General features: G+C 60.2%; 51 protein-coding genes and 1 tRNA gene (2 of these 52 running past the window's edge). 38 read left to right on the top strand and 14 right to left on the bottom strand.

All coding sequences use genetic code 11. From position 1 onward, the window contains the following. The 13 genes from ACRCJM_RS03605 to ACRCJM_RS03545 form a co-directional block, all read left to right on the top strand. A protein-coding gene (locus tag ACRCJM_RS03605) for a hypothetical protein (RefSeq protein WP_431463830.1) crosses the window boundary here: on the top strand, positions 1–44 show its 3' end. It extends 292 nt beyond the left edge of the window; the window shows 44 of its 336 coding nt (coding positions 293–336); the start codon falls outside the window, past its left edge; the stop codon is at positions 42–44. Between the two features lie 78 nt (positions 45–122). Next, complete coding sequence (locus tag ACRCJM_RS03600; RefSeq protein WP_431463829.1) at positions 123–551, top strand: Rrf2 family transcriptional regulator; 429 nt, start codon at positions 123–125, stop codon at positions 549–551. A 40-nt stretch (positions 552–591) separates the two neighbouring features. Then, positions 592–1,593: an NADP-dependent oxidoreductase gene (locus ACRCJM_RS03595; RefSeq protein ID WP_431463828.1), complete on the top strand. Its 1,002-nt coding sequence runs from the start codon at positions 592–594 to the stop codon at positions 1,591–1,593. Between the two features lie 71 nt (positions 1,594–1,664). Then, complete coding sequence (locus ACRCJM_RS03590; RefSeq protein ID WP_431463827.1) at positions 1,665–2,525, top strand: ParA family protein; 861 nt, start codon at positions 1,665–1,667, stop codon at positions 2,523–2,525. Between the two features lie 151 nt (positions 2,526–2,676). Further along, a complete protein-coding gene (locus tag ACRCJM_RS03585) occupies positions 2,677–3,507 on the top strand; it encodes a segregation and condensation protein A (protein WP_431463826.1) in 831 nt (276 codons plus the stop codon). Further along, the gene (scpB, locus tag ACRCJM_RS03580; RefSeq protein ID WP_431463825.1) at positions 3,504–4,307 is read left to right on the top strand and encodes an SMC-Scp complex subunit ScpB; all 804 of its coding nucleotides are present in this window, start codon (positions 3,504–3,506) and stop codon (positions 4,305–4,307) included. The genes ACRCJM_RS03585 and scpB overlap by 4 nt, the downstream gene beginning before the upstream one ends. Before the next feature lie 59 nt (positions 4,308–4,366). Then, positions 4,367–5,449: a pseudouridine synthase gene (locus ACRCJM_RS03575; RefSeq protein WP_431463824.1), complete on the top strand. Its 1,083-nt coding sequence runs from the start codon at positions 4,367–4,369 to the stop codon at positions 5,447–5,449. Beyond that, entirely contained in the window at positions 5,449–6,603 is a 1,155-nt protein-coding gene (locus ACRCJM_RS03570) for a prephenate dehydrogenase (RefSeq protein WP_431463823.1), read from the top strand. Before ACRCJM_RS03575 ends, ACRCJM_RS03570 begins: the two co-directional genes overlap by 1 nt. 11 nt (positions 6,604–6,614) lie before the next feature. Continuing rightward, positions 6,615–7,286 (top strand): (d)CMP kinase, encoded by a 672-nt coding sequence (cmk, locus tag ACRCJM_RS03565; protein ID WP_431463822.1) that lies wholly within the window; start codon positions 6,615–6,617, stop codon positions 7,284–7,286. A 95-nt stretch (positions 7,287–7,381) separates the two neighbouring features. Then, entirely contained in the window at positions 7,382–8,959 is a 1,578-nt protein-coding gene (der, locus tag ACRCJM_RS03560) for a ribosome biogenesis GTPase Der (RefSeq protein WP_431463821.1), read from the top strand. Between the two features lie 137 nt (positions 8,960–9,096). Further along, positions 9,097–9,170 (top strand) — tRNA-Pro (locus ACRCJM_RS03555). A gap of 261 nt (positions 9,171–9,431) precedes the next feature. Beyond that, complete coding sequence (locus tag ACRCJM_RS03550) at positions 9,432–9,893, top strand: hypothetical protein (RefSeq protein ID WP_431463820.1); 462 nt, start codon at positions 9,432–9,434, stop codon at positions 9,891–9,893. 421 nt (positions 9,894–10,314) lie between these two features. Beyond that, positions 10,315–11,970: an L-lactate permease gene (locus tag ACRCJM_RS03545; RefSeq protein WP_431463819.1), complete on the top strand. Its 1,656-nt coding sequence runs from the start codon at positions 10,315–10,317 to the stop codon at positions 11,968–11,970. A 100-nt stretch (positions 11,971–12,070) separates the two neighbouring features. On the opposite strand, the gene ACRCJM_RS03540 is transcribed toward ACRCJM_RS03545, so the two are convergent. Continuing rightward, positions 12,071–12,589, bottom strand: a complete 519-nt coding sequence (locus ACRCJM_RS03540) for a hypothetical protein (protein ID WP_431463818.1) — start codon at positions 12,587–12,589, stop codon at positions 12,071–12,073. A gap of 49 nt (positions 12,590–12,638) precedes the next feature. Between ACRCJM_RS03540 and ACRCJM_RS03535 the strand changes: the two genes are divergently transcribed. Both ACRCJM_RS03535 and ACRCJM_RS03530 read left to right on the top strand, forming a co-directional pair. After that, entirely contained in the window at positions 12,639–12,899 is a 261-nt protein-coding gene (locus ACRCJM_RS03535) for a hypothetical protein (protein ID WP_431463817.1), read from the top strand. Between the two features lie 257 nt (positions 12,900–13,156). Next, positions 13,157–14,446, top strand: a complete 1,290-nt coding sequence (locus ACRCJM_RS03530; protein ID WP_431463816.1) for a cytochrome P450 — start codon at positions 13,157–13,159, stop codon at positions 14,444–14,446. Here ACRCJM_RS03530 and ACRCJM_RS03525 read toward each other — a convergent pair. Together ACRCJM_RS03525 and ACRCJM_RS03520 are read right to left on the bottom strand one after the other, a co-directional pair. Beyond that, a complete protein-coding gene (locus tag ACRCJM_RS03525; RefSeq protein ID WP_431463815.1) occupies positions 14,443–15,657 on the bottom strand; it encodes an Mbeg1-like protein in 1,215 nt (404 codons plus the stop codon). The two genes, ACRCJM_RS03530 and ACRCJM_RS03525, sit on opposite strands and share 4 nt — an antisense overlap. 7 nt (positions 15,658–15,664) lie before the next feature. Beyond that, positions 15,665–15,892, bottom strand: a complete 228-nt coding sequence (locus tag ACRCJM_RS03520) for a VOC family protein (protein ID WP_237185470.1) — start codon at positions 15,890–15,892, stop codon at positions 15,665–15,667. Between the two features lie 233 nt (positions 15,893–16,125). On the opposite strand from ACRCJM_RS03520, the gene ACRCJM_RS03515 reads away from it, so the two are divergent. From ACRCJM_RS03515 to ACRCJM_RS03505, 3 genes are all read left to right on the top strand, one after another. Continuing rightward, entirely contained in the window at positions 16,126–18,195 is a 2,070-nt protein-coding gene (locus tag ACRCJM_RS03515) for a leucine-rich repeat domain-containing protein (RefSeq protein ID WP_431463814.1), read from the top strand. A 195-nt stretch (positions 18,196–18,390) separates the two neighbouring features. Beyond that, on the top strand, positions 18,391–19,866 hold the full coding sequence (locus ACRCJM_RS03510; protein WP_431463813.1) for an Eco57I restriction-modification methylase domain-containing protein: 1,476 nt from the start codon (positions 18,391–18,393) through the stop codon (positions 19,864–19,866). Next, a complete protein-coding gene (locus ACRCJM_RS03505) occupies positions 19,853–20,788 on the top strand; it encodes a BsuBI/PstI family type II restriction endonuclease (RefSeq protein WP_237185467.1) in 936 nt (311 codons plus the stop codon). The genes ACRCJM_RS03510 and ACRCJM_RS03505 overlap by 14 nt, the downstream gene beginning before the upstream one ends. A 51-nt stretch (positions 20,789–20,839) precedes the next feature. Here the strand turns inward: ACRCJM_RS03505 and ACRCJM_RS03500 are convergent, their stop codons facing one another. From ACRCJM_RS03500 to ACRCJM_RS03480, 5 genes are all read right to left on the bottom strand, one after another. After that, positions 20,840–21,526 carry a DNA-3-methyladenine glycosylase I gene (locus ACRCJM_RS03500; protein WP_431463812.1) on the bottom strand — a complete coding sequence of 229 codons (687 nt, stop codon included), beginning with the start codon at positions 21,524–21,526 and terminating at the stop codon, positions 20,840–20,842. Further along, a complete protein-coding gene (locus tag ACRCJM_RS03495) occupies positions 21,526–22,035 on the bottom strand; it encodes a methylated-DNA--[protein]-cysteine S-methyltransferase (RefSeq protein WP_431463811.1) in 510 nt (169 codons plus the stop codon). The genes ACRCJM_RS03500 and ACRCJM_RS03495 overlap by 1 nt, the downstream gene beginning before the upstream one ends. Positions 22,036–22,157: 122 nt before the next feature. Beyond that, the gene (gene glpK / locus ACRCJM_RS03490; protein ID WP_237195254.1) at positions 22,158–23,711 is read right to left on the bottom strand and encodes a glycerol kinase GlpK; all 1,554 of its coding nucleotides are present in this window, start codon (positions 23,709–23,711) and stop codon (positions 22,158–22,160) included. Between the two features lie 83 nt (positions 23,712–23,794). After that, on the bottom strand, positions 23,795–24,592 hold the full coding sequence (locus ACRCJM_RS03485; protein WP_237195255.1) for an MIP/aquaporin family protein: 798 nt from the start codon (positions 24,590–24,592) through the stop codon (positions 23,795–23,797). Between the two features lie 75 nt (positions 24,593–24,667). Then, complete coding sequence (locus ACRCJM_RS03480) at positions 24,668–26,431, bottom strand: FAD-dependent oxidoreductase (RefSeq protein WP_431463810.1); 1,764 nt, start codon at positions 26,429–26,431, stop codon at positions 24,668–24,670. Between the two features lie 109 nt (positions 26,432–26,540). Between ACRCJM_RS03480 and ACRCJM_RS03475 the strand changes: the two genes are divergently transcribed. Both ACRCJM_RS03475 and ACRCJM_RS03470 read left to right on the top strand, forming a co-directional pair. After that, a complete protein-coding gene (locus ACRCJM_RS03475) occupies positions 26,541–27,485 on the top strand; it encodes a sugar-binding transcriptional regulator (RefSeq protein ID WP_336603681.1) in 945 nt (314 codons plus the stop codon). 194 nt (positions 27,486–27,679) lie between these two features. Next, on the top strand, positions 27,680–28,402 hold the full coding sequence (locus ACRCJM_RS03470; protein WP_237185460.1) for a CDP-alcohol phosphatidyltransferase family protein: 723 nt from the start codon (positions 27,680–27,682) through the stop codon (positions 28,400–28,402). Between the two features lie 18 nt (positions 28,403–28,420). On the opposite strand, the gene ACRCJM_RS03465 is transcribed toward ACRCJM_RS03470, so the two are convergent. Together ACRCJM_RS03465 and ACRCJM_RS03460 are read right to left on the bottom strand one after the other, a co-directional pair. Beyond that, positions 28,421–29,356, bottom strand: coding sequence for a hypothetical protein (locus ACRCJM_RS03465; RefSeq protein WP_237185459.1), 936 nt, complete (start codon positions 29,354–29,356; stop codon positions 28,421–28,423). 5 nt (positions 29,357–29,361) lie between these two features. Continuing rightward, positions 29,362–30,288, bottom strand: a complete 927-nt coding sequence (locus ACRCJM_RS03460; RefSeq protein WP_431463809.1) for a LysR family transcriptional regulator — start codon at positions 30,286–30,288, stop codon at positions 29,362–29,364. A gap of 178 nt (positions 30,289–30,466) precedes the next feature. Here ACRCJM_RS03460 and ACRCJM_RS03455 point away from each other — a divergent pair, with 178 nt between their 5' ends. The 5 genes from ACRCJM_RS03455 (at position 30,467) to ACRCJM_RS03435 (ending at position 36,877) form a co-directional block, all read left to right on the top strand. Beyond that, a complete protein-coding gene (locus tag ACRCJM_RS03455) occupies positions 30,467–33,952 on the top strand; it encodes a proline dehydrogenase family protein (RefSeq protein ID WP_431463808.1) in 3,486 nt (1,161 codons plus the stop codon). Between the two features lie 240 nt (positions 33,953–34,192). Then, complete coding sequence (gene gcvH / locus ACRCJM_RS03450; RefSeq protein WP_135011394.1) at positions 34,193–34,579, top strand: glycine cleavage system protein GcvH; 387 nt, start codon at positions 34,193–34,195, stop codon at positions 34,577–34,579. A 278-nt stretch (positions 34,580–34,857) separates the two neighbouring features. Then, positions 34,858–35,298, top strand: coding sequence for an FHA domain-containing protein (locus ACRCJM_RS03445; RefSeq protein ID WP_237185455.1), 441 nt, complete (start codon positions 34,858–34,860; stop codon positions 35,296–35,298). Between the two features lie 2 nt (positions 35,299–35,300). Beyond that, positions 35,301–36,056, top strand: coding sequence for a transcriptional regulator FtsR (gene ftsR, locus ACRCJM_RS03440; RefSeq protein ID WP_237185454.1), 756 nt, complete (start codon positions 35,301–35,303; stop codon positions 36,054–36,056). Between the two features lie 227 nt (positions 36,057–36,283). Then, positions 36,284–36,877 carry a MerR family transcriptional regulator gene (locus ACRCJM_RS03435; RefSeq protein WP_431463847.1) on the top strand — a complete coding sequence of 198 codons (594 nt, stop codon included), beginning with the start codon at positions 36,284–36,286 and terminating at the stop codon, positions 36,875–36,877. Between the two features lie 170 nt (positions 36,878–37,047). On the opposite strand, the gene ACRCJM_RS03430 is transcribed toward ACRCJM_RS03435, so the two are convergent. After that, entirely contained in the window at positions 37,048–37,863 is an 816-nt protein-coding gene (locus tag ACRCJM_RS03430; RefSeq protein ID WP_431463846.1) for a ParA family protein, read from the bottom strand. 290 nt (positions 37,864–38,153) lie between these two features. On the opposite strand from ACRCJM_RS03430, the gene ACRCJM_RS03425 reads away from it, so the two are divergent. The 3 genes from ACRCJM_RS03425 (at position 38,154) to ACRCJM_RS03415 (ending at position 43,452) form a co-directional block, all read left to right on the top strand. Beyond that, positions 38,154–41,603 (top strand): pyruvate carboxylase, encoded by a 3,450-nt coding sequence (locus ACRCJM_RS03425; protein ID WP_431463807.1) that lies wholly within the window; start codon positions 38,154–38,156, stop codon positions 41,601–41,603. Positions 41,604–41,770: 167 nt separating this feature from the next. Beyond that, positions 41,771–41,989 (top strand): hypothetical protein, encoded by a 219-nt coding sequence (locus ACRCJM_RS03420; RefSeq protein ID WP_185173174.1) that lies wholly within the window; start codon positions 41,771–41,773, stop codon positions 41,987–41,989. Between the two features lie 56 nt (positions 41,990–42,045). Beyond that, on the top strand, positions 42,046–43,452 hold the full coding sequence (locus tag ACRCJM_RS03415) for a mycothione reductase (RefSeq protein WP_431463806.1): 1,407 nt from the start codon (positions 42,046–42,048) through the stop codon (positions 43,450–43,452). 60 nt (positions 43,453–43,512) lie between these two features. Here the strand turns inward: ACRCJM_RS03415 and ACRCJM_RS03410 are convergent, their stop codons facing one another. Next, positions 43,513–45,627 carry an AMP-dependent synthetase/ligase gene (locus ACRCJM_RS03410; protein WP_431463805.1) on the bottom strand — a complete coding sequence of 705 codons (2,115 nt, stop codon included), beginning with the start codon at positions 45,625–45,627 and terminating at the stop codon, positions 43,513–43,515. 292 nt (positions 45,628–45,919) lie between these two features. On the opposite strand from ACRCJM_RS03410, the gene ACRCJM_RS03405 reads away from it, so the two are divergent. Further along, positions 45,920–46,663 carry a lysophospholipid acyltransferase family protein gene (locus tag ACRCJM_RS03405; RefSeq protein ID WP_377126381.1) on the top strand — a complete coding sequence of 248 codons (744 nt, stop codon included), beginning with the start codon at positions 45,920–45,922 and terminating at the stop codon, positions 46,661–46,663. A 144-nt stretch (positions 46,664–46,807) separates the two neighbouring features. Then, positions 46,808–48,169 carry a class II 3-deoxy-7-phosphoheptulonate synthase gene (locus ACRCJM_RS03400; RefSeq protein ID WP_237223023.1) on the top strand — a complete coding sequence of 454 codons (1,362 nt, stop codon included), beginning with the start codon at positions 46,808–46,810 and terminating at the stop codon, positions 48,167–48,169. Between the two features lie 136 nt (positions 48,170–48,305). Here ACRCJM_RS03400 and ACRCJM_RS03395 read toward each other — a convergent pair whose 3' ends face one another. Next, on the bottom strand, positions 48,306–49,769 hold the full coding sequence (locus ACRCJM_RS03395; RefSeq protein WP_431463804.1) for a serine/threonine protein kinase: 1,464 nt from the start codon (positions 49,767–49,769) through the stop codon (positions 48,306–48,308). Positions 49,770–49,876: 107 nt separating this feature from the next. On the opposite strand from ACRCJM_RS03395, the gene ACRCJM_RS03390 reads away from it, so the two are divergent. Continuing rightward, the gene (locus tag ACRCJM_RS03390) at positions 49,877–50,248 is read left to right on the top strand and encodes an Rv2175c family DNA-binding protein (RefSeq protein ID WP_185173169.1); all 372 of its coding nucleotides are present in this window, start codon (positions 49,877–49,879) and stop codon (positions 50,246–50,248) included. Between the two features lie 84 nt (positions 50,249–50,332). Here ACRCJM_RS03390 and ACRCJM_RS03385 read toward each other — a convergent pair whose 3' ends face one another. Further along, positions 50,333–51,445: a polyprenyl synthetase family protein gene (locus ACRCJM_RS03385; RefSeq protein WP_431463803.1), complete on the bottom strand. Its 1,113-nt coding sequence runs from the start codon at positions 51,443–51,445 to the stop codon at positions 50,333–50,335. Positions 51,446–51,571: 126 nt separating this feature from the next. On the opposite strand from ACRCJM_RS03385, the gene dinB reads away from it, so the two are divergent. The 7 genes from dinB to ACRCJM_RS03350 all read left to right on the top strand — a co-directional run. Beyond that, complete coding sequence (gene dinB, locus ACRCJM_RS03380) at positions 51,572–52,651, top strand: DNA polymerase IV (RefSeq protein WP_431463802.1); 1,080 nt, start codon at positions 51,572–51,574, stop codon at positions 52,649–52,651. Between the two features lie 16 nt (positions 52,652–52,667). Then, the gene (locus tag ACRCJM_RS03375) at positions 52,668–52,853 is read left to right on the top strand and encodes a hypothetical protein (RefSeq protein ID WP_431463801.1); all 186 of its coding nucleotides are present in this window, start codon (positions 52,668–52,670) and stop codon (positions 52,851–52,853) included. A gap of 146 nt (positions 52,854–52,999) precedes the next feature. Next, a complete protein-coding gene (locus ACRCJM_RS03370; RefSeq protein WP_431463800.1) occupies positions 53,000–53,401 on the top strand; it encodes a DUF3040 domain-containing protein in 402 nt (133 codons plus the stop codon). Between the two features lie 288 nt (positions 53,402–53,689). Continuing rightward, complete coding sequence (gene mraZ / locus ACRCJM_RS03365) at positions 53,690–54,124, top strand: division/cell wall cluster transcriptional repressor MraZ (RefSeq protein ID WP_431463799.1); 435 nt, start codon at positions 53,690–53,692, stop codon at positions 54,122–54,124. 46 nt (positions 54,125–54,170) lie between these two features. Further along, positions 54,171–55,166: a 16S rRNA (cytosine(1402)-N(4))-methyltransferase RsmH gene (gene rsmH / locus ACRCJM_RS03360; protein ID WP_326502449.1), complete on the top strand. Its 996-nt coding sequence runs from the start codon at positions 54,171–54,173 to the stop codon at positions 55,164–55,166. Then, positions 55,163–55,846, top strand: coding sequence for a hypothetical protein (locus ACRCJM_RS03355; RefSeq protein ID WP_431463798.1), 684 nt, complete (start codon positions 55,163–55,165; stop codon positions 55,844–55,846). The genes rsmH and ACRCJM_RS03355 overlap by 4 nt, the downstream gene beginning before the upstream one ends. 126 nt (positions 55,847–55,972) lie before the next feature. Further along, positions 55,973–57,671, top strand: the 5' portion of a protein-coding gene (locus ACRCJM_RS03350) for a peptidoglycan D,D-transpeptidase FtsI family protein (protein ID WP_431463797.1). It continues 155 nt past the right edge of the window; the window shows 1,699 of its 1,854 coding nt (coding positions 1–1,699); it begins with the start codon at positions 55,973–55,975; its stop codon lies beyond the right edge, outside the window.

Raw genomic sequence — 57,671 nt, 5'->3', positions numbered from 1 at the left:
TGCTAGTAGGGGCAGTCTTCTTTGGGGTGCTGACTGCTCGTTAGTTGGGGAAGATTTGATTCATGTTGATTCACACCCTATATTTGTATCTGTTCCTAAAACAAATACAAAAAGGATGTTCTGTGGATACCAAGTTCTCGGTCGCCGTACACACCCTGGTCATGCTCTCGGAAGCCGACGACAAACTCACCTCTGAGGCCATAGCAACCAGCGCGGGTACCAACGCCAGCTACATTCGCAAAATCATCTCCCTGCTCAAAAAAGCAGACCTGCTTGACCGCATCCCCGGTAGCTTTGACTACCAGCTCGGTAAGCCGAAAACCGAAATGACCCTGCTCGATATCTACCGGGCCGTTAACCCCAACATTCACATTGATACCCACCAAAACGCCAACCCGGAATGCCCGGTAGGGGGCCACATCAACGCGGTACTCGACCCCATCGCCGCCCGCGCCGAGCAGGCCATGACCGACCAGCTAGCAGGAATCACCCTGGATACGGTCATCGAAGATATCAGGGCCAGCTACCTAGCAGCCCACCCCGACGCTTAAATCTAACATCACCATCATCACCCACCCGAAAGAGAAATCCATGAAAGCATTTACCCTCACCTCCTACGCCGACGGCGGCGTTACCCAGTGGGCGGACGTCCCCGCCCCCGTCGCCGGGCCCGGCCAGGTGGTTATTGGCGTCCGCGCCGCAGGCCTTAACCCGCTTGATTCCATGATTGCCCGCGGGGACTTCAAGCGCCTGCTGCCCTACCAGCTACCGGTTATCCTGGGGCAGGAAGTCGCCGGGGACGTCCTCGCCGTTGGCAACGGGGTTACCGACTATGCGGTGGGGGATAAGGTCTTTACCCGCCTGCCTATTGACGCTATTGGTGGCTTTGCTGAGCAGGTTGCTGTAGACGCTGCCCAGGTTGCGCCTATGCCTGCCAATCTGACCTACGCTGAAGCTGCTGGCTTGCCCCTGGTCCTACTCACCGCTATTCAGGCCTTCACCGAAAAGGCCTCCATCAAGCCTGGTAGCAAGGTCTTCATTCAGGGCGGTACCGGCGGACTGGGTTCTATCGCCATTCAGGTTGCCAAGCACCTGGGCGCAACCGTCGCCACCACCGTCAGCACCCAGAACGTCGAGCTGGCTAAGACCCTGGGCGCCGATGTGGTCATCGACTACCGCACCCAGAACTACGAGGAGCACATCTCGGGCTACGACATCGTGCTCGACACCCTGGGCAAGGGGGAAACCACTCGTTCCATGAAGGTACTGGCTCCCGGCGGTACCCTGGTGACCGTGGTTGGCGCCCCCGACACCGACTTCGCCGCCCAGCTCGGCAAGAAGGCCCTGGCCCCGGTCATGTGGTTCCTCAGCCGAAAAGAGCGGGCTGCTGCCAAGAAGTTCGGCGTGACCTACAAGTTCCTCTTCATGCGGGCCGAGGCAGACCAGCTCAAGAGCTATACGCCCGCTATCGAATCTGGTGCTATCAAGCCCCTGGTCGCCCAGACCCTGCCCTTTGACCGCCTGGAAGAAGCCCTCGACCTGCTCGCCGCAGGTAAGGGTGGCCCCGGCAAAATCGTCGTTGAAATGAACTAGAAGGTGATGACTTGCACCCACCAGCTAAACTGGTAGGTAAAAGTCTTGAACCCAACCAAAGGTGAAACACAGTGACTGAAACCGGCGCTGAGCAGCTCGGCCCCACCGGCCGCCCCCTGCGCATCTACCCCGACCCCGCCCCCCTCTCCACCCACGGGCCCGCCCGCATCATCTCCATGGTCAACCAAAAGGGCGGCGTCGGAAAAACCACCTCCACCATCAACCTCGGTGCCGCGCTCGCAGAAGCCGGACGCCGCGTCCTACTCGTCGACTTCGACCCCCAGGGCGCGCTGTCCGCCGGTTTCGGCGCCAACCCCCACGAACTCGACCTCACCGTCTACAACGTCATGATGGACCGCAAGGTCGACATCCGCGAGGTTATCCAGAGCACCGAATTTGAGAACATCGATCTGCTCCCCGCCAACATCGACCTCTCCGCAGCAGAAGTGCAGCTGGTCAACGAGGTCGCCCGCGAGCAGGTTCTCGCCAGCGCCCTGCGTAAGGTCGAAAACGACTACGACGTTATCCTGATTGACTGCCAGCCCTCCCTGGGCCTGCTCACCGTCAACGCCCTGACCGCCAGCCACGGCGTCATCATCCCGCTCATCTGCGAGTTCTTCGCCCTGCGCGCGGTAGCCCTGCTGGTGGACTCCATCGAAAAGGTCCAGGACCGTCTGAACCCCAAGCTCGAAATTGACGGAGTGCTGGCCACCATGTTCGACTCCCGCACCCTACACTCAAAAGAGGTGCTGGCCCGCATCGTTGACGCCTTTGGTGACAAGGTCTTCGACACCGTCATCAAGCGCACCGTTAAGTTCCCCGATGCCTCCGTATCGGCAGAGCCTATCCTGTCGTACGCCTCGAACCACCCCGGTGCCGATGCCTACCGCCAGCTGGCTCGCGAGCTGATCTCCCGCGGCGGAGCCCCCTAAACGCACCTGCCCCTATGCTCTAGGCTACTTTTGCCCGTCTGCCCTTGAAGAACCTCGGGGCAGGCGGGCACAATGGTTAAAACACAGAAAAAGAACGGCTCATGAGAAGCCGCCAAATCCTGGCTCAAAGACCCACAGGAGACTCGCTGCCGTGACGGTACCGAACACACTTACCCAGAGCGCCCCTGCGCCCTTTACGCTCACCCTGAGTAACTTCGAAGGCCCCTTCGACCTGCTGCTCACCCTGATTTCCCGCCGTAAACTCGATATCACCGATATCGCCCTGGCCGAAGTCACCGACGAATTTCTCACCTACATCCGACCCCTGCTTGAAGACGGCAGCGACGCCGCCCTCAACACCGCAAGCGACTTCCTCGTCACCGCTTCCACCCTGCTCGAACTCAAAACAGCGCGACTGCTCCCGCGCAGCGACAAAGCTCTAGCCGCTAACCCCGACCTGCTTGAAGCCCGCGACCTGCTCTTTGCCCGCCTGCTTCAGTACCGGGCCTACCGCGAGGTAGCAAGCGTGCTCGAAGAGCGATTCACCGCAGAAAACCAGCGCTTTTCCCGCACCGTCGCCCTCGAACCGGCCTTCACCAAGGTACTACCCGAGCTGGTCTTCGACCTAACCCCGCAGGCCTTTGCTGAGATTGCCGCCCACGCCCTGCGCCTGCACGAAGACCCCGACATCGAGCCGGAGCCCGAGCACATCGACACCGGCCACATCTACACCCCGGCCACCACCATCGCAGCCGAAGAAGCGACACTATTGGCCAAGCTGGGGGAGAGCGGTGGGCAGTTGAGCTTCGCCGAGGCCTGCGCGGACGCCGCCAGCCGCGAAGTCGTGGCCGTCCGTTTTCTTGCGGTGCTAGAACTCTATAAAGAGGGCAAACTCGCCGTAGAACAGAGCCAGGCCCTGGGCCCCATCACCCTGCGCCTTGAAAGCCCAGCAACCGCCCACCGGGAAGGAGAGACAGAATGAGCGGGAACCCCGACTACACCGACGATGACCTTAAGATTCTGCTCTCTGGCAGCTGGGAGGCTGAACCGGAGCAGGAGCCCGAACCTGAGCCAGCACCGCAACCCGAGCCAGTACCAGAAGAAACCTCCCCGGTGGTACCCCAACCCGCTGCTAAGCCAACGAAAGCCGCTCCGCAGGTGGCGGCGTCCGCCCACGAACTCAACCGAGTTGAGCTCCAACCCGGCGGCGTGAAAGCCGCTATCGAGGCGATTTTGGCGGTAGCCGAGGTGCCGGTGAGCGTCCGCGAGTTCGCGGCGGCCCTGATCGTCTCAGAACGAGCCATCGAAACCGCCCTCGACGAGCTGATGCGCGACTACGACGGCTACGACGATGCCACCGGCACCCACGAGCCCCGCGGCTTTGAACTCCGCCAAGTGGCAGGTGGCTGGCGGCTCTACTCCCGGGCTGATTTTTCACCCTGGGTCAGCCGGTTCGTGGTGGGTGCCCAGACCGTCAAACTCACCAAGGCAGCCCTCGAAACCCTGGCCGTCATTGCCTACCAGCAACCGGCCACCAAGGCCTATATCGCCCAGGTACGCGGGGTTTCGGCGGACGCGGCGGTGCGCAACCTCCTACAGCGCGGCCTCATCACCGAGACCGTTCCCGATGAAACCGGGGCCACCCAGTACATCACCACCGACACCCTGCTTGAAAAGCTGGGGCTGAACTCCCTCGACGAGCTTCCCGCCCTGGCTCCCTACCTACCCGACCCCCACGAGGTGGGCAGCAGCACCACCCTAGACTTGGATGACCCCAGCTAGCGCACACGCTAGCTGCGGCATCACCAGAAACTACGACACAGAGGAAAGAGATAAAAGAAATGGCATACGGAAACAACTCATCACGAGGTAACTCAAACCGCGGCGGCCGCCCCGGTGCAGGCAAAGCAGGAGCCGGACGCGGCGGCAAGGGTTTCGCCGGCGCTGGCAAGGGCGGAGCCGGTAAGGGCGGCTCAGGCCGCTCAGGTTTCGCCGGTAACAAGGGCGCTAAGCCCGGTGCCCCCGGTGGCCCCCGCAAGGCTGGTACCGGCAAGGGCCCCAAGTTCCGCTCAGGCCAGCCCTTCGCTAAGGAAATGGGCGAGTTCCGCCCCGCTAACCGCGGCTCCAAGAACTTTGGCCCCCACCGTCCGCGCCGCCCCAAGAACGCACCCGTCGACCACTACCCCTTCTACGACCACGAGGGCGTCCGCCTGCAAAAGGTCATGGCCTCCGCTGGTGTGGCCTCCCGCCGCGTCTGCGAAGAAATGATTGAAGAGGGTCGAGTGACCGTCAACGACGTCCTTGTAACCGAACTCGGCGTACGTGTTAACCCCGACCAGGTCACCATCCAGGTCGACGGCATGACCATCCAGACCAACGACAAGCTGGTCTACATGGTGCTGAACAAGCCCGCCGGCGTTGTTTCAGCTATGGACGACCCCGACGGCCGCCCCAACATCTCCAACTTCCTGCGCTCATCCATGACCGAACGCGTCTTCCACGTGGGCCGCCTGGACGTTGAAACCGAAGGTCTGCTCCTGCTGACCAATGACGGTGAACTGGCCAATCGCCTGACCCACCCCTCCTACGAGGTGCCCAAGACCTACCTGGTACAGGTACCCGGCCCCATGGAACCCGGCATCGGTGCAGCCATGAAGAAGGGCCTGCGCCTGGAGGACGGTGTCACCCGCGTCGACGAGTTCAAGCTGGTCGACTCAACCCCCGGCCACGTGCTTGTTGAGGTCACCATCCACTCCGGTAAGAACCGCATCATCCGCCGCATGTTCGAGCATGTCGGCTACCCCGTCGAGAAGCTCGTGCGCGTAGAGATGGGCCCCATCCACATCGGCTCCCAGAAGCAGGGCACCGTACGTAACCTGTCCAAGGTCGAAATCGGTAAGCTGCTGGCCTCGGTAGGCATGTAATGAGCGGTTCACCCACCGTCTTCGACTCCCACCTGCACGGCCCTGTCCTGGTAATTGGCGCGGGCCTGCTGGGTTCCTCCATCGGGCTGGGCCTGAGCCACCGCGGCTACACGGTCTACATCTCCGATATCTCACCCACCACTGAAGCCGTCGCCGAAGACATCGGCGCCGGTACCTCCCTGCGGGCCCTAGCCAGCGAATGGCAAGGGAAAACAGGGCAGGACGCCCCCGACCAGCTGGAACTTACCCCCCAGCTGGTCGTCGTGGCGGCACCCCCGGACGTCACCGCCGACCTGGTGGTGCGCGCGCTCGCCGACTACCCGGCGTCCTTTGTCATCGACATAGCCTCGGTGAAGTCAGGTATCTTGAGCGCGGTGCGGGAAGCAGGGGCCGATGTGAGCCGCTACCTGGGCACCCACCCCATGGCCGGGCGCGAAAAATCCGGCCCCGTGGCTGCTCGCGGTGAGCTCTTCTCAGCCCGCCCCTGGGTGCTCTGCGACCATGAGACCGTGCGCCCCGAACTGATCAAGGTAGCCCAACAGCTGGCAACTGAACTGGGCTCAACCATCACCCATATGGACGTGGAAGAGCACGACCGCACCGTCGCCCTGATTTCCCATGTTCCCCAGGTGATGAGCTCCCTGCTGGCCTCCCGCCTGCAGGATACCCCCCTCTATGCGCTCGGCCTGGCTGGGCAGGGGCTACGCGACACTACCCGTATCGCAGCCTCGGATCCCGGGCTGTGGGTGCAGATTCTTTCGGCTAACGCGGAGCCTGTGGTACAGACCCTTTACGGGGTACGCGAGGACCTAGAGCGCCTCATTAGCACCCTGGAAGCCCCCACCGCCGCCGGATCCCGCCTCGATATCGCCCAGCTCATGAGCGAAGGTAACTCGGGCGTGTCCCGCATACCCGGCAAGCACGGCGGCTCACCGTCAGCCTTTGCTCAGCTGACCGTGCTGGTGGATGACACCCCCGGCACTCTGGCCCGCCTGCTGGTTGAAATCGGCGAACTGGGCGTCAACCTGGAGGACTTACGCCTGGAACACTCACCCGGTGCCCAGGTCGGCATGGCCGAAATTTCGGTCAACCCCAATGAACACGAAAAACTCATCGAAGACCTCACCAGCCGCGGCTGGAAGGTCGTCAAGTAAGGAAGAAAACTATGTCTGACAAGCTCGTGATCGCCATTGACGGCCCTTCAGGTTCTGGCAAGTCCTCGGTATCTAAAGCTGTAGCCCGCCACTACGGGCTCGAATACCTGGACACCGGCGCTATGTACCGCGCCCTGACCTGGTACTGCCTCGATACCCGGGTTGATACCGAGGACGCCGTAGCCCTGGTCGCTGCCGCCCGCAGCTTCCCCTACGTGCAGGGCACCAGCCCTGATGAAGAGGTCATCGAGGTCGGGGGAGTGGACGTGCGCGATGCTATCCGCGAGCCCCGTATCTCTGAGGCAGTCTCGGCAGTTGCTTCCAACCTGGACGTCCGCCAGATCCTCATTGACCTGCAACGGGACTTCATCGCTCGATCCAAGACCGGCATGGTGGCAGAAGGCCGCGACATCACCACCGTCGTTGCCCCCGATGCCGATGCCCGCGTCCTGCTCACCGCCAGCGAAGAAGTCCGACTGGCCCGCCGCGGCCTGCAGCTGGGTGGCACCCAGAACTCCGAGCAGCTTGCCGCCCAGGTCTCAGCCCGCGACGCCAAGGACTCCAAAGTCACCAGCTTCACCGAAGCAGCCGAGGGCGTAGCCCTCGTTGATTCGTCAGAACTCAACTTCGAAGAAACCATCGCAGCGGTCATCGAAGCCGTCGAAGGCCAGCTCAACCGCTAAACGGACAGCCGCGCACCCGCGTCCGCCCACTCTCAACTAAACTTATCTACCAACGCCCCGGCACCCGCCGGAACCCACCACAGGAGGTATCGCCCATGAGCGACGAACTCACCCCCCACGACGACTACGAGGTCAAGTTCCTCGGCGGCGGCGACGATGACGTATCGGACCGCCTCGCCGAAATCGACGATGAAACAGCCAACCAGCGCGCAGAAGCCCTACTGGCCGGCCTCGAAGACTACGAACTGGACGAAGAAGACCGCGCCCTACTGGGCACCTGGGGCTTCGACATCGACGAGGACGACAACCAGGAAGCTGACCCCGTCGTCGCTATTGTCGGCCGCCCCAACGTCGGCAAGTCCACCATTATCAACCGAATCCTCGGCCGCCGTGAAGCCGTGGTTGAAGATAAGCCCGGCGTCACCCGTGACCGTGTCTCCTACAAGGCTGAACACAACGGCAAGGACTTCACCCTGGTCGACACCGGCGGTTGGGAAGCCGACGCCAAGGGAATCGACGCCCAGGTAGCTGCCCAGGCAGAAATCGCTGTTGCCCACGCCGACGTCGTCCTGCTCGTGGTAGATGCCATGGTCGGTATTTCAGCCACCGACGAAGCGATTGTGCGTATGCTCCGCCGCATCGACAAGCCCATCCTGCTGATTGCCAACAAGATTGACGATAGCCACCAGGAGCCCGAAGTTCACGCCCTATGGTCACTCGGTATGGGCCAGCCCTATCCGGTCTCTGGCCTGCACGGCCGCGGCCTAGCTGACCTGCTCGACGCACTGCTTGAGGTTATGCCCGAGTACTCCCAGTACGCCGAACCCGAAGCTCTGGGTGGCCCCCGCCGTATCGCCCTGATCGGCCGCCCTAACGTGGGCAAGTCCTCCCTGCTCAACAAGCTGGCCGGTGAAGAGCGCGCCGTGGTCAACGACCTGGCCGGCACCACCCGCGACCCCGTGGACGAAATCGTTGAACTGGGCGGCCGCCCCTGGCGCTTCGTTGATACCGCGGGTATCCGCCGCCGCCAGCACATGGCCAAGGGTGCTGACTTCTACGCCTCCCTGCGTACCCAGACCGCTATTGAGCGTGCCGAGGTTGCCGTGGTGCTCCTGGATGTTTCTGAGCCCCTGAGTGAGCAGGACATCCGCATCGTGCAGATGGCTGTGGACGCCGGCCGCGCCATGGTTCTGGCCTTCAACAAGTGGGATACCCTGGACGAAGACCGCCGCGAAATGCTCGAACGCGAGATTGAGCGCGACCTGGCCCACGTGAAGTGGGCACCTCGCGTCAACATCTCAGCCAAGACCGGCTGGCATAAGGACAAGCTGGTTCCCGCCCTGGAACACTCACTGGAATCCTGGGACTCCCGCATCCCCACCGGCCGTCTGAACGCCTTCCTGGGTGAAATCGTGGCAGCCCACCCCCACCCCCTGCGTGGCGGTAAGCAGCCCCGTATCCTCTTCGGTACCCAGGTTTCCTCCCGCCCGCCCAAGTTCGTTCTCTTCACCACCGGCTTCCTTGACCCCGGCTACCGCCGTTTCATCGCCCGCCGTCTGCGTGAAACCTTCGACTTCACCGGCACCCCCATCGACATCACCATGCGCGTGCGTGAGCGCCGCAGCCTGGGGGAGCGCCAGAGCGGTAAGTCAGGTAAGGGCGGACGCCGCTAACACCGGCCTATTTGAAGTGTGACCTAAAACGCTCCAAAAAAGCCCCAAAAACCCGGTTTTCGATTTTGCACTCTCTCAAAGAGGCGTGTATAGTTATACGAGTGCTCAAGGGAACAGCAAAGTTCACGAGAGACAATCGGGTTGTGGCGCAGCTTGGTAGCGCACTTGACTGGGGGTCAAGGGGTCGCAGGTTCAAATCCTGTCAACCCGACAGATAAAGCTCCGGCCACTAGGGTAAAACCTAGTGGCCGGAGCTTTTTTGTTGCCTAAAAGCGGGGGTAGCTGGTGAAGCTGCCCTGTGGATATCGTTTACCGGGTGTCATAGTCGCGTCACGGCTCCACCGTTTTCGGGGAGGTGCGGACGCCCGCGCCCCGGGTTTGCCCGGAAAATACGGGGTGGGTGTGGTTGCGAGGTTATCCACAGGCTGCCCCTGCCTGTACTGGCCAGCCCTGGTTTTTCTAGCCTAGTGGCATGACTCAGCTAGAAGAACTCAACCAGAAACTACTCACCTGTCAGCAGCTCACCGCCCGCTACCCTAACCGTTACCGGCTTGAGGCCGCAATAGCGCGGGGGCTCTACCGGCGGGTAGCACGCGGTTTCTATCTGCATCGCACCGACTGGGAAAGCCTCACGCCGGAAGAAGTTTATCTTGCCCGGGTGCTGGCCCTGGCGGCATCCTGCCCCGGAATTATCTTTTCCCACCAGACAGCCGCCCTACTCCATGGGCTGCCCCTAGAAAGTCTGCCCGAGACGGTACATGTCTACTGCTACCACCGTACCCGCGCCAAAGACTACACCGTGCACCACGGGGAGCTGCATCTGCCCACCGATACCACCGTGCTCGCCCCGGGCATCCGCATCACCAGCCTGGAGAGAACCCTAGCTGACCTGGCAGAAAAGCCGAGCGCGCAACGTTACCGCATCAAACTATAAAAATATTGTGAACTCGCTAGAGGAAAAGCTCAACTGATGACTCTGAGGGGAACTTACGTGCTGGAATGTGAGGTTCTGTGGGTTTCATGGGGTCGGTGTGGCTATGGCAGTAGAAACTGTTGCAGATGTAAGCAAGTCCACGGCGTTAGGGTAGGTGTGTTTCTAACTGGAATGGAACATGTTGACTAGGCGTAAAAATATACTTTTGACTAGGTGATATATAAAAATTTCACTCGGTTTGCACCCGTGAGATGTAGACAGGCTCCCTTAGGTTATTTTTGACCTTTATAGATGCCCTCTCATACGGTTGGTTTCCATAAGTTTTGTGTGTGAATTGGTGGTAATTTAGGAGGTAGAAAAGTGCAAACAGCACACAAAACCAACCGCGGAACACGCCTCCGCAGCGAAGGAACCCATCCTCATGTGGCAGCAGGTCTACGACCCACTGAACAACCAGGCACTCTCAGCCCTCGTGGCGGCAGTGCCGATCCTCGTCTTCCTCTTAGGGCTCACCGTCCTAAAAATGAAGGGTTTGCACGCAGCCCTCGTATCCCTGGCCTCAGCCGTGGCGCTGGCCGTTCTCGTTTTCGGTATGCCCTTCGCGTCCTCCCTCTCAGCCATCGGCTACGGCTTCCTCTCCGGTATGTGGCCCATCGGCTGGATTGTGCTCATGGCCGTTTGGCTGTACCGCATCACCGTCCGCGCCGGTAACTTCGAAGTGATTCGCGGTTCGGTTTCCGCAATTTCAGCTGACCAGCGTATCCAGGTGCTCCTGATTGCCTTCTGCTTCGGCGGCTTCCTCGAAGGTGCCGCAGGCTTCGGTATCCCGATTGCTATCTGTGCAGCCCTGCTGGTAACCCTCGGTTTTGAACCCGTCAAGGCATGTCTTCTGGCTCTGGTCTCCAACGTTGCCTCCGGTGCCTACGGCGCTATCGGCATCCCCGTCCTCACCGGCTCCACCGTCTCCGGTGTGCCCCAGGCTGAACTGAACTCCATGATGGTTTGGGTCCTGCAGATTATCACCATCTTCATCCCCGTTCTGCTGGTCATGATGCTGGACGGCATCCGCGGCCTCAAAGAAACCGGCCTGGTTGCCCTGGGTCTGGGCGTTATCGTTTCCGCTGCCCAGGCAGGCGTCCTGCTGGCTATCGGCCCCGAACTCGTAGACATCATCCCCTTCCTGCTTGGCCTTATTCTGCTGGCCGTCACCATGATGAAGTGGCAGCCCGCCCACATCTACCGCGAACCCGGCGCCCCCTCCCTCGAAGAACTTAAGAAGAGCCCCAGCGCCTTCACCTTCTCCGGCGTCGTCAAGGCTTGGAGCCCCTTCATCATTCTGTCCATCATGATTCTGCTCTGGTCGACCCCGCTCATCAAGGGTCTGGTCAAGTCTGAGACCGAAACCAGCGCAGCGGGTGCCCTTAACTGGACCACCATCCCCGTCCAGATGCCCGCCCTGCACGGCCAGATTTCCCAGGTCGCTCCCATCGTGGCAGAAGAAACCGCCATGAAGGCAGTCTGGAACTGGACCCTCTTCGGCGCATCAGGTACCGCTATCCTCTTCGCCGCCCTCATCACCATCGCTATCTCTAACATCAGCTGGAAGGCCGCCTTCGAAGAACTCGGCGGCGCCTGGAAGCAGCTCTGGCAGCCCATTCTGCTCATCTGCCTGGTCATGGCTGTTGCTAACGTGATGAACTTCGGCGGTATGTCCTCCGCCCTGGCTCTGGCCCTGGCCGCTGTCGGTTCTATCTTCCCGCTCTTCTCGCCCATCATCGGCTGGATTGGCGTGTTCGTCACCGGCTCCGTGGTCAACAACAACACTCTCTTCGCCGGCCTGCAGGCTACCACCGCAAGCCAGATTGGCGCCAACTCCGGCCTGCTGGTTGCAGCTAACACTGCCGGCGGTGTGATGGCTAAGGTTGTTTCACCCCAGTCCATCGCGATTGCGGCGGCATCGGTGAACATGTCTGGCCAGGAATCAAAGATCACCAACGCAGCCATCAAGTACTCGCTGGCTCTGCTGGTTATCCTCTGTGTCTGGGTCTTCGTACTCTCGCTGATTATGCCTGCCTAAAGCTAGCGGCATAAGCCGGTATTAGAAAAGGACGCCCGCCCCACCTTCTCCTGCTTGAGGCAGGGAGGTGGGGCGGGCGTCCTTATACTTTTAACTACTGTTAGAACTCAATAAATTCAGTAGCGTTCATCTTGAACGATGCAGTTCCGGTGCTACATACAAGGTAGGTGCCGTCGTTGAGGCAAGAAGCTTTTTCTGTGTTGATGGAGTACCCCACCGGCAGAGCAGCTACATCAGTGTTGACAACGCTTTCTTTACTAGCATCCTGAACCAGGGCACCGTTCTGGTCCAGAGTTATAACGAGGTTTGTATTGCCTCCGCTAGGTTTGACGCACGCAAGGTGGTTACCTTCACCCAAGCTACAGCTCACGCCATGGGCTTGTGCTGTGATTGAAAAATGACCGGTCATTGAAGTTTGTGTATACGGTTTCGGATCGCCGATAGGAATTCCACCCAGTCGATAGTCAGTCATTGCCTCGAGCCTGTTCCCATTGCCCTCACATGAGACGGTGCGGCCCATGAATCTTGTTTCAAGCGGCATGTAAGAACGGCAGAGATATCCACCGACGTTTACTTGTTCACTAGATCCCGTGAACTGTGCATTGAAGTCTGCAAACACCTGCTGTACTTCGGCGCACGAGGCTGAGCCCTCCGCTAGGACGAGCGTGGTGAAGCCGGTATTGCTGGGGCCGCAGTCGGTGCCTGCCGTGACAGCGGGTCCCTCCGCTTCAGCGACAGCGGGCTCAGCAGAGGGTGAAGGCGCAGGCTGCTCGGTAGCAGCTACAGGAGATGGTGCTTCTGAGGTTTCAGTAACCTGCGGGGCGGGGCTAGGGGTAGTGCTCGCCTCAGATGTTGAGGGGCTCGGCGAAGAAGTCGCCGAAGAAGATACGGTGCTTGGTGCTGCGGTGGGTGCCGCAACGTTACCCTGACCGCCACAGGCGGAGAAAAGAAGAACTGCACACAGCGAAGTAGCTGACGCGGCTCGGCCTAGTGAAAAAGACATGATTGCTCCCGGTGAGTAGCGTGGTGTGTGGTGTTCAGCTTACCCGAAACAAACTCCCAGAAAAGATATTTCTCGTAAGTTCTCAACCAGTGCAGCCTTAGGGTAGCTAGTGCAGGTTAAACGGTGGGCGGCACGCCTGACCAGCTGGTCTAAATACCCGCTGAAAGAAAGTAAACTGTTGGTATGAGCATCACACCCGTAAAAAACCTATTGAATGACCAGCTGCCCAGCTTCATCAAGCAGGGCTACCTCTTTATGTCGCACCAGCGCCGCAAGGCCGGGGTCTCCGCAGAGTCTCACTGCCCCGTCACCTTCTCCGCTCTGGGTGGCACCGCAACCCTGATTCGCGGCGAAGAAGCCGTGGACTTCTTCTACGACGAGTCCAAGATTAGCCGTGGAGGCGCCATGCCCGCAGCAATCCAGGGCCCCCTCTTTGGCGAAGGCGCCGTTCACACCCTCGACGGTGAAGCCCACAAGGTTCGTAAGGCCAAGATGGCTGAAATGGCCTACGCCGACGAGCGCGTTGAGGCTTTCAAGGGCTTCGTTGAAGAAGAAATGAAGGCCCTTATTGAACGCTGGAAGACCAACCCCGGTAACATCTACGACGATGTTGCTGTAGCCTACGGTCGCGCCGCCTTCCGCTGGGCCGGGGTGCCCGCGTCCGACCGCGAGCTCAACAAGCGCGCTACCCAGATGAGCCACCTGCTCGACACCTTCGGTGAGCTCAAGCAGAACGTGCTCTCCTGGATCGACCGCAAGAAGTTGGATGCCTGGGCCGAAGATCTCATCGAAAAGGTGCGCTCCGGCGAACTGACCGTCGAACCCGACTCGGTAGTACGCCACATGGCTGACCTGCGCGACGAAAAGGGCGAGCTGGTCACTGCCAAGCTGGCCGGTATTGAGCTGCAGAACCTTACCCGCCCCACCGTGGCTGTCTCCCGCTTCGCCGCTTTCGCAGCCGTCGCTATGGTCGAGAACCCCGAGTGGGCTGCTAAGGTCAAGAAGGCAGTGGAAGACGCCGACGGTCGCCTAGTTAACATCCCTGAAGCCGTTGCTTTCGCCCAGGAAACCCGCCGCAAGTACCCCTTCGTTCCCATGCTCCCCGCCATGGTCAAAGAAGATACAGAACTTTCGGGCTGCCCGATTCAGAAGGGCCAGCGCGTCCTGCTGGACATTCTGGGCACCAACACCTCACCCCAGCTCTGGAAGAACGCCACCAGCTTCGACCCCCAGCGCTTCCTCGACCAGCCCGACTATGAAGCGATCAAGGGCTTCATTCCCCAGGGCGGCGGCGATGTGCTCACCGGTCACCGTTGCCCCGGCGAGAAAATCGCGGTGGCTGCGCTGTCCTCCACCATCGCAGCGCTCTCAGCAGATAATGTCACTATCTCTGAAGACGCCGAAGATACCACCTTCAGCATGACTCAGATGCTGACCCGCCCCAAGACCGGCGTGCGCGTCACCGTCAGCTAGGGCAGGCGTCCGCCCCGCTCAGTAGAGAATAAATCAGCCAGGTCCCGGCTCCCCACCCGCACGGTGGGAAGAAGCCGGGGCCTAGCTATTTTAAGGACGCTCCCGCTCGCCTTCCGCTGCTCACTGCGGGTCTGGCGCCACAAGACCAAGAAATCATCGAGGGCGCCCTGCACTAGCTGGTAGGTTTCGGGGTCAAGCTCCTGGGCTTTAGCGCGCATGAGCTGGATGAAGGGCACAATGTTCTGGCTAATAGCTAGCAGGCTGGTGTAGCCCTCATCCATGGCTAGGCCAAAACAAATATCCACCACCTGCTGCACCTCTTCGGGGGAGTGGCACTCTAGCCAGGCCCGGGTGACCGTCTCAACCCGGTCGCTGGCGGGCGTGGGGTGCTCAGCTAGCATGAAGCGCCCCCGAGTATCAGCATGCCAGTTAAAAATGGAATGCTGAACCAGACCGAAGAAGCTACTGGCTACCACCTGCGGGCTGCCCTGCTTGAACATCAGACGGCCCACGATGCTGTCGACCGGAATATACTCCACCGTTTTACCCAGGGTACGCCGGTAGCCGGGGTGGTCGAGAAAGTCGGGCACAAAGCCGGGGGAGTCAAAGGTGATTAGCTCGTCAATACGATTCTGGGCTTGCTCGCTCTGCATGCTGGCTGCGTGTACAGCCAGGTGCCCGCCCTTAGAATGGCCGGTGACATACAGGGGCGTCTTCGGCGCCCGGGCCAGGGCACGTGAGAGGTAATCAACCGCCAGTGCCTGGGCTGGGATCTGCTGCCGGGCAGCCAGATGAAAATCCTCTTTCCAGCCGGTCAGCGTATCGTCGGTGCCGCGAAAGATGACCTGTTTGAGCACCCCGGGGAGCACCAGGGTGAGAGCCGCAAACTGAACCTGCTCTGCGTCGTCCTGCTGCGCCTCATAACGGTAGAACTTGAGCCCGGCAAAGCGGGCGGACGCCGCCACCAGCTTAAGCAGCTGCAGCCGCTGGGCGGTAGCCAAGAACCAGTTGGCGCGCAGCTCGCTGTCGCTGTAGAACTCCTGGTAAATCTGCGCCACACCTAGCCCGTAGGCAAACCCGGCATGGTGCTCGGCAACCGCATCGAGGGGGAGGTAGGCCAGCTCATTGAGCAGGCAGAGGTCAACGTGGGTGAGCGGACGCTCCTGCGGAGTGTCGTGCAGGTGCTTCTGAGCGTAAGCGAGCAGGTTCATAGGCTCTCTACAGTTGGTTCAAATCTATCTTGCCCATGCTCAGTAGCTTGGCGCGGGCGTCCGCTCCCAGCAGGAGCAGGTCGGTGCCGTCTATGCTGAGGGTGCCCATACCGGGAGCCGGGGCGGACGCAGTCAGCGGCAGGGCTTGTGCATAGTAGGTGGCAGCCTCGGCGGCATCACCGTTAATCCAGACGCAGGCGGTGGGAGCTGAGGCGGGAGGGAAAGTGGAAGTCATAGCTCCTATCTTCGCACAGGGGAGTGAATAGATGCCTGCGGAGATGAAGCGCCAGTGACTCATCATAAATAGGTTATAAAAATATAACTTAATTGCCCTGGTGGCCTTGTCTTGTTTTGGCCTACCTCATTATTATATTTAGGCACCCAAACTTATTTATAAGGTAGCCCTAAGTAAAACGTAATGGGCTGCTGGTGTTCTCCCTACACACCACCTCATCAAGGACGACTGACGTGAAGCCACTACTCGCTACAACCGCTCTCACTACGGCGCTCATTATGGGCGGAGCCGCAGCTCCCACCGCCAGTGCCACACCCACTGCTACTGACCTACCCGCCACCTTTGCTAGCGTTGATAGCCTGCCAGCCTCGGAAGAAAACCGCCTGGTAGCAGGTAGCGCCAACTGGAACTACGTCAATAGCTGGCGGAGCTATCTGGGGGCTAGCTCAGAAAACTTTCTCGACGGCGCAGGTCTAGTAGCCGGTACTAAAGACATCGAATGGCAAGCAAAACCCGGCCAAACCTTTGACCCCGAGAACCCCGTCAAACTCCATTTCACCGGCCACGTGCACTGGAGCAAATACGACGGCTACCTCGATGTACATTTCAAAAACCTGACTATTGATTTCGCCACAAAACAACTTCTTGTCGATGCCTCAACCGCTAACACCATGGCAGGCACAGGCCCCGCAAACGCAACCCAAGAAGCCATCGCAGACCTCCCCGATTTAGCCTGGGAAATTCGCGGCAATACTCTGCTGGTCTACTCACATACCCCGGTGATTACCCAGCTCTCAGAACGCATCGTCGGCTTCTACTCCGGCGATAAAGGTGCGCCTTTTGTCGCCACCTTTGAAATCTATACCGGCGACCCCCAGGCGCCTGAGCGTCCTCTCCCTATCTTCTGGAAGCTGTTTCCCGACCGCTACGAGGACCCCTTCTACCGTCCGCCCCTGATTGATCCTGATGAAGAAACCTTCGAAGTTAATGTTCCTGACCCCACCCTGCGAAGCTGCATCTTCTCAACCCTGGGTATCCCCGAAGAAACGGCTATCGTCAACAAGGTACTGCAGCAGCTCCAGACGGTACCCTGCATTGGCTACAACGTACCTGAAGAGCAAAAAATTAAAGACCTGACCGGCCTTGAGCATGCCCGTAACCTCAGCTGGTTGCGCATTCCCTATCACGCGGTAGAAGACCTTTCCCCTCTATCCGGTCTTACCAAGCTGCACAGCATCGATATTTCGCATAATCAGGTAAGGTCTTTGGCCCCTTTAGCCAAGGTGACTTCTTTACAAAGCATCACCGCTGACAACAACAAAATCAGGACTATTGACTCTCTCACAGAGCTAACTGATTTGCAGACTCTCTCGGTGAATAATAACCGTCTCACCAGTCTGAAAGGCCTGCCCTACCATATCTACACTGTGCGGGCAGATAACAACCGCGTGAGCGATATGAGCGGAACCTCTTTCTCAACTACTCCCTATCTGCGCACGCTGTCCCTGCGCCATAACCGAATTACGTCGGTCGACCCCCTCACTACCCTAGAAACCATTGAAAGCGTTGATCTTCGCAACAACTTCATTGGCGACCCTTGCCCTATGAAAGTCTGGGAAGAAAATACCAGCCTGACCAGCCTGCGGCTCCAGTACAACCTCTTTGATGACTGGAGCTGCCTGAGCGGAATTAGTCGAACCGATGTGGCAGACCCCGCCTGGGGCGAAATCAATGAGACTAACCCCGAAAAGCTAGAAGACCTTCTTGCCCAGGACGCAGCCGAGGACGCCCTAGACGCTGAAGAGCCTCTACCCGAAGAGTCTCCAAATCCCAGCGACGAGATTGACGAAACACCCATTGCTCAACCGGTTCCTGACCCCGTAACAACACCAGAGCCAGCTCCCGAAACAACCGAAACCCCTATACCCGAAGCAACCCAGGAGCCCAGCCCTGAGGCGGCGCGCGACCCTGAGCCATCAGCCTCAGCTACTCTTGCTGCTCCGGCACCTGCCCCTAGCACTTCGGCTAGCTCTAGGTCTGAACAGCAGGCTGCCCTGCCTCGACCCTCCTCCGGGGGCACAGGGGCTACGGCGAATACCACTGCCGCACCTCAGATTGTAGGTTCTGCAGAACAAGCTACAAGCAGTGCAAAGACACAGGCGCTCCAAGAACAATCAAAGCCTTCAACAGGTCAGCTTGCCTCAACCGGCGTCGCCCCGGGCCTGGTAGCTGTAGGCCTGTGTGCCCTGCTACTGGTGATTGGAGGCGGAACCACCGTCGTACGTTCTCGTCGCTCCTCATAAAATTCAGCTTGATAAGCTATGAGCCCCGTAGCCTATGTGCGGGGCTCATAGGTTCTAGCTGGACACGGGGTGAAGCCTACGCAGGTTAGCTCTCGGCAGCTCCTATACAGATAAAGAAGCAGTTCAGTAGACTTTAAGAACGGTCACCAGAACTATCTCAGCTTGACCTACTGCACCAACTAGAGGGCCTGATACATGAATACACTGCTTCAACGTACAGAAAATGTACGCACCTCAACGCTTCAGCGCATAGGTCTAGAAAATCTGAGTGAATTTGAGCAGTTCTTCACGCCCATTGCGGTAGCGGAAATTATGGCAGACCTGGTAGACGTCTCACCATTAGCAGAGAAAAAAGAAATCAGAATTCTTGATCCCGGTGCAGGTATTGGCGTATTGGCCATTGCAGCAGGTCAACGTATCCGAGAAGCTTTACCCCAGATGCCTATCCACGTTGTAGCTATCGAAAAAGACCCTTCGCTGTTAGCAACTCTTGAAGCCGCTCTTGCTGATGCTGAGGCTCACCTGGGAGATTTCACCTACACCGTCCAGCAGCAAGATTTTGTGTATTGGGCGTACCAGGATCTTATGAGCTCGGGAGACCCACAGGAGCAGGACTTTGACGTGGTCATCATGAATCCCCCTTATGCGAAGATAGCTGCGTCAAGCGCTGAAGCAAAGCATCTGAGAGTGCACGATGTAAATGTTCCTAACTTGTATGCTGCATTTGTTGCCCTTGGCGCACAGATGCTTTCACCTGATGGGCAGCTTATCGCTATTACTCCCCGCTCATGGATGAACGGTCCCTATTTTCAACAGTACCGAGAGCTTCTGCATCGTACCTGCTCACTTACCCATATCCATACCTTTAAGTCTCGGAAAGAAGTATTTAAAGACACCGGAGTACTTCAAGAATCGGTCATCACTAAGTTCGAGAATAAGCTGCCAACCGAACACGTGCTGATTAGCAGCTCAGTAGCGCAAGGGCAAGAAACCAAGACCCGAACCGTTGCTAGAGAAGCAGTTGAGTCGCAGGGAGTAATCTTTGTTCCTGCCCATCAAGAAGATGAAGAGATTATCGCTTGGATGGCACGGGCTACTCATCACCTCAGCGATATTGGACTGCAAGTGTCAACTGGAAAAGTTGTTGACTTTAGGAATAAAGATAAACTTCAACTCAAGCCGAATAAACTAACTGTTCCCTTGGTATATCCAGCGCATTTTACAGCAGGAAATCTGCAGCACCCGAAAGCAGATCTGAAGAAACCTCAGTATTACCAAACAACAACAGAAGATAAAAACACTGTTGCCCCTGGTATTTTTGTGCTGGTTAAACGTTTTAGCGCTAAAGAAGAAAAACGTAGAGTTACAGCAGCGATCTGGTCGTCGAAAGAGAAGGCTGCTTTTGATAATAAGACCAATTACTTTCACAGTCAGGGGGAGGGGCTTTCGCAAGATTTAGCTCTAGGGCTAACACTGTGGCTGAACTCAAGCTACGTCGATAGATACTTTCGTATTTTCTCTGGCCATACTCAGGTGAACGCTACCGATTTACGGATGATGCCCTACCCTTCGACACAGCAACTAAGAGATATAGCGCGCACCGGGCTTGACCCCGATGCAGCTGTATACGAAGTGCTAGGCGACAAGGACAAAGTGCATGCCGCAGCTTAACGACGCACAAAAACTTCTCACTACGCTAGGGTTTGATAGGCAGCGCACTAACGTAATGGCCGCAAGAACCCTTCTAGCTTTAGCCCAGCTTAATTTTGAGCAAGACTGGGCCGAAGCAAGCAACCCTCGCATGGGTGTCCGCTCGATTATGGACTGGATGCGGCAGGAGCTAGATTTTCAGGTTGCTGAAAATACGCGAGAAACTATTAGACGATTTGTGCTGAAGCAGTTCGTTGAAGCGGGGTTTTGTCTACATAATGATGATGACCCTGAAAGACCCACAAATTCATCAAAAAATGTTTACCGTCTTTCTGATGAAGCGCTCGCAGTCGTCCGCTCCTACCAGGGCGATAGCAGTGGAAAAATAATAGAAAAATATCTAAAGTCCAAGGTCGTTCTTACCGATAAGTACGCTAAAGCTAGAGAGCGGTCGAGATTTAGCATAACTCTGCCGCAAGGGGAAAAGGTCTCGTTAAAGCGAGGCGGGCAAAACCAGCTGATTGAAAAGATCATCACAGACTTTTGCCCTCAGTTCATTCCTGACGCTCAGGTTCTCTATATCGGCGATGCTGATAGTAAGGAAGGCACATACGATAGGGAACGGCTTCGTGAGCTAGGTATCGAACTCCCGGAACATGGAAAAATGCCGGATCTTATCGTGTATCAGCCCGATAAACATTGGCTGTTTCTTATAGAGGCATGCTCAACGCACGGCCCTGTCGACCATTGGCGTTATTCAGAGCTCGAATCTCTATTTTCACAGACTTCTGCGGGGCTGGTATATGTTTCTTGTTTCCCAGACCGCGCAACGCTTCGGAGGTTTATTGCTGATTTGGCGTGGGAGACCGAAGCCTGGATTGCTGAAGAGCCAACTCACATGATGCATTTGAACGGTTCACGATTCATGGGTCCTTATAACTGATGTTCTAGAAGCTTGCTTGGCCATTGAATCTGGCTCCCCGCATACGGAGTTTCAGTTTCGCCGCGTGCCGTCCTCGCTCCACAGGCCTGAGATGCCGCGGCGGTGGGAGACCACCAGGTGGGTATCGAGCACGCCGATAGCTTCCATCATGGCGTAGGCACTGGTGGGCCCGATGAACTTAAAGCCCAACTTCTTCAAGGTTTTAGAGAGAAGCAGGGAGTTCTCATCCTGGGTGGGAATATCGGAGAGGACGGCCGGGGTCGGGGTGCGCTCGGGCATGAAAGACCAGATGAGGGCGGGTAAACCTGCCTCAACCTGCTGGCCTGCCGCAAGCGTCCGCGCCGCTAGGTCGATGGCGGCTCCGCCGGGAGCCGTCACGCAGCCGACCGACCGCAGGGCGACTGTTGCCTGGGCGTTGCCGATAGCTGCGCGAATCTTGCCGCGGTGGCGAATAATGCGGGCGTCCGCAGCTAGCCGCTCCACGTCGTCCTCGGTGAAAGCCGCAACCTTCTCAACCTCAAAGCCCTCAAAGAGCTCGCGGAAGGCCTCGCGCTTGGTCAAGATAGTGCGCCAGGAGAGCCCGGCCTGAAAACCTTCGAGGCAGAGGCGCTCAAAGACTCCCTGCTCGTCGGTGACGGGCACACCCCACTCGGTATCGTAATAGGCCTGCATATCACCATCGTCTGCGGCCCAGACCGGGCGCGCTAGCCCGTCGGTACCTACCCGGGTATCGGTCATTAGAAGAGCCGTCCTTCAACCTCGGCGCTGGGCTCTTCGAGGGCCAGCAGAAACTCTTTACGTTCCAGCCCGCCCGCGTAGCCGGTGAGCTTGCCGTCTGAGGCTACCACCCGGTGGCAGGGGATAAAAATGGTGACCTTATTACGGCCCACGGCCTGGCCAACCGCCTGAGCCGGGGCACCCGGCCCCACAATCTTGGAAATAGCCCCGTAGGTGGTGGTGTAGCCGTAGGGAATCTCGCGCAGGGCCGCCCACACCGCCAGCTGAAAATCGGTGCCGTCAGGAGCAATCGGCAGCTCAAAAACGGTCCGTTTCCCGGCAAAGTATTCCAGCAGCTGGGCCTGGGCATCGGTCAGCACCTCACAGTCGCTCACCTCAATGCGATGCCCCAGGTCCTCCTGCTTGGGGAAGTGGGCCTGGCCGGTAAACCAGGCACCGGTGAGGGCTTGGCCGTCGGAGGCCAAAATCATTTCACCCAGCGGGGTAAGGGTATGGGCGTGGTAGGTCATGTATTTAGTCTAGTTTGGCGGCATACAAATAGCCCTGCACCTCACCGGTAGGTGACGATGCAGGGCTATCGTTTCAGCTCAAGACAGCTTGCCTAACGCTAGAGTCTAGTTGAGCCGGGTGCTTAGTCCTGTTCGACGTCCTCATCGACCCAGTCCAGGGTCTTAGAGACAGCCTTCTTCCACAGACGGTACTGGCGCTCGACCTCGTCCTTGTCCATCTGGGGTTCCCAGCGCTTGTCTTCGGACCAGTTGTCGATGACGTCCTGCTCGCCGTCCCAGAAGCCAACGGCGATACCGGCGGCGTAGGCGGCACCCAGGGCGGTAGTTTCAATGACCTTGGGGCGGATGACGGGCACGCCCAGCAGGTCAGCCTGGAACTGCATGAGGAACTCGTTGGCGGTCATACCGCCGTCCACGCGCAGTTCCTCCAGGGAAACCTTGGTGCCGGCTGCCTCGGCGTCGGCGTTCATAGCGTCCAGCACTTCGCGGGTCTGGAAAGCGGTTGCTTCAAGAGCAGCGCGGACGATGTGGGCGCGGTTGACGTAGCGGGTCAGGCCAACGATGACGCCGCGGGCATCTGACTTCCAGTGGGGAGCGAAGAGGCCGGAGAATGCGGGGACGACGTAGGCGCCACCGGAGTTCTCAACGCTGGTGGCCAGTTCTTCTGACTCGGCGGCGTTGTCGATCATCTTGAGGTTGTCGCGCAGCCACTGGATCAGGGAGCCGGAGACCGCTACGGAGCCTTCGAGGGCGTAGACGGGGTCGGCGTCGCCCAGCTTGTAGGCCACGGTGGTGAGCAGGCCGTTTTCTGAGATAACGGGCTTGTTGCCGGTGTTCATGAGCATGAAGTTACCGGTGCCGTAGGTGTTCTTGGCCATGCCCTTTTCGAAGCAGGCCTGGCCGAAGGTGGCTGCCTGCTGGTCGCCCAGAATACCTGAGATGGGGGTGCCGTTGAGCAGGCCCTTGGAGCGGCCGTGACCGTAGACTTCGGAGGAGGACTTGATCTCGGGCAGCATGCTCATGGGAATACCCATGTCGGCTGCGATGGATTCGTCCCATTCCAGGGTCTTGATATTCATCAGCAGGGTACGGGAAGCGTTGGTGACGTCGGTGACGTGCACACCGCCCTCAACACCGCCGGTCAGGTTCCAAAGGACCCAGGTGTCGGTGTTACCGAAGAGCAGGTCGCCTGCTTCTGCCTTCTCGCGGGCACCTTCGACGTTGTCGAGGATCCACTTGATCTTGGGGCCTGAGAAGTAGGTGGCCAGGTTGAGGCCAACGATGTCGTGGTACTTGCCGGGGCCTTCTTCGCCGCCGAGCTCGTCACAGATTTTCTGGGTGCGGGTATCCTGCCAAACAATGGCGTTGTAGACAGGCTTACCGGTGTTCTTGTCCCAGACGACGGCGGTTTCACGCTGGTTGGTGATGCCGACGGCTGCGATTTCGTGGTGGTTGACCTCTGCCTTGGTCAGGGCTTCACCCACGGACTGACGCACGTTTTCCCAGATTTCCATGGGGTCGTGCTCAACCCAGCCGGCCTTGGGGAAGATTTGCTCGTGTTCGTGCTGGCCGACGCTCTTGATTTCACCGGACTTGGTGAAGAGAATGGCTCGGGAGCTGGTGGTGCCCTGGTCGATGGAAAGGACGTACTTCTTACGCTCGGGGAGCTGTGACATGGTTTTTCTCTTTTCGTGTGCGCGCCGTCTTTGGCGCGGTAAGGGGTTGTCTTTAGTTTAGGGCGCGGACGCCGGTGCTCGGCTTAGACCAGCAGGGCGGGGACGAGGATTGCGGCTGCGGAGGCACCGATGAGGGGGCCAACAACGGGAACCCAGGCGTAGGCCCAATCAGAGGAGCCCTTGCCCTTGATGGGCATGAGGGCGTGGGCGATGCGGGGGCCGAGGTCGCGGGCGGGGTTGATGGCGTAACCGGTGGGGGTACCCAGAGAAAGACCGATAGCGACAACGATGAAGGCTACAGCCAGGGGGCCGAGGCCCGAGGGGGTGCTGCCGGAAGCCAATACGAAGCCCACCAGGACGAAGGTGCCGAAAGCTTCGGTCAGGGTGTTCCAGCCGTAGGAGCGAATGGCGGGGCCGGTGGAGAAGATACCCTTGGTGGTTCCGGGCTCAGCCTCGTCAAAGTGCTTCTTGTACACCAGATAGGCACCCCAGGCACCCAGGAAGGCGCCAATCATCTGGGCTGCTACGTAAACGAAGAAGTTACCAACGGTGGGGGCGATGCCGGGGGCAAAGTCACCACCGGAAATCAAAAGACCCAGGGTAACAGCGGGGTTGAGGTGAGCACCTGAAGGGGCAGACATATAAACGGCCGCGAAAACCGCAAAACCCCAGCCAAAGGCGATGGTCAGCCAGTCGGTGTTCTTAGCGGCTGACTTGGGCAGGGTAACTGCGGCACACACGCCAGCACCCAGCAGAATCAGAATGCCGGTACCGATAACTTCAGAAACAAAAGCGCCGAGCAGGGTCGCATTGCCGTCTGCTGAGATAAGGGCGCTTGCCTGGACGCTAGCTTCAGCGCCAGCTACCAGTAGTGAGCTCATCGTTGACCTCGTATTTTCTGTGCGGGCCGGGTGCCCGAAACGGGCACCCGGCGGTTGTTAGTGATTAATGATGTTTTAGTGGAGAGTAGTGACAGGACGTCGGGGAGCCACGTGGGTTGCCCCGAGAACCTCAGCCGCGGCGTCTGCGTCCTCGGTATGGGTTTCAGCTGCGGCGATAGCCTCAACCCGCTCGGCGTAAATCGCCTTTTCGCGGGCCACGGTGGCCTCGTCCCAGCCGAGTTCAGCGGCCATGATCTCAAGGATCTCGTCGGCGGCGGACAGGCCGCGGTCGGTAGCCTCAAGATCCAGGCGGACGCGGCGCACCAGCACGTCCTCAAGGTGCAGGGCACCTTCGGCACGCACGGCCATGGCCACATCGGCCCGCAGGAACTGGGGGGCCTGCGCCAGGGGAGTACCCAGGGAAGGGTCTTCCTGAATCAGGGAGATCACGTCGACCAGTTCAGCGCCGTAGCGCTCCAGCAGGTGCTCCACGCGGGCAGCATCCCAGCCGTTCTCAGCGGCCAGCGCATCGGCGCGGGCAGCCAAAGCTTCATAACCTTCAGCACCGACCAGCTTAATGTTCTCGGTGACAGAGGGCAGGGTCTTAGCGCGGTCGCCCAGGGCGAAGTCCACGGCGTCCTCAGCCATCACGCGGTAGGTGGTCAGCTTACCACCGGCAATAGCGCTCATACCCGGGGCGATTTCCATGACGGTGTGCTCACGCGACACCTTGGTCGATGCGGCATTCTCACCCTTCTTAGCCACCGGCTGCAGCAGGGGGCGCAGACCAGCGTAAGAGCTAATAATATCGGCCTCGGTCAGCTCATCGGCAATCAGCTTATTGGCCTGGTCGAGCACGTAGCGGATGTCAGCCTTGGTGGCGACGGGGCGCTCGCGGTCCTCGGTGTAGGGGGTATCGGTGGTACCGATGATCCAGTAGCGCTGCCAGGGGATGATGAAGAGCACGGACTTTTCGGTCTTGGTGAAGATACCGCTGGTTGCCTTGATACGGTCGCGGGGCACGGTGATGTGCACGCCCTTAGAAGCCAGCACCTTCAGGCCCTGCTCCTTGGTTGCCATGGACTCTGATTCTTCGGTCCACACGCCGGTTGCGTTGATGATATGGGCGGCCTTGACGGTCTTCTCGTCGCCGGTTTCAAGGTCTACGATCTGGGCGCCGGTGACTCGCCCGGCGGCGTCCTTGTTAATAGCGGTGACCTGGGTGCGGGAGGCTGCCAGAGCGCCGTAGCCTGCGGCGGTGCGGACGAGGTCAATGACCAGGCGGGCGTCGTCCACGCGGGCATCGTAGAACTGAATGGCGCCGGTGAAGGCGGAGTCCTTGATACCGGGGAAAACCTTCTTGGTGCCTTCCTTGGTGAAGTGGCGCTGGGCTGGCACGGTGCGGTGGCCGCCAGCCCCAGCGAAGGCCATGGTGTCGTACATACCGATACCCACAGCTGAGTAGGCGCGTTCGATAACGGGCATCTTGAGGGGCCAGAGGAAGGGCTGGGCCTTGACCAGGTGGGGGGCGGTGCGCTCAAGGAGCAGGCCGCGTTCCTTGAGGGCTTCGGCTACCAGCTTGAAGTCGAGGTTGTAGAGGTAGCGCAGGCCGCCGTGAACGAGCTTGGAGGACCAGGCACTGGTGCCTGCCGCCCAGTCGCCTGCCTCGACGATGGCGGTGCGCAGGCCACGGGTGGCGGCGTCCAGGGCGATGCCTGCCCCGGTGACACCGCCGCCGATGACGAGGACGTCGACGCCCGCTTCATCGGTCATGGCGGCTAGGGCCTGGGTGCGGGTTTCTGCTGAGAGGTGGGATTGGGTGGTGAAGGTGGCAGTCATGGGGATCTTCCTTGCGACGGGTTGCCTGGTTAATGTCTTGGTAACTATTTCAACTACCCGGTGCAGATTAGGCCAGCTGTATGAACAAAATTTCATCTAGTATTGAGAGATGATGAACAAAAGTCAGAATCAGGTGGTGGAGGCAGCCCATCTTTACTACCGGGAACACCAGACCATGGCGGCCATTGCTAGCCGGCTGGGGGTGTCGCGGCCCACGGTATCGCGCTTGCTTAAAACGGCACGTGAAACCGGGGTTGTGACCATCCAGATCAACGAGAAGGCCTATAGATCTGATCCCCTGGAAAAGCGGCTTGCCGATCTTTATCGGGTGCGGGCTACTGTGGTTCGGGCCCCTGAACATGCGACCGAGCAGGCCCGCATGCGCCGGGTGGCTATCGCCACGGCTAACCTGGTGGACTCTCTCATGGTGCCCGGCACCACCCTGGGCGTCGCCTGGGGCTCTACGGTGACCGAGGTAGCCCAGTTCCTGCCCAAACGACCCCTGACCGGGGTGACGGTGGTACAGCTCAACGGGGCGGGCAATGCCGTGCAGACGGGCATCCCGTATTCGGGTGCGATCCTGGGGCAGGTGTCGTCCGCCTACGGCGCGCAGATGGTGCACTTCCCGGTGCCTGCCTTCTTTGATTTTGCTGATACGAAGGCCGCTATGTGGCGGGAGCGGTCGATTCGTGGTGTGCTGGCGGTGCAGCGGCAGGCTGATATTGCCCTGTTTGGCGTGGGTGCTTTTGGCGGCGAGGTGAAGTCGCACGTCTATAGCGGTGGCTATTTTGACGGTGAGCAGATGCGGGAGTTACAGGGGCAGGGCATTGTGGGGGATATGTGCACGGTGCTGCTGCGGGAGGATGGCACTTGGGCTGATCTGGCGGTGAATCAGCGGGCGACGGGCCCCACTCCTGCGGAGCTGGTAAAGATAGGACGACGCGTGTGCGCGGCTGCTGGCCGCCACCGCGCAGTTGCCCTGCGGGCCGCCCTAGCCACCGGCGCGATCACCGACCTGGTGGTAGAGGCAGACCTGGCAGAAAGGCTTCTCTAGGCTTTTCTTCTGGCGGCGGTGCCAGCTACCAACACTGGCCTCAGCTGCCCGCCTTTCTTTCGAACGTCCGAAAATCTTACAGACATTCGAAAGAAAAGTGGGCACTGGACGCTGAGGGTCGGGACCAAAAACAGCTACAGTAGAGACCGACCCTTAGACCTCAGCAGCCACTTCATACGCCAGAAAGGGCAACCATGCCAACCGCCAAACAGCGACTAGCCGCCTGGCTCGTCCACGCCTTCACTCTCACAGGCCTCGCCTGGGCAACCCTCGCCGGGATCGCCCTCATAGAAGGGGACTACACCGCTATGTGGCTGTGGCTGGGCATTGCCTTAGTCGTTGACGCTGTTGACGGAACCCTGGCCCGTAAGGCCCGGGTTAAGGACGTCATCCCCTGGTTTGACGGAGGAATCGTCGACATCGCCGTCGACTACCTCACCTGGACCTTCATCCCTGCCCTCTTCATGTACCTTGCCCTACCACTCGGCCCGCAGCCTGTGGCCTTGGCCCTCGTTATTCTGGTTCTGACCTCTTCCATGTTTTGCTACGCCAACGAACAGTGGAAATCCAGCGATTTCTACTTCGTTGGGTTCCCCGCAGCCTGGAATATCGTTGCTGCCGTGATGTTTATTATGGGCACCGGTGCCACCTTCAATATCATTGCTATCGTCCTCCTGGCCGTCTTGACCCTGACCCCCACCTATTACACCCATCCTTTCCGTGTGAAGAGGTTTATGGGTATTAACATCGCAGCTATCACTGTTTGGATTGCAGCAACGGCTGCCCTCATTGCCCTTGCCCCCGCAAAACCCTTCTGGTTGCTGGTGGCTTTTTGGATCAGCGGGGGCTGGTTCGTTGTCACCTGTGCCTGGCGGACCTTCTTCGGTGCAGAGCAGCCCAGAAAACTGGCTGACTAGGATAAGCACCCACCGCAGTTATCGGTGAAAAGGGGGAGCGCCTGCCTGAGCTACTCGGGCCCGCACCCGTTTTTCGCGTATATATCGGAAAACTTCAAATCCTACCGCGCAGGTGATAATGCAGGCCACAATGACATTGACATAGAAAGGGTAGTGTTGGCCAGCGGACCAGAAATAGGCATAGGGGGCCAGGAAGGTAATAAGCGCAAGGACGAGGGCGGCAAGGCGTACCAGGACCTTTTGGGCGGTAAACATGGCAATGACACCCCAGGCATAGGGGAGGGCCCCGCCGACGTCTAGGCCCCACAGTATCCATATGTTGCCCTGGAAACCTGGCAGGAAGGCCACCGGAATTGCCCGGCATGCCGAATAGAGCATGATCAGGGCGTAGGCCCACACTATCGGTGAATGGGCTAGCCGGAATGGTAGGGAGCGGGGAACCATGGGGATTCCCTTGCTCTGCAGCTCAAGGAGTTCTGACCTGGCTATACGTTTGGGGTCGATGCCTTCAAGGTGCCGCAGGGTACATTCTTGGAGGGGGCTGGAGGGGGCTAGGAGGATCCGCAGGAGTCGCTGGGGGCTGACGGCGATGGGCTGGACGCTGGAGCTTGTAGGTAGACGGTGTTTCCAGCTCTCAGGTGGGCTGACTTCTGGGCCCGCTACTTGGCAGGAGTCACCAAGAATAGCCTGGATACGGGGTAGGTCATTTACATCTACAAGACCGAGCCAGAGGCAAATCCGCCGTTCTATGGAATAGCGAAGGGCAGGTCCCAGGTTTTCCATTGCCGCGGTGGGGGCTTGGCTACCCAAATAACTCAGAGATTCAACCTCAAGTACATGGGAAGAGAGTAAGCGCCCTAGGCATGGAGTGTCAGCTACTTCAGCCAGTACGGTGGGGTCAAGGGAAAAATCTTGGGCGATGGGGGTCTCTGCAACTGAAAAAAGGGTGAACATGTGTTTTACTGCCTTCTTTTTGGGTCCAGATGCGGGGGAGTGGCCACCGCTGTTTGCAGGGCGTCCTTCACCGCCCTAATAGTGGGTTGGCCTGTGCTCTCGGTACGGGTAGCCACATAAATCTCGCGGTAGGGGGCACCTGGCAGAGGAATGGCCTTCACCCCGTGTGCCCTTTCCAACTCGCTACCAGCGGCAGGCAGCGCAAATGATGGCATAATGGCCGCCGCACCACCCGCTGCTAGCTGTAGGTGGGTGTTCAAATCATCAATCACGTAGCGTACCTGCGGCTCAAATCCCGCAGCCCGGCACTGGTTAATACCCCAGATGCGGGAGGTGTTGTGCTCACCCTCAAAAACCCAGGGAAGACGGGCGGCGTTGTCCAAGTTCTCAACCTCAGAACCTGCGGCAACCACCAGGTTGAGGGCGTCCTCGGTGAGGAGCTCGGAGGTGAGCTCGGGGTACTCGGGAATGTAGTGGTGGGGGTAAGACTCAGCAATCACAAGATCAAACTCCCTGCTGCGAGTCAGGGATAGGCCGGTCTCCGGGTCAATCTGAACCACATGCAACTGTACCTGCGGGGCATGCTCCGCAAGATGGGCCAGTGCGCCCGGCAGCAGAGCCTTGGCGGCCGACTGGAAAATCGCCAGCCGCACCTGCCCGGCAGGCACCCCCTCCAAGAGGGTGATGCGGGTGCGGGCGGCGTCCAGCTCCTTCAAAATATTGCGGGTGCTTTCCACCAAAATCAGGGCCTCGGTGGTCAGCTCCACCCGGCGACCCACCTTACGCAGCAGGGGAGTGCCCACTTCTTTTTCCAGCGTCGTAATTTGCTGGGAAATAGCAGAGGACGTCAGATGCAGGGCCTTGGCTGTTGCGGCCAATGTGCCGCGCTCATGAATCTCAAGCAACATGGCCAGACGGCGCAAATCGTACATGGTGCACTCCTGGTTGCGGGGTGGAAAGCGTCACGAATACAGGTTAGCAGAACTAAACATACTGCCTAAATAATATTCATTTTTTCTAATAGTGTAACTTACACCCAAAGATGGTGAAATGGATAACAAGACACAAAGTTCACCCCGCCCCCGCGCGGGCTAGCAGGAGGTACCACCCTTGGCACAGCCTTTTAGCGATACCCACCACCAGCAGCTAGCTGACCAGGCCGTCCAGCTCGTCGCCGACTGGGTCAAAGAAGCCCAGAACATCCCCGCCGATCCCGCAGCAGAGAAGCTGGCAGGCGTGCTCAAAGACCCCAACGGCCTGGAATTTACCGTAGGCTTCGTCGATGGCGTAGTACGCCCCGAAAACCAGGCAGTGGCCGGTAAGAACCTGGGCCGTATCGCCCCCATCGTCCCCTCCTTCCTGCCCTGGTACATGAAGAGCGCCGTAGGCCTAGGTGGCAAGCTGGCCGCGAAAGCCTCCTGGCCCACCGTGCCCATCGCCCGCACCGTCCTGCGCCAGATGGTTGGCCACCTAATTGTCGATGCCCGCGACGAAAAGCTGGGCCCTGCTATCAAGCACCTGACCGCAAGCGGCAACAAGCTCAACATCAACCTGCTGGGCGAAGCTGTGCTCGGTGACCGCGAAGCAGAGCGACGCCTGACCGAAACCAAGCGCCTGCTGGCCCGCGACGACGTCGACTATGTTTCCATCAAGGTTTCCTCCGTTTCTGGCCCCCACTCCCACTGGGCTTTTGAGGAAGTCGTGGACGAAGCCGTCCGCCGCCTGACCCCCCTCTACGAGCTGGCCGCTAACTCTCCTGCCCAGAAGTTCATCAACCTGGATATGGAAGAGTACAAGGACCTGGACATGACCATCGAGGTCTTCACCAAGATCCTGGACCAGCCTCACCTGAAGAACCTAGAAGCCGGTATCGTACTCCAGGCCTACCTGCCCGATACTCTAGCTGCCATGCAGCGCCTGCAGGAATGGGCCGCCAAGCGTGTTGAGGCCGGCGGTGCCCGTATTAAGGTCCGCCTGGTCAAGGGTGCCAACCTCTCCATGGAAAAGGTCGAAGCGGCAGTACACGGCTGGCCCCTGACCACCTGCGACTCCAAGCAGGACTCAGATACTAACTACAAGCGCATCCTCAACTACGCCCTGCAGCCCGAGCACACCAAGAACATCCGCCTGGGCGTTGCCGGCCACAACCTCTTCGACGTAGCCTTCGCCCTGCTGCTGGCAGAAGATCGCGGTGTTGAAAAGGACATCGAGTTCGAAATGCTCATCGGCATGGCATCCCAGCAGGCCGAGGTTATCCGCCAGCGCGTAGGTCACCTGCTGCTCTACACCCCCGTAGTGCGCCCCGAAGAGTTCGACGTCGCTATCTCCTACCTGGTTCGCCGCCTGGAAGAGAATGCCTCCAGTGAGAACTTCATGAGCGCGGTCTTCGACCTAGACTCTTCACCCGCTCTCTTTGAGCGCGAGAAGAACCGCTTCCTGCGCTCCCTGAACGAGGTCACCGACGAGGTACAGCCCCCGCAGCGCACCCAGAACCGTCTGGAAGAAACCGAAGAGAACGTCTTCAAGCCCGCTGACGGCACCTTCGAAAACACCCCCGATACCGACCCTGCCCTGGCCGGTAACCGCGAGTGGGGCCGCGCCATCCTGGAGCGTTCAAAGACCACCCAGATCGGTATCGAAACCCTGGCTGCCAACGAGCTGGGCTCTGCCGAGGACGCCGAAACCCTGGTTGCCGAGACCGTGGCAGCTGGCGAGGCGTGGGGTGCCCGCCCCGCTTCAGAGCGTGCTGAGATTCTGCGTAAGGTAGCGGTAGCCCTGGCAGTACGCCGCGGCGACTTCATGGAAATCATGGCCCACGAGGCTGGCAAGACCCTGGACCAGGGCGACGTTGAAGTCTCAGAAGCCGTTGACTTTGCCTACTACTACGCCATGCTGGCAGAGCGCCTCGACTCGGTAGACGGCGCCCAGCATCACCCGGTTAAGTTGACCCTGGTCATCCCGCCGTGGAATTTCCCGACCGCAATCCCCGTCGGTGGCGTTATCTCAGCCCTGGCAGCGGGTTCAGCGGTTATCTTCAAGCCCGCCTCCAACACCGCCCGCATCGGTGCTCTCATTGCTGAGGTGCTGTGGGAAGCTGGTGTACCCCGCGAGGCCCTGCGCCTGGTCAAGGTCACCGACCGCGACGCCGGTTCAAAGATGATTGCCCACCCCGCCGTTGACCGCCTGATTCTGACCGGTGGCTACGAGACCGCCGAGATGTTCCGATCCTGGCGTAAGGACCTGCCCCTCTTCGGCGAGACCTCCGGCAAGAACTCCATCATCGTCACCCCCAATGCCGACCTCGACCTGGCGGTCAAGGACGTCGTCTACTCAGCCTTTGGCCACGCAGGCCAGAAGTGCTCGGCTGCATCCACCGTGATTCTGGTTGGTTCGGTAGGGGAGTCCAAGCGCTTCTACAACCAGCTGGTTGACGCCGTGAAGTCCCTGCACGTTGCCCACCCCCAGGACATCGAATCAGAAATGGGCCCCGTCATCGAGAAGCCCGAGGGCAAGCTCAAGCGAGGTTTGACCACCCTGGGTGAGGGTGAAACCTGGATCATCAAGCCCGAACAGCTCGATGAGACCGGCCGCCTCTGGTCACCCGGCGTTCGCGCAGGCGTCAAGCCCGGCAGCGAATACCACCTGACCGAGTACTTCGGCCCCATCCTGGGCGTCATGAAGGCCGCTACCCTCGAAGAGGCTATCGAACTGCAGAACGCCACCGACTACGGTCTGACCGCTGGCTTGCACTCCCTTGACTCCGGCGAGCTGGAACTCTGGCTCTCCAAGGTCCAGGCAGGTAACCTCTACGTCAACCGCGGCATCACCGGCGCTATCGTGCAGCGTCAGCCCTTCGGTGGCTGGAAGAAGTCAACCGTAGGTTCCGGCACCAAGGCCGGTGGCCCCAACTACCTGGTTGCCCTCTCCGACTGGGAGACCGCAGAGTCCACCGCCACCACCGCCCCCTCACACGCGGGCGTCCGCTCCATCCTGGCTGCCCTGCGCGAACCCACCGCCACCAACGACGGTTCCCTCGACATGCTGGCCCGCGCGGCAAGCTCCGATGCCGAGGCCTGGGCCACCGAGTTCGGTGTGGGCCACGACCCCAGCCAGCTGGGCGTTGAGCGCAACATCCTGCGCTACCTGCCCACCACCGTTCAGGTGCGTCTGGACGAGGACGGCGACCACGACCGCGCCCTGCGCGTCTTGCTGGCAGGTGTAGCAGCCGGTGCCACCATCGAGTTCTCCACCGGCCAGAGCATCCCGGTAGCTGTTGCCGGCGCCCTGCGCGGTGCGGGTGTCACCTTGGTTGAGCAGAGCGACGCCGCCTACCGTGCTTCGCTGGCCAAGATTGCAAAGACCCCCTCAAAGCAGCTTGAGGGAACCACCTTCGAAGGTGCCCGCATCCGCTACATCGGTAGCGACGCCACCAGCATCTACGAGGCACTCGACGGCCGCCCCGACATCGCGGTCTACTTCCAGCCTGTTACCGAAGCCGGCCGCATCGAGATGCTGCCCTTCGTCCGCGAGCAGGCAGTCTCCATCACCGCCCACCGCTTCGGCAACCCCTACAAGTTCTCTGAGGGTGTTATCTAAGAGGTCTAGGTAAGGACGCCCCACCCCGCTTCCCCTCCGCAGGGAAGTGGGGTGGGGCGTCCTTTTTATTTAAGAGAAAACCCGGCCGTTTCGGTGGCGCCCGCCACCAGCACCTGTACCCTGTGTCATATAATCGTTAGGTGAGAGCTCCTTCTCCCTCGTCGGAGCTCACCTCGTCGAGTTTCACGCACCTCGATCGGCACTCCCACAGAAGTCCCACAAAAGAAAAGGACACCTCCGATGAGCAACGTTCCTGCAGAACTCAAGTACACCAAAGAGCACGAGTGGGTCAGCGAACTCACCGCTGATGGCACCGTCCGCATCGGTGTTACCGACCACGCACAGAGCGAACTGGGCGACGTCGTCTACGTCGACCTGCCCGAGGTAGGCGAAACCATCGACGCAGAAGCAACCTTCGGCGAAATCGAATCCACCAAGAGCGTCTCTGACCTCTTTGCTCCCATCGCCGGTGAAGTCGTGGCCGTCAACGAAGACCTGGCAGATGCCCCCGAAACCGTCAACTCAGACCCCTACGGCGCGGGCTGGCTCATCGAGGTTCGCCCCAACGACGCCGCAGACATCGAAGGCCTGCTCTCAGCCGCTGACTACGAGGCAGAAATCGCCTAAAACCCGGTAGTAGCACCACGCTATGAGCCCGTGCAAGGGCCGCCTTTTCCGCAGGGAAAGGCGGTCCTTTTGCTCTAGGTAAAAAACAGGAAAATTTGGTGGGAGAACACGGCGCGAACCGGGCAGAATAGAGGCGAAGTGGCTAAGATTAAACGAACGGTTCACTGTTTACCATTTCGTGACCTTGAACCGCTTACACCACACCACACATAACATTTAGAACACAGGCACAGCACGGGCGTAGGCCCCGCCGCCCGAAGACATAAGGACGAGACCGTATGGCCCAGCATGAAGCACACCCGCCCACAAGCACCATCGCCATGGTAGCCCTGGGTGTATCCCAGTCCCATAACCCCACCGCCGAAGAACGCGACCTGCTGGCAACCCTGCCCGCCGGGTCGGCCGTCCTCATTGGTCTGGACGGCCAGTTCAAGGGCGCGCGCTTCCTCCTGAACCCCGAAACCGACGAAGATGGCGCTGACCTGCCCATCATCGCAGGCCGTAGCCCCCAGTCAGACATCTACCTGGATGACGTCACCGTCTCCCGCCGCCACGCCCTCTTCATCCCCAACGCGGGCAGCTTCATCCTGACCGATGCTGACTCCCTGAACGGCACCTACGTCAACAAGGACCGCGTGGACGAGGCCTACCTGCGCAACGGCGACGAAATCTACATCGGCAAGTTCCACTTCGCCTTCTACCAGGGCCAGGGGCAGTAACCATGGCTCAGGCTCACTCTGCTGAAACTGCTGGGGCAAAAAATAAGACCATCGGTCAGGTGCTCAGCGCCCTTGAAGGGGAATTTGAGGGCATTAGCGCCTCGAAGATTCGCTTTCTTGAAGATAAGGGTCTGGTGAGCCCGCAGCGTACCAATACCGGCTACCGCAAGTACTCCGAAGAAGATATTGAGCGCCTGCGTTTTGTGCTGCAGCTGCAGCGCGACCAGTACCTGCCGCTCAAGGTGATCCGCCAGCGCCTGGCTGACATCGACGCGGGGCTAGCACCCGCCCCCGGTAGCGAACCTGCCGAGGGGCAGGGGAGCGGGGCGGACGCGTCCGCGCAGCCGGGTGCCGAAGAGCTGCCGAGCGCCCGCCCGGCAGCCGAGGCAGAACCGGCCCGCACCTACACCCTGCGTGAGCTGGGCCAGGCAGCCGGGGTCGATATGCCCCTGCTACGTGAGCTCATGAACTACGGTCTGCTGGCAGACAACAAAGAAGAGTACGACCAGTACGACCTGGCTGTTACGAGGGTGAGCGACCAGCTCACCGCCCACGGCCTGCACCCGCGCCACCTGCGAGCCTTCCGGGCCGCTGCCGACCGCGAAGTCGACCTGGTTGAAACCGCGGTGGGCCCCCTGGCCCTGCGTAAGGACGAAGAGTCCCAGGCCCGTGCGGCCGAACTCGCCGGTGATATTGCCCAGCTGCTGCTCCGCCTGCACATGGCCCTGGTAGCCGGGAGTATGCCCAGCTTCGACTAACCCCACCTACCCTTGCGCGAGGGGCACCGGGTGAACGTGGTCTGTCTTAATGACCAGAACCACGTTAAAACGCCGGTGCCCCTGCCGACCGATTAACCGACAAAAGGGTGGCCGGGCAGGTAGGATAAGAGAGTCCATGATTAGTTCAAGGGAAGGAACCTCAAGCCGTGACACAGTACAACGGTGAACCTAGCGCTCCCGCCGCGCTGCGAGGCGTACCTGCCCCCATGGATCAGCCCCTGCTGGGCTTTGAAGATGTCATGCCCCGCACCTCACCGGTGGGTGAGCAGGGCGTCCTCTTTGACGACCCTGTTTCCCTGGTTGATGAAAACCTGGGCTACCGCGGCCCCACCGCCTGTAAGGCAGCAGGCATTACTTACCGCCAGCTCGACTACTGGGCCCGCACCCACCTGGTGGAGCCCACCGTCCGCTCAGCCCAGGGTTCTGGCTCCCAGCGTCTTTACTCTTTCCGCGATGTGCTCGTACTCAAAATCGTTAAGAGCCTGCTTGATACCGGCGTATCTCTCCAGCAGATTCGCACCTCGGTCGACCACCTGCGCTCCCGCGGCGTTGAGGATCTTGCCGGAATCACCCTTATGTCCGACGGTGCCTCGGTCTACGAATGCACCTCGGCCTCTGAGGTAATTGACCTGGTGCAGGCCGGCCAGGGCGTCTTCGGCATTGCTATCGGCCGTGTCTGGCGCGAACTGGAAGTATCGCTGAGTGAACTGCCCGGCGAAAGCACCGCCCAGGAAATCCAGGCAGAGACCGAGATCCACGACGAACTTTCAGCCCGCCGAGCCCGCAAGGTCGGCGCCTAAAGAACATAGAAAACTACCCCGCCTCGCAGATGCGAAGGAGGGGTAGTTGCGTCTAGAGGCGCAGGCTCACGCTCGCTGTCGACCCTCTCGCCGGTTCGCTGACGCTCACGGGCGATTCACGCCAGCCCCGCGCCAACAGCTTCGCTGTGAGCCTGCGCCCCCTATACGTCTTATTCCGTAGCTACATCGAGTAGGCCTGCCAGTAGCGCGGTGAAGGCGCTGGCGAGCGCCTGGGCTTCTTCTTCAGGCCAGTAGTGCACGGGGTAGGCGGACCCCTGAATGCGCTGGAGCAGGTGCGTCTCGGGCAGGATAGTCTCGGCGACCAGGTCGCCAAAGAGCACCTTCATTTCCTCGATGCGGTAGTCGTGTTCGGGGTTGCCTGCGCGTACCTTATTAATCACGATAGAGGCCGACTCCACGGCATAGGGGGTATTGGCTTCGAAGCGGGCAATGGCGCGCAGGGTGCGCTCGGAGCCCGCGACAGAGAAGAGGGAGGGCTCAGCGACAGACAGCACCCGGTCAGAGGCAGCCCAAGCCATCTCGGTGAGACGGCCCAGGGTGGGCGGGCAGTCGATGAGAATCAGGTCAAAGCTCTCGCGCACAGGCTCAAGGAGGTCTGCCAGGCGGGGGAGCAGGGTGGCTGAGTCGAGCTGCTCTAGGGCAGTGAGACGGGCGGACGCGCGCCCAACCCAGGTGCCTGCGTCCAGCCCGGTGCGGGAGGCGTTACCAAGGCTGCCGAGGGCGGCCCACGAAGCGGGGGCGAGCTCGTCCGCCAGGGAATAATCCGAAGGGGCGAGCAAAATGGTGCCCATGTCGGTGCCTTCAGCGGTGTTTACGCCGAGGCCGGTTGAGGCATCCCCGTGGGGGTCGAGGTCGATGACGAGGGTGCGGAGCCCGCTTGCCTGAGCAGCGGACGCCAGCCCCAGCACGACCGATGTTTTGCCTACGCCGCCCTTTAGGCTGCTAATACTTACCACGCTGCTCATTGCCACGAAAGCCTCTCGAATTCGGCGGATACACACTGACCTTCTATGCTACCCAACAGGGCAGGGGCCTGCCGCTAGGTGCTAGGGAAAGTCAGGGAAGCTCACAGCTCACACCCTATCGCGTGTAGTCATGCTCACAATAAAATCTTTTCGTTACGTCCCGCATCACAAAAAATGAGACAAAACCAGGTGCTTTAGGAAGTCTAAAGATATATTTGAGGTGTTCACACACGAACTGTGGCTTAGCCTCACCGCACCCTGCTGTGCTGGGTGGGGCGGAACGGAAGAAAATGTTTTCAAAGATTCTGGTCGCTAACCGCGGCGAAATCGCAATCCGCGCTTACCGCGCGGCCTACGAGCTCGGCGCTAAGACCGTCGGCGTCTTCCCCTACGAAGACCGCCACTCCATTCACCGTCAGCAGGCTGATGAGGCCTACCCGATTGGTGAAGAGGGCCATCCCGTCCGTGCCTACCTCGATGTTGAGGAGATTATTCGCGTCGCCAAAGAAGCCGGCGCTGATGCCATCTACCCGGGTTACGGCTTCCTCTCGGAGAATCCTGATCTAGCGCGCGCCGCCGCGGACGCCGGTATCACCTTCATCGGCCCCCCGCCGGAGGTTCTGGAACTGGCCGGTAACAAGGTTGAGGCCCTGAAGGCTGCCCGCCGTGCCGGTATCCCGGTGCTCAAGTCCACCGAGCCCAGCGCAGACGTTGAGAAGCTGCTGGCTGAGGCTGAAGAAATTGGCTTCCCCATCTTCGTCAAGGCTGTTGCCGGTGGTGGTGGCCGCGGTATGCGTCGCGTTGAGAAGCGTGAAGACCTGCGCCCCGCTATGGAAGCGGCTATGCGTGAGGCCGACACCGCCTTCGGTGACCCCACTGTCTTCCTTGAGCAGGCAGTACTGCGCCCCCGCCACATTGAGGTGCAGATCCTTGCCGACGGTGAGGGCAATATCGTTCACCTCTTTGAGCGTGACTGCTCCCTGCAGCGCCGCCACCAGAAAGTCGTTGAGATTGCCCCCGCCCCCAACCTTGATGAAGAGATTCGTCAGGCCCTCTTCCGCGACGCGGTCAAGTTTGCCAAGGAACTGGGCTACGTGAACGCCGGTACCGTGGAGTTCCTGGTCGATACCGCCGGTGAACGCGCTGGCCAGCACGTCTTTATTGAGATGAACCCCCGTATCCAGGTTGAGCACACCGTGACCGAAGAGGTCACCGACGTTGACCTGGTACAGTCCCAGATGCGTATTGCTGCCGGTGAGACCCTGGAAGACCTGGGCATCCGCCAGGAAGATTTGCGCGTGCGCGGCTTTGCCCTGCAGTCCCGCATCACCACCGAAGACCCGGCGAACGGCTTCCGCCCCGACGTTGGCAAGGTTACCTACTACCGCTCAGCCGGTGGCTCTGGCATCCGCCTGGACGGCGGTACCGTCTACACCGGTGCCCAGATTTCACCCCACTTCGACTCCATGCTGGTCAAGCTCACCTGCCGTGGCCGCACCTTCGAGGACGCCGTCCGCCGCGCTTCTCGCGCTCTGGCCGAGTTCCGTATTCGCGGCGTCGCCACCAACATCCCCTTCATCAAGGCGGTGCTCGAAGACCCCACCTTCCGCGCTGGTGATGTCTCCACCCCCTTCATCGATGAGCACCCCGAGCTGCTGACCAAGAAGCCCTCAGCTGACCGCGGCACCAAGGCCCTGCAGTACCTGGCAAACGTCACCGTGAATAAGCCCCACGGTGAGCGTATCGAGGGTCTTGACCCCCGCTGGAAGCTACCTGCCTTCCCCGGCGATAAGACCGAAGAGCCCTACCGCTCACCCTTCGACGCCTCAAGCCACGAACCCCCGGCAGGCTGGCGTCAGCGCCTGCTCGAACTGGGTCCCGAAGGGTTCGCCAAGGCTGTACGCGACACCAAGGAAGTGCTGATTACCGACACCACCTTCCGTGACGCCCACCAGTCTCTGCTGGCCACCCGCGTCCGCACCCGCGACCTGCTGGCCGCCGCGCCCGCAGTAGCCCACGTGACCCCCGAGCTCTTCTCCGTAGAAGCCTGGGGCGGTGCAACCTACGACGTCGCCCTGCGCTTCCTCTCCGAGGACCCCTGGGAGCGTCTGGCTCACCTGCGTGCGGCCATGCCCAACCTGCCCATCCAGATGCTGCTGCGCGGCCGCAACACCGTGGGCTACACCCCGTACCCCACCGAGGTCACCGACGCATTCGTCAAGGAAGCAGCCGAGACTGGCGTCGATATCTTCCGTATCTTCGACTCCCTCAACGACGTCTCCCAGATGACCCCGGCTATCAAGGCCGTGCGTGCCACCGGCACCGCAGTTGCCGAGGTCGCTATCTGCTACACCGGCGATATGCTGGACCCTGCAGAGCAGACCTACACCCTGGACTACTACCTGAACCTGGCTGACCAGGTGGTAGAAGCCGGCGCCCACATCCTTGCCATCAAGGACATGGCCGGCCTGCTGCGTCCGGAAGCTGCCCGCCGCCTGGTCACCGCCCTGCGCGAGCGCTTCGACCTGCCCGTGCACCTGCACACCCACGACACCGCAGGCGGTCAGGTCGGCACCCTGCTTGCCGCTGTTGAGGCTGGCGTGGACGTTGTTGACGTGGCTTCAGCCTCCATGGCGGGTACCACCTCCCAGCCGTCCTTCTCAGCCCTGGTCGGCGCCCTCCAGTACACTGACCGCGCCCCCTCCATCACCCTGGAAGCTGCCTGCGCGCTGGAACCCTACTGGGAAGCCGTCCGCGCCATCTACAAGCCCTTCGAGATGGGCCTGTCCTCACCCACCGGTCGTGTCTACACCCACGAAATCCCCGGTGGCCAGCTCTCCAACCTGCGCGCTCAGGCAACCGCCCTGGGGCTGGGGGAGCGCTTCGAGGATATCGAAGACATGTACGCAGCTGCTGACCGCATGCTGGGCCATATCGTCAAGGTAACCCCCTCATCGAAGGTGGTTGGCGACCTCGCCCTGCAGCTGGTTGGCATGGGCGTCTCACCCGAGGACTTCGAGAAGGACCCGCAGAAGTTCGATATCCCCGACTCTGTGATTGGTTTCCTCAACGGCGAGCTGGGCACCCCGCCCGCTGGCTGGCCCGAGCCCTTCCGCACCCGGGCACTGGAAGGCCGTAAGCTCTCCAAGCCCTCGGTCAACGAGCTTTCCGCCGATGACCTAGAGGCCCTGAACGGGGATTCAGCAACCCGCCGCTCTACCCTCAACCGCCTCCTCTTTGCCGGGCCCACCCGAGACTTTGAGAAGGCCCGCGAGGAATTCGGTGACCTGTCGATTCTGCACACCCGCGACTTCCTCTACGGCATGATGTTCAAGCGTGAACACGTGATTTCGCTGGGTAAGGGCGTGCGCCTGATTGCAACCCTGCAGGCTATCTCAGAACCCGACGAAAAGGGCATGCGCGAGGTGATCTGCACCCTGAACGGCCAGCAGCGCACCGTCAACGTCCGCGACACCTCCGTGGAGTCCAACGTGAAGGAAGCTGAGAAGGCGGACGCTTCTAACCCCGGTCACATCGCAGCCCCCTTCGCTGGTGGCGTGTCTATCTCGGTCAAGCCCGGTGACGAAATCTCAGCCGGCGACCAGGTAGCCACCATCGAGGCCATGAAGATGGAAGCATCCATCACCTCAGCGGTCTCAGGCACCGTCGAGCGCGTTGTCTACAACGAGGTCTCCCAGGTAGCTGGTGGTGACCTGCTGATCGTGGTCAACGTCAAGTAACCCCGTATCAGGAATACCTAAGGGGCGGACGCCCGCACCCGGCTTGCGTAAGCTGGGGCGGGCGTCCGCTCTTTTTGCTCCCAGTAGGGACCAGAAAAGTGCCGATTGTATGTGCTGTGCAGAAGGATTTAGGGAGGAATCTGGTCCCTACCTGTAGGCTAGGAAGCATGAACGTAACTCACCTGATGATTATTGGTTTTGGCGCGATTCTGCTGCTAGTCGGGGTGCTTGCTCCGCAGGGCGGCTGGAATATCTATGTGATGATTCTGGGCTTCCTGCACATCGTGGTCGGTAACGTGCTGGTTTTCCGCCAGATGCAGAAGAACTTCCGCGATAACGCAGAAGCTGCAGCACAGGCACGCAGTGGAGCTGACAGCCGGGAATGAAACATTAGCCTATCCCGTTGAAAACCACAGACATACCCCGCACGAAAGGTAGCCCCATGAGCTCACCCCGCCACTACGACCTCATCATTATCGGATCTGGCTCCGGTAACTCCCTGCCCAACGAGGACTACGAGGGCAAGAAGATTGCCATCATCGACGGCGGCCGCTTCGGCGGTACCTGCCTCAACGTGGGTTGTATTCCTACCAAGATGTATGTTTACCCGGCTTCTACCGTTGCCCGCGCTAAGGACGCTGCCCGTCTGGGTGTAGAGCTAGAGCACAAGCACACTGCCTGGCGGCAGATTCGCGACCGAATCTTCGGCCGCATCGACGCTATTAGCGAGGGTGGGCTGGCCTGGCGGAAGTCCCTTGAGAACGTGGATGTCTACGAGGAATACGCTCAGCTGACCGGCCCCCGGAGCGTGGTTACGGCGTCCGGCCTTGAGCTGACCGCTGACCAGCTGGTGCTGGCTACCGGCTCCCGTGTTACCCTGCCCCAGGTCCCCGGTATCGACCTGCCCCAGGTGCATACCTCAGATACCGTCATGCGTATTGATGAGCTACCTGAGCGCGTGGTGGTCATCGGCGGCGGCTTCATCGCAGCCGAGTTCGCTCACGTCTTCTCGGGTCTGGGCGCTCAGGTGACCCAGGCTGTGCGCTCAGACCGCCTGCTCCGCAGCCACGACGACACCATTGCCGAGATCTTTACCCGTGAGGCCGCCCGCCAGTGGGACCTGCGCACCAACCACGCCCTGAAGGCTATCGAGGCTGCCGACGACGGGTCTGTGACGGTGGTATTTGAGGACGCCGGTGAGCGGGTTGCCGTGCCCGCTGACCTGGTGCTGGTGGCAACGGGCCGCATCCCCAACTCCGATACCCTCGATGCTGCCACCTACTTTGATGTGGATGAGCGGGGCCTGGTGCAGGTGGATGAGTACCAGCGGGTGCTCTCCGGCGGCCAGCCGGTCAAGGGCGTCTGGGCCCTGGGCGATGTGAGCTCCCCCTACCAGCTCAAGCACGTGGCGAACGCCGAGATGCGCACCGTGCAGTGGAATATCGTGCACCCCGACCAGCTACGCGCCACCGACCACCGCTATGTGCCTGCTGCTGTGTTCACTCACCCGCCCATTGCCGCTGTGGGCCTGACCGAAAGCCAGGCGCAGGAGCAGGCTGCGGCTGAAGGGTTTGAGATTACCGTCAAGGAGCAGAAGTTCGGCGACGTAGCCTACGGCTGGGCTATGGACGATGGTGAAGGCGTCTGTAAGCTCATCGCCCGCAAGGACACCGGTGAGCTGCTGGGTGCCCACCTTATCGGTGAGGAGTCACCCACCCTGATTCAGCCCCTGATCCAGGCCATGAGCTTTGGTCTGAGTGCCCGCGATATGGCCCGCGGCCAGTACTGGATCCACCCGGCCCTGACCGAGGTCGTGGAGAACGCCCTGCTGGGGCTTGAGCTCGACTAGCCTTCAACCCGCCTAACGCACGACCCCCGCTCCTGATAACAGGAACGGGGGTCGTGTACTTTACTGGGAGTCTTTTTCTGCCTCGGTGACCTCTACCCAGTCACTAGCGGCCTTCTCAACCTGCTCGTCGGCATCTGAGTTGCTGGCAGCGTCCTTGTCCTTAGCTCCGGGCAGGGGAGCGACCTGCTGGATCTTATCTGCCAGCTCGTGCAGCTTCTGCCCCTGGGTCTCGGTGAACTCCTGAATCTTCTCAGCCTGAACGGCCTTGAACTGGTCCCATTTCTCGGTCTGCTCGGCACGCAGCTCCTGAACACGCTCAGCGGTGTGAGCGGCGGTCTCGGTCACGGTGGACTTGGTGCGGTTGTACATATCTTCAACATAGGAGTTGAAGTCAGCCAGCACCTGCTTGCGGCGCACCTTCATAGAGGGGGTCAGATGCCCCTCGGCCTCGGTGAAGTCCTTATCAAGAATGCGGAACTCGCGGATAGACTCGGCCCTCGACACAAAGGCGTTGGCGTCGTCGATGAACTTCTGAATAGCCTCACGGACGCGGGGGTTGGTGGAGGCCTCCTTGAGGGAGAGGGTTCGGGGTAGGCCGATGCGCTCAAGCTCATCGGGCAGGACGTCGGGGTCCAGGGTAATGAGCGCCGAGATGAAGGGCTTCTCGTCGCCCACCAGCATGGCCTGGGAGACGAAGGGGGACTGGCGCAGACGGTCTTCGGTGGGTACCGGCATGACGTTCTTACCGCCGGCGGTCACAATGATTTCCTTCTTGCGGCCGGTAATAAAGATTTTGCCGTCATCGTCTATGCGGGCTAGGTCGCCGGTGCGGAACCAGCCGTCATCGGTGAAGGCCGCAGCGTTCTCTTCGGGGTTGTCGAGGTAGCCAGAAATCAGGCCGATGCCCTTGAACTCGAGTTCGCCGTCCTCAGCGATACGGGCAGAGCCACCGGGAATCAGGGTACCCACGTTGCCGATATCAAAGTTGCGGATGCGGCCAACGGCCAGGGGCGCGGTGGTCTCGGTCAGGCCGTAGCCCTCAACGACCTCGATGCCCACAGCGTGGTAGAAGTGGCCGTAGTGGGGGGCCAGACGTCCGCCGCCGGATACCGCGAAGCGCACCTTGCCGCCCATGGCGTTGCGCAGCTTGGAGTAGACCAGCTTGTCGTAGAACTTGTGCTGCAAGGTGAGGGTGCGGGTCATCTTGCCCGCAATCTTGGCCTGGGACCACTTGATAGCGACGTCCACTGAGCGCTGGAAGAGCTTGGCGTTGACCTTACCGCCCTTCTCAGCCTTCTTGATAGCTCCCTCGTAGACCTTTTCAAAGACGCGGGGTACAACCAGCAGCATGGTGGGCTGGAAGGACGCCAGGTCGGTGGAGAGGTTCTTGATATTGGGGGCGTGGCCTACCGTCAGGCCCGCGTCGAAAGCCAGTATCTGAATCAGGCGACCCAGCACGTGGGCCAGGGGCAGGAAGAGCAGGGTCGAGTTGGTCTCGTTGGCAATCTCAGGGATGGTGAGCTTGGTATTGGCAGAGAGACGGACGAAGTTACCGTGGGTAATCGGGCAGGCCTTGGGGCGGCCGGTGGTACCGGAGGTATAGACGATGGTCGCCACGGTATCGAGGTTGGCGAGAGAACGGCGTTCTTCGACCTCCTCATCAGAGATAGAAGACCCACCGGAGACCAAGGTGGGGAGAACCGAATCGTCGATCCCCCAGACGTCCTTGAGAGCATCGAGGGAGAGCTCCTCATCGGTGAGCTCACGGGCCTGCCCAATGACGTCTGCCAGTTTGCTGTTCTCAACGAAGACAGCCTTAGCGCCGGAGTGAGACAGAGCCCAGGCAGCCTGGGCAGGAGATGAGGTCTCATAGACGGGTACAGATACAGCGCCCGCGTACCAGATAGCGAAGTCAATCAGGGTCCACTCGTAGCGGGTACGGCTCATAATGCCAACGACGTCGCCCGCCCCAATACCTGCTGCCATAAGGCCCTTAGCCAGGTCAATGACCTGACGGCGGAAGTCCTTGGCGGTGACAGGCACCCAGTTGCCGGTTGATTTCTGAACCCGGTAGACCAGAGGATTGCGACTGTCCTGAGCGCGGCGTTCCACCATGTCGGTGATGTTAACTGCCGGATCAACAGTAACAATCTGGGGGGAGTGAATTTCTTTCACGGTGTTACCTTGTCTCTAACGGGCCCCGGCTGCGGGGGAGGGCTAAGGTGCGCTGGCAACGATGCCGAGCACGCGGTTCTTCCTGGCCATTTTACAGCCCACCCCCGGCTAAAACCCCACTTTTGCGGGGTATGACGCTCTGAGGGGAATAGCTTCACCTCGTTGGGGAGGGCTCTGTAACTCCTGTTTCTGAGCTGGTCGCCCTCGGGCATACAATATGTAGTGGAAAGCCGCTCGCTGACTGCTTTAGCCACGAGACCCCTAACATTGCTCTATCGCAAGGAGAGACACCATGTATATGCAGCTACGCACCGTGCTCAAGCCCTTCTTGCAGCGGGCCTATCATCACGAGGTCGTGGGGGCTGAAAATATCCCGGCAGCAAGCGGCGCTATTCTGGCAAGTAACCACGTGTCTTTTATTGACTCTATTTTCTTGCCTCTTGCGGCTCCGCGTCAGGTATTTTTCTTGGCCAAGTCAGACTACTTCACTACTCCCGGTCTTAAGGGGCGCCTGATGAAGTGGTTCTTCACCTCTGTGGGCCAGCTACCTATTGACCGCTCTGGTGGTGCTAAGTCTGCTGAATCTCTGGCTGCTGCTGTTGCCGCCCTGCGCGAGGGCAAGCTCGTGGGTATCTACCCCGAGGGGACCCGTAGCCCCGATGCTCGCCTCTACCGGGCCAAAATTGGTGTGGCCCGCCTGGCTCTGGAGGCCGGCGTCCCCATTATCCCCGTTGCCCAGTTCGGTAACGAGGATGTGCAGGTGCCTGGCTCCAACCGCTTGCGCCTGCGGAAGGACGGCAAACCGATCCGGGTGAAGACCGTCATCGGTGAACCCATCGATGTGACCCCCTATATGGGGCGGGACGACGAATGGGCCGCCCAGCGGGAACTGGCAGACCTGGTTATTGAGCGGATTAGCCAGATGACCGGCCGCCCCATCACCCCGGTCTATGCGGCCGACGTTAAGAAGCTTATGACGGCTGAAGGAATCAGTGCGGACGAGGCTACCAGCCGCCTGCTTGAAACCCGCTCCTAGCTCGTCCGCCCCCGTTCTAAGAGCCGTATGTCACATGGTGGACACAGCTTTGAACCCTACACCTAAGCCCCAATACTTTTGAATAAGAGACAAGAGCCTAACCCTCAGCTAGGCTCTAGCGACCATATACAAAGGAGTCACCCCGTGACCAACCCCGGCGCCGTACCCACCCCGAACGACTTCCCCGAACTCGAAGAGTGGCGCTCCCTGCACATCGACCAGCACCCCCAGTGGGCTGAGCACCCCGACTTTACTGCCGTCATCAATGAACTGAACAGCGTTCCTCCGCTGGTTTTTGCCGGTGAGGTTGACCAGATGCGCGCCGACCTGGCTCGCGTTGCTGAAGGTGAAGCCTTCTTGCTGCAGGGCGGCGACTGTGCCGAAACTTTTGCTGGTGCTACCGCCGATAAGATTTCAGGCCGTGTGCGCACCCTGCTGCAGATGGCCGTTGTGCTGACCTACGGTGCCTCTATGCCCGTGGTTAAGATGGGCCGTATGGCAGGGCAGTTCTCTAAGCCCCGCTCATCGAACGACGAAACCCGTGACGGCGTCACCCTGCCCTCCTTCCGCGGTGAAATGGTCAACGGCTTTGACTTCACCGAAGAATCCCGTGTGCACGACCCCAACCGTATGCTGCGCGGCTACCACACCAGCGCCAGCACCCTTAACCTGATTCGGGCCTTCACTAAGGGCGGCTTCGCTGACCTGCGCTCGGTGCACTCCTGGAACAAGGGCTTCACCTCCAACCCTGCCCACGCCCGCTACGAGTCCATCGCCGGTGAAATCGACCGCGCTATTAAGTTCATGGAAGCCTGCGGCACCGACTTCGGCCCCCTGAAGACCACCGACGTCTACACCGGCCACGAGGCCCTGCTGCTGGACTTCGAGCGTGCCATGACCCGCGTTGACTCCCGCACCCACCTGCCCTACGACACCTCCGCCCACTTCCTTTGGATCGGTGAGCGTACCCGCGGCCTGGACGATGCCCACGTCAACTTCCTCTCCAAGGTTCGCAACCCCATCGGCGTCAAGCTCGGCCCCACTACCACTGCCGACGACGCCATGGCCCTGATCGACAAGCTGGACCCCAACCGCGAGCCCGGCCGCCTGACCTTCATCACCCGCATGGGCGCCGGCAAGATCCGCGAAAACCTGCCCGCCATCGTTGAGGGCGTGCAGAAGGAAGGCGCCAAGGTCGTATGGGTCACCGACCCCATGCACGGTAACACTATCTCCGTACCGTCCGGTTACAAGACCCGCCGCTTCGATGACGTCATGAACGAGGTTCAGGGCTTCTTCGAGGTGCACGAGGCCCTGGGCACCTTCCCCGGCGGCATCCACGTAGAGATGACTGGCGACGACGTTGCTGAATGCCTGGGCGGTTCTGACCCCATCGAAGAAGCAGCTTTCGCAGACCGTTACGAGACCCTCTGTGACCCGCGTCTGAACCACCAGCAGTCCCTGGAAATCGCTTTCCAGGTTGCTGAGTACCTGGCCCGCCGCTAAGGCTAAGGCCTCTAGGGCACAGAGCAAGCCGCCGTTGCCTGCCTCTTGAACACAGGTTTCAAGAGCAGGGCCACGGCGGCTTTTTCTTTGTGAGGCTTCTAGGCGGGCTCTAGGGCCGGGCAGGAGCGGGCGGGTGTTAGAGAATCAGGCTGGCCAGCCACCAGCCCACAAAACCTGCGGTCACAAAGCCCAGCAGTATCAGGGTTAGGATCAGGGCCAGGGCCGCTGGGGAGAGGGGTGGGCGCCAGCGCTCAGCCGGGGCACGCCGCTGCGCGTCGGTCCACTGGGCGGGGTCGGCGGGGCGCGCCGAGGCTGCTTGCGGGGCGGATGCGGGTGCGGCGTCCGCGCGCTCGCTACGGTAGGCGGCAGCCCGCTGTCGGTTATAGCCGGCCGAGATAGGGGGGTGCTCGACCACCGCTGGGTCCTGGTCAGCTTCATGCTCAGAGAGCTGGGCATCGAGGACGGCCTGGGTTTCGGTCTTGGGCCCAACCCCGGGGAAGTCGGTGGGGGCGTAGACCTCTACGGGGGCGTCCGCGGCAGAGCGTACAGCCTGCTCGTGCTCGCTGAGCGGGCCAGAAGAATCTGCATCGAGTAGGTCATCGGCGGACCCAAAGCCGGTGATAGCGGTCTGCCCGTGGCGTACCCGCCCCGACTGCTCGGCGATGTCGGCGACGTCCTCCCAGAGGGTAGTGGTGGGCTGGTCTGCCTGATCTAGGCGGTAGCCCTTTTCCTGCTCGCTGGCGCGGGCCTCAATATCGCGCAGGGCCCGGTAGAGTTCGGTGGCGTCCTGGGGGCGGTCGCGGGGGTTGCGGCGGGTGCACCAGCTCACCACACCCGCGATGTCAGAGGAGATGCCCTCAGCCAGGTGGGTGAGCGAGGGAATGTCGGTGTTCATGTTGTGGTAGAGCACCTGCTGGTCGTTATCGGCCCCGGCGAAAGGCATACGGCCGGTGAGCATGCGGTACATCATCACGCCCAGGGCAAAAATATCTGCAGGAGGCCCGACCGGCGAGGCAACGTCGAGAATCTCGGGAGCCACAAAGGAGGGGGTGCCCATGAGCTGGCCGGTGGCGCTCTGATCGGCCCTGCGCGTCAGGCCAAAGTCGGAGAGCTTAACGCCCTCTGTGTCGGCCTCTAAGAGAATGTTAGCGGGCTTGATATCGCGGTGGATCAGGTGGTGGGCGTGCACCTCAGACAGGCCCTCAACCGCAGGGATCATGACATCGAGCATCTCGCCCACCGACAGCACCGGGCGCAGCTGCATGAGCTGGGCTAGGGTGCAGCCGTGCACGTATTCCAGCACCAGGAACATGACCTGCTGGCCGTGTACCAGCTCGGTGCCCTCGTCGATGACGCCCACCACGTTCTTGTGCTGAATCTTCTTGAGCGCCGAGCCCTCCCTAAAAAACTTCTGTTGCTGGGCGGGGTCGGTAGAGAGGTGGGGGAGCAGGACCTTGAGCGCCACCGGGTTATCTGACCACAGATCAACCGCATGGTACACCTCGGCCATACCACCGCGCGCAATCAGGTGGCCCACCTCAAAATGGCCCTTGAATATCACCCCGGTCAGCCAGGGGGCAGCAGAGAAGTCATCAGTCATCCTCACCATTGTACGGGCGGCCCCTGGGAAGAGGCCGAAAACCCGCCTTGGGAGCTCCCGGGCGGGCTTGCCTACCGATTCCCCGGTTTCTGGGGCACAATGGATAGGTGACTGATGAAAAAACTACACCCGAAGTAATTGCTCTGGTTGGCGACTGGCTGACCATCCCCGATATCGCAGAAGCCCTTGATCTCAAGGTCACCCGCGTGCACAACCTGCTGGCCGACGGTACCCTGCTGGCCGTGCGCGACCCCGAAACCGGCGTCCGTAAGGTCCCCGCCCTCTTCATGCGCGAAGACCGCGTGCTTGAGCCCCTCAAAGGCACCCTGAGCGTACTGGCCGATGCCGGCTTCACCGCAGAAGAAGCTATCGTCTGGCTCTACACCGCTGACGACACCCTGCCGGGCCGTCCTATCGACGCCCTGATTGACGGTCGCAAGACCGAAATCCGCCGCCGCGCCTCGGCCCTGGCCTGGTAAGGCTTTTAAAGATTTAGATAGAGAACAGCAGGCTCACACTCCGGTGTGAGCCTGCTGTGTTTTTCTCAGTTCTACAGCGGCGCGCTAGAAGGAGCGGTGCAGGGCCTTGGCCGCAATGGACCGTAGGGCCTGCTGTACGGACGCTTCAAGGTTGAGGGACTCAAGGGCGGCTAGGGCCTCGTCCCCCTTTGCCTGAATCATCTCTTCGACGGCCTGGAGGGCGCCGGAGTCTCGCATGAGGCGCTGGAGCTCTTGGATGGTTTCTGCCCCCAAGATGGGGGAGCCCAGGGATTCTTCGAGGAAGGCTCGCTGGTCGGCGTTACTCTTCATGGCGGTAAAGGCCGTGAGGACGGTGCGCTTGCCCTCGCGCAGGTCATCGCCAGCAGGCTTGCCGGTGGTTTCGGGCTCGCCAAAGACCCCCAACACGTCATCGCGCAGCTGGAAACCCTCGCCCAGGGGTAGGGCAAAGGCTCGGTAGCCGGTGACCAGCTCGGAGGTCTCCCCGTGCTTCAGACCAAGACCCAGGGCGCCACCCAGGGCAATAGGGTGCTCGCAGGAGTATTTAGCGGACTTGTAGCGAATCACGTTCTTGGCCCGTTCAAGGGCAATTTCTGGCTCTTCTTCGGGCACGACTTCGCCCACAATATCGAGGTACTGGCCGGCCATGACCTCAGTGCGCATCAGGTCAAAGATAAAGCGGGCCTCACTGGCGGCGGTGAGTTCAGGAATGGATGAGAACACCATTTCTGACCACGACAGGCACAGGTCGCCGGCCAAAATTGCGCTTGATACACCGAAAGATGAGGGGCTGGTCTTATAGCCCAGCTCCCGGTGCATGGCCTCAAAGCGGCGGTGCACACTCGGGGCGCCCCGTCGGGTGTCGGAGGCGTCGATGATGTCATCGTGAATCAGGGCAGCGGTCTGGAAGAGCTCAATCGCCACACCCGCCCGGACGATGGACTCGGTCACTCCCGCTCCACCTGCCCCGCGGTAGCCCCAGTAGGCTAGCAGCGCCCGAAGGCGCTTACCGCCGGTAGAAAGGGTGCGGACGGACTCCAACAGGGGCAGGGTCTCAACCGAGACGGTCGCCATAAGTTCTTGCTGGGTATCAAAAAAGCGGCCCATTTCGGCTTCGAGAGCCTCAAGGTAGGCTGCGGACTCGTCGGGGCCGGTAGTGGGGGCTGGCTGGGGGGTCATGACGTCCTTGGGTCTGGGGATAGCTCTGCACACCAGTCTAGTAGATAGGGGTATGCACCTGGTCAAAACGTACCTGACTGGCTAGGATAAATTAGAACATAGTTTCGATAGATGGGGGCGGGGTTCATGGGCCAGCAGTCTACTCAGGGCGTGCGTGCGGACGCCCCTGCCCGCATCATCATGCACCTCGATATGGACGCCTTCTTCGTCAACGTTGAACTTCTTACACAGCCCCAGCTACGCGGGCGTCCGCTCATCGTTGCCCGCAACTCGCCGCGCTCGGTCGTCCTCTCCGCCTCCTACGAAGCCCGCCGCTACGGAGTGCGCTCAGCCATGCCCCTGGCCCGCGCCCGCCAGCTCTGCCCCGCTGCCCTGCTGCTGGAGCCGTCCGCCCACTACCGCAGTTACTCCGCTCAGGTGATGGCTATCTTAGGTGCGATTACCGACCGCCTAGAGCAGGTCAGCGTGGATGAGGCCTTCCTCGACCTCACCGGAGCCGTCCGTGCCCAGGGGAGCCCAGTCGATATCGCCCAGCAGGCCCGCGATCGTATCAAAACCGAGTTGGGCCTTCCGAGCTCTGTGGGGATTTCATCGAGTAAATTCGTTGCCAAGATGGCCTCGGCCGGTTCCAAGCCCAACGGCCTCTGGGTGGTCCCACCCCAGCGGGTGCAAGAATTTCTGGACCCCCTACCGGTCAGCAAGCTCTGGGGGGTCGGAGCTAAAAGCGCCTCCTTCCTCGAAGGGTTTGGAATCCACACCGTTGCCCAGTTGCGAGAATACGACCTGCCCTGGCTCCAGGGGCGCTGCGGCCAGGCGGCAGGTCTGCACCTCTATGAACTTGCCCGCGGTATTGACCGCCGCGAGGTCACCCCAGAGCGTATCGAAAAATCAATCGGTGCCGAGCACACCTTTACCACCGACCAAACGAGCGCCGAGGCTATCACCGCAGAAATCTACAGCCTCTGTCTCGCCGTTGCTCGAAGACTGCGAACCGCCGGTCGCCAAACCCGCACCCTCAGCCTCAAAATTCGCTACTCAGATTTCGAAACCCTCACCCGCTCCTGCCCCCTGCCCCTTGCAACCGTATCCGGCCGTATCATGTTTGACGCCGTTATTGCCCACCTCAAACAGTTAGAAGTATTTGCAGCCCGATGGCTCATCACACCGGCCGATACGGCTGCTGGGCGTCCGCGCAGAAAAACTTGAAGGGCGGGAAACCGGCGTGCAGATGCAACTCTTCGCCCCAGCTTCACCCGGTGCTACAGGCGGCACGACCTTGCCGAACCAAGATACCCTTGCCGAAGAATGGGAAGGAGCCGAAAATGCCATGGACACCATCAACGCCCGCTTCGGTACCCACGGTATTCTCCCTGCAAGCCTCATCACCTCCGAGAGACGAAAACGATAGGTAAATTCGAGGTCATTTTCAGGGTGTATCTAGGCTGCACCCAAAAGCTACCGGTAAGATGAGTAGACAACCTAACGCACGCTCGCGTCCGGTGCTGCTCACCCCACCTGCGCGTTTAGGCTCACCGCACAAGCTAAGGAGACACCATGGCGCTTTCAGAACGGGAACAGGAACTTCTTGCCCAGCTCGAAAAGCAGCTCAACGAAGACCCCGCCTTTGCGTCAACCATGACCGGCCCCCAGCCCCTTGTGGCTCCGGCTGTCTCGTCATCACCCCGCAACCTGGTGATTGGCGCCCTCGTTGCTGTGGTGGGTCTGGGCATCATCATCGCTGGAGTCTCTACTAAGCTCATCCTGTTGGGCGTACTGGGTTTTGTCGTAGCAGCTGCTGGCGTGTATTTCGCTACGACTGCGCCCAAGGGAAAAGGCACTAAAGCTACCGGTGGGGCATCTGCCCGCCCGACCCCTTCAAAATACAAGGGAAATTCTCGCTTTATGCAGAACCTCGAAAACAAGTGGGATGAGCGCCAAGGCGGCTCTCGCTTCTAGCCCCTCCATAGATTAACGTTTAACCGCCCGGCCTGCACCGGGCGGTTTTTGTATGCCTTCAAAGTTATATATGGGAGGTGCAAATTGGCTGCCCGGTGGGTGCTTCATGAAGCAGAAAATTTTGTAACCATCTCATTCTGTGTGAAAACACTCAAAAACCCGGTAAAAATTCCGTATTTGGTACATTCGGTGGGGCGTAGTGGAGTAAAGTGGAGGGGATAGAACAACACTGATGTAGTTTCCCCGCTTGCTAGGGGAGCACAGGCGACAGGTAGAGGCGGTGGTGCCGTGTTTCTTGGAACTCACACCCCGCGTCTGGACGCCAAGGGGCGCCTGATTCTTCCCGCGAAATTTCGCGAGCAGTTAGAAGCAGGTCTGGTGCTCACCCGCGGGCAGGAACGCTGCCTCTACGTCTTCACCATGACCGAGTTCGAGCGTATTCACGAACAGTTACGCACAGCTCCGCTGTCGTCGAAGCAGGCGCGAGACTACATTCGAGTTTTTCTATCGGGGGCCTCCGACGAGGTACCCGATAAGCAGGGGCGAATCACCATACCTCAAAACCTCAGAGACTACGCTGGGCTGGAAAAAGACCTCACGGTCATCGGCGCAGGCTCACGGGCAGAAATATGGAGCACCGAATCCTGGGAGGACTACCTGAAAGAACAGGAAGAAGCCTTCTCTGGCACCGACGATGAAATCCTGCCAGGGCTCATGCTCTAACCCCACAGACCGCGGACCACAAAACTATCAACACGAGGAGCACCCCTTGACTCAGGTAGAGAACCTCTCACCCGGCAAGGACGCCAAAGACAGGCATGTGCCGGTCATGCTTGACCGCTGCCTCGACCTCCTCGCACCCGCAATTTCCCGCCCCGGCGCCGTCGTTATCGACGGAACCCTGGGCATGGGTGGCCACTCAGAAGCCATGCTCGAGCGCTTCGAAGACCTCACCCTCATCGGCATTGACCGGGACCTCATGGCTCACAAGCTCGCAGGCGAGCGCCTGGCCCGCTTCGGCGACCGCTTCATCCCTGTGCACGCCGTGTACGACGAAATTCCTCGCGCTATGGCAGAAGCCGGTGTAACCCAGGTTGACGGTGTGCTCTTTGACCTGGGTGTCTCATCTATGCAGCTTGATGAGCGTGAGCGCGGCTTTGCCTATTCCTACGATGCCCCGCTCGATATGCGCATGGATAACACCGAAGAACTCACAGCCGCTATCGTGGTGAATACCTATGATGAGGCTGAGCTGCGCCGCATTATCCGCCAGTGGGGCGAAGAGAAATTTGCCGCCCGCATTGCTTCCCGTATCGTAGCGGCTCGCGCCGAGCGTCCTTTTGAAACGACCGGCCAGCTGGTTAAGGTGATTCAGCAGGCTGTTCCCGTAGCGGCCCAGCGCAAGGGCGGGCACCCCGCTAAGCGCACCTTCCAGGCCCTGCGCATCGAGGTCAACCACGAACTCGATGCCCTAGAACGTGCCATACCAGCTGCAATCGACGCCCTCAACCTGGGCGGACGCTGCGTGGCCATGAGCTACCACAGCCTAGAAGACAAAATCGTCAAACGGGCCTTCACCGCTCGGGCCACCTCTAGCGCTCCTAAGGGCTTCCCGGTAGAACTTGAAGAGCACAAGCCAGAACTCAAAATCATCACCCGCGGCGCTGAACCCCCCACCGAGCAGGAAATTGAGGAGAACTCGCGGGCAGCGTCCGCAAAACTGAGGGCAGCAGAAAAAATCAAGACACCAAAGGCAACACGATGAGCGCGGAACCCCGTTTCCCCACCTCAACCGACGACGGCGGGCAGCTGAACAAGCCCCGCCTGTCTGTGGTGCGCGATGAACCCCAAGAAGCAGCCCCCGCCCGCCGTCCTCTCTCACGCTCCCGGGCCCTGCGCGCTACCTCCAACCGCTGGCGCGTCTTCGTGGCCCTGGGCGCCATGCTCGTTGCCCTGCTCGCCGTGCTGGTGCTGAGCATCGTCATGGCCTCCCGCCAGTACGACCTGGTTGAGCTACGAGCTCAAGAACAGGCCCTCATCCAGCAGAATGAGGCCCTGGCCCAGGAAATCGAATTCCACCAGGCCCCCCAGGACCTGGCTATCCGCGCAAGCCAGCTAGGGCTGGTAGCTGCCTCTAGCCAGGCCACTCTCGACCTGCAAACCGGTGAAATCACCGGCACCCCCCTGGCCGCTGTTGAAGGCGAAGCCGCAACAAAGAACCTGATTGCACCCCCTGCCCTGGCCGACACCCAGGCCTACGAAGAGGCCAGCGCCCGGGCCGAGGAACAGCGCAAGAAGGAAGAAGCCGAAGCCAAGGCCTCAGCAGAAGCATCAGCCAGCGCGGCCGCTTCAGCAAGTGCCCAGGCCTCAGCTCCTGCCAGCGCCTCACCCGCGGCCCAGACCTCAGCCCAGCCGTCCGCTGCGGCGAGCGCAGGCGGTCAATAGTAAGCGCGTGATACGGTGCCTGCCCTGGTGGTGGGCACCTGTTCGCCTTATGGGGTAGCGGGGTTAGCGCGCGGCGCGCGGGCCACAGTAAAGAGTGAACCACAGCGGAAGAGAAATAGGGGGACGATGAGCGGCACTGAGCAGAACGAACCCGTACAGGGCATCAAACGCACCGTTGGGCGGCGCGGCTTTATCGCGGGTACCCTGGGTATCGGTGGCCTGGGCGTCGTGGGCCTGCGCCTTGCCTGGTTGCAGGGTCTTGATACGAACGGTCTAGCCGACGCTGCGAAAGCCCAGCGTACCCGTAAGCAGACCATTCCGGCCCTGCGCGGGGAGATTCTCGATATCAACGGCAACGTGCTGGCGCGCAGCGTGCAGCGTTACAACATCACCGTTGATCAGTCTGCTGTGGCGAACTTTAAACGTTATACCGAGGAAAGCCGTGACCCGGTCGAGGTAACCCCCACCGAGCTAGTGTATGAGTTGGCCGATATTCTTGAAATGAGTGACGCCGATGTGAAAGCGGCGCTCGATGGCGACCTCAAATACAAGATTGTTAAAGAGAACGTCACTCCTGCTATCTACAATAAGGTAGATGCACTGGGTGCCCCCTATATCTACGGTGAGATTCTGTCTGAACGTAAATACCCTAACGGCCAGGTGGGTGGCTCGGTGGTAGGCCGCTTTAGCATCATTGAGGAAGCCGTGGACGGCACCAGCGGCGAAACGCGGCAGGTGAACAACTCGGTGGGCATCGAACGCACCATGGGGGAGCACCTAGCCGGTGTTGACGGTGAGCGTGTTTATGAAATCTCAGCTGACGGTATTCGTATACCTATCGGGGACGAACAGAACACCCCTGCCCAGGACGGTAAGAGTGTGCGGCTGACCATCAATCAGGACGTACAGTATTTTGCGCAGCAGGTGGTTAAAGCCCGTGCTGAGGAACTGAAGGCTGAGTGGGGTACGGCCATTGTGATGGACGTGCGTGACGGCTCGATTCTGGCGCTGGCAGATTCTTCGACGATGGATCCCGGTGCTGAGCGTTTTGAGCTGGCCGATATGAACCCCCGCGCTATTACCCAGGTCATTGAGCCGGGTTCTCCCGAGAAGATTTTGACCATCGCTGCCGTCTTTGAAGAGGGTATCGCTGAACCTGAGACCGTTTACGATGTGCCTGCTGAGCTTGAAATTGATCAGCAGACCATCACCGATCCTTTCGTGCACCCCGCCCAGAAGCGCACTGTTGCCGGTATTATTGCTGACTCGATGAACACCGGTACCGTCATGATGGGTAGCAAGCTCACCAAGGAGCAGCGCTACAACTGGCTTAAGAAGTTTGGCATGGGGGAGTTCACCGGTATTGAGCTAACCGGCGAATCCCAGGGCCTGGTCACCCATTGGAAGGACTGGGATATCCGCCAGCAGTACACTGTGCTTTTTGGCCAGGGCGTGGCCCAGTCAGCCTTGCAGACCTCTATGATTTTTCAAGCTATGGCCAATAAGGGGATTATGCTCAAGCCCCGCATCATTGATGCTGTGATTGATACGGACGGTACCGAAGAAGTCCGCGAGGTCGCTGAAGGTACCCGCATGGTGAGTGAAGAAACCGCCCGGAAGACCCTCCAGGTCATGGAGGCTGTCGTGTACCAGGGTCGTGGTGCGAAAGGTGCCCAGATTAACGGCTACCGGGTCGCCGGTAAGACCGGTACCGCAGAAAACGTGGACGAAGGTTCTAGCACCTATGATGGCTGGGCTACCTCTTTTGTGGGGGTCGCTCCCACCGAGGACCCCCGCTTCCTCGTATCGGTTACTATGCACCGCC

It is taken from the genome of Rothia sp. L_38 (genome assembly GCF_050689125.1).
GTDB lineage: Bacteria > Actinomycetota > Actinomycetes > Actinomycetales > Micrococcaceae > Rothia.
Note: the sequence above shows the minus strand (reverse complement) of the source record. Positions and strands in the feature narration are given on the sequence as shown.

Coding starts and splice junctions, on each gene's coding strand:
- cmk (WP_431463822.1), top strand. CDS start 6,615: ATGTCTGACAAGCTCGTGATCGCCATTGACGGCCCTTCAGGTTCTGGC.
- ACRCJM_RS03430 (WP_431463846.1), bottom strand. CDS start 37,863: ATGAGCAGCGTGGTAAGTATTAGCAGCCTAAAGGGCGGCGTAGGCAAA.
- ACRCJM_RS03425 (WP_431463807.1), top strand. CDS start 38,154: ATGTTTTCAAAGATTCTGGTCGCTAACCGCGGCGAAATCGCAATCCGC.
- ACRCJM_RS03495 (WP_431463811.1), bottom strand. CDS start 22,035: ATGACCTACCACGCCCATACCCTTACCCCGCTGGGTGAAATGATTTTG.
- ACRCJM_RS03385 (WP_431463803.1), bottom strand. CDS start 51,445: ATGACCCCCCAGCCAGCCCCCACTACCGGCCCCGACGAGTCCGCAGCC.
- ACRCJM_RS03420 (WP_185173174.1), top strand. CDS start 41,771: ATGAACGTAACTCACCTGATGATTATTGGTTTTGGCGCGATTCTGCTG.
- ACRCJM_RS03470 (WP_237185460.1), top strand. CDS start 27,680: ATGCCAACCGCCAAACAGCGACTAGCCGCCTGGCTCGTCCACGCCTTC.
- ACRCJM_RS03355 (WP_431463798.1), top strand. CDS start 55,163: ATGAGCGCGGAACCCCGTTTCCCCACCTCAACCGACGACGGCGGGCAG.
- dinB (WP_431463802.1), top strand. CDS start 51,572: ATGGGCCAGCAGTCTACTCAGGGCGTGCGTGCGGACGCCCCTGCCCGC.
- ACRCJM_RS03465 (WP_237185459.1), bottom strand. CDS start 29,356: ATGTTCACCCTTTTTTCAGTTGCAGAGACCCCCATCGCCCAAGATTTT.
- ACRCJM_RS03370 (WP_431463800.1), top strand. CDS start 53,000: ATGGCGCTTTCAGAACGGGAACAGGAACTTCTTGCCCAGCTCGAAAAG.
- glpK (WP_237195254.1), bottom strand. CDS start 23,711: ATGTCACAGCTCCCCGAGCGTAAGAAGTACGTCCTTTCCATCGACCAG.
- ACRCJM_RS03480 (WP_431463810.1), bottom strand. CDS start 26,431: ATGACTGCCACCTTCACCACCCAATCCCACCTCTCAGCAGAAACCCGC.
- ACRCJM_RS03510 (WP_431463813.1), top strand. CDS start 18,391: ATGAATACACTGCTTCAACGTACAGAAAATGTACGCACCTCAACGCTT.
- ACRCJM_RS03485 (WP_237195255.1), bottom strand. CDS start 24,592: ATGAGCTCACTACTGGTAGCTGGCGCTGAAGCTAGCGTCCAGGCAAGC.
- ACRCJM_RS03595 (WP_431463828.1), top strand. CDS start 592: ATGAAAGCATTTACCCTCACCTCCTACGCCGACGGCGGCGTTACCCAG.
- ACRCJM_RS03520 (WP_237185470.1), bottom strand. CDS start 15,892: ATGACTTCCACTTTCCCTCCCGCCTCAGCTCCCACCGCCTGCGTCTGG.
- ACRCJM_RS03550 (WP_431463820.1), top strand. CDS start 9,432: ATGACTCAGCTAGAAGAACTCAACCAGAAACTACTCACCTGTCAGCAG.
- ACRCJM_RS03525 (WP_431463815.1), bottom strand. CDS start 15,657: ATGAACCTGCTCGCTTACGCTCAGAAGCACCTGCACGACACTCCGCAG.
- ACRCJM_RS03500 (WP_431463812.1), bottom strand. CDS start 21,526: ATGACCGATACCCGGGTAGGTACCGACGGGCTAGCGCGCCCGGTCTGG.
- ACRCJM_RS03435 (WP_431463847.1), top strand. CDS start 36,284: ATGGATCAGCCCCTGCTGGGCTTTGAAGATGTCATGCCCCGCACCTCA.
- ACRCJM_RS03395 (WP_431463804.1), bottom strand. CDS start 49,769: ATGACTGATGACTTCTCTGCTGCCCCCTGGCTGACCGGGGTGATATTC.
- der (WP_431463821.1), top strand. CDS start 7,382: ATGAGCGACGAACTCACCCCCCACGACGACTACGAGGTCAAGTTCCTC.
- scpB (WP_431463825.1), top strand. CDS start 3,504: ATGAGCGGGAACCCCGACTACACCGACGATGACCTTAAGATTCTGCTC.
- ACRCJM_RS03445 (WP_237185455.1), top strand. CDS start 34,858: ATGGCCCAGCATGAAGCACACCCGCCCACAAGCACCATCGCCATGGTA.
- ACRCJM_RS03570 (WP_431463823.1), top strand. CDS start 5,449: ATGAGCGGTTCACCCACCGTCTTCGACTCCCACCTGCACGGCCCTGTC.
- ACRCJM_RS03475 (WP_336603681.1), top strand. CDS start 26,541: ATGATGAACAAAAGTCAGAATCAGGTGGTGGAGGCAGCCCATCTTTAC.
- ACRCJM_RS03405 (WP_377126381.1), top strand. CDS start 45,920: ATGTATATGCAGCTACGCACCGTGCTCAAGCCCTTCTTGCAGCGGGCC.
- ACRCJM_RS03505 (WP_237185467.1), top strand. CDS start 19,853: ATGCCGCAGCTTAACGACGCACAAAAACTTCTCACTACGCTAGGGTTT.
- gcvH (WP_135011394.1), top strand. CDS start 34,193: ATGAGCAACGTTCCTGCAGAACTCAAGTACACCAAAGAGCACGAGTGG.
- ACRCJM_RS03575 (WP_431463824.1), top strand. CDS start 4,367: ATGGCATACGGAAACAACTCATCACGAGGTAACTCAAACCGCGGCGGC.
- ACRCJM_RS03530 (WP_431463816.1), top strand. CDS start 13,157: ATGAGCATCACACCCGTAAAAAACCTATTGAATGACCAGCTGCCCAGC.
- ACRCJM_RS03545 (WP_431463819.1), top strand. CDS start 10,315: ATGTGGCAGCAGGTCTACGACCCACTGAACAACCAGGCACTCTCAGCC.
- ACRCJM_RS03460 (WP_431463809.1), bottom strand. CDS start 30,288: ATGTACGATTTGCGCCGTCTGGCCATGTTGCTTGAGATTCATGAGCGC.
- ftsR (WP_237185454.1), top strand. CDS start 35,301: ATGGCTCAGGCTCACTCTGCTGAAACTGCTGGGGCAAAAAATAAGACC.
- ACRCJM_RS03415 (WP_431463806.1), top strand. CDS start 42,046: ATGAGCTCACCCCGCCACTACGACCTCATCATTATCGGATCTGGCTCC.